Here is a 57,671-nt window from a genome sequence, read left to right as displayed (position 1 = left end):
CAGGGTTATTCTTACTCCGACGAGATAACACTTGAATCACCCGGCGAATCTCATCATCCCTACCAATTACCGGGTCTAATTTCCCAGCTTTTGCTTGTTCCGTTAAATCCCTACCAAATTTTTGCAGCGCTTCATAGCGAGATTCTGGATTTTGGTCTGTAACCTTTTGGCTACCGCGCACACTTTTAATATTCGCTTCTAACTGAGCGCTATCCACATTAAAACCTTTAAGTATCCGCCTGCCAATCCTTTCATCCTCAGCAAAAGCCAAAATAATATGTTCCACTGAAATATAAGCATCTTGCATCCTCACCTTAATTTCTTCAGCCCGGTCTAATAAAACATCTAAATGACGACCGAGATAAAGTTGATCACTTTTACCAACCTTTGGTTGACGCTGGGTAAAAGCTTCTAATTGTTGTTGCAAACGGATGGGATCAACTTCAGCACGGGCAAAGATCCGGATAGCTAAACTCGTCGGTTCTTGTAAAAGAGCAACAATTAAATGTTCAACATCTAGTTGCTGTTGTTGATATGCACGGACTATATCCTGAGATTTAACAATTGCTTCCCAGGCGGTATCAGTAAATTTATTGGGATCTGTAGGCTGCATTTTTAAGGATTTTAGATTTAGGATTTTCAGGAAACTTCAGGGCTACGGTGGAAACAGAAGTCTAAAAACTCTTCCTTGAGGTGGAAAATTAACCGCCGATTCACGCCGATGATAGGGAATTTGATTATATAACTTACTAGAAAGAACAGGCATATTGCCTGTCCTACAACAGGGTTATTTGCTTACTAGTTGTTCTGCTGATTCCTCTTGTGGGGCTGAATTTTGATTCTTTATTTGAATTAGTTCCACTTTATAGCCATCTGGGTCTTCCACAAAAGCAATGACTGTGGAACCGTGTTTCATTGGTCCTGGTTCTCTTGTCACTTTACCGCCGAGTTTCTTTATTTCGTCACAGGTACTGTAAATATCATCCACACCCAGAGCTATATGACCGTAGGCGTTACCCAAGTCGTATTTTTCTACTCCCCAGTTATAAGTTAATTCTATAACGCTGTTCTCACTTTCATCACCGTAACCGATAAAAGCTAGGGTAAATTCTCCGCCGGGATAGTCTTTTTTCCGTAACAATTTCATCCCCAGGACATCGCAGTAAAATTTTAAAGATTCTTCTAAGTTCCCGACCCGTAGCATGGTGTGCAGTAAGCGCATAAATCCTCCTGATGAGTTCTTTACTAATTTTAATATTTCTTGGGGACTGGGGACTGGGTATTGGGTATTGGGGACTGGGGACTAGGAAATTTTCCCACACTCCCCACACTCCCCACACTTCCCACACTTCCCACACCTCCCACACCTCCCACACCTCCCACACTCCCCTTAAAAATGAATAATGGAAAACTTGTTTAATCTCAGCCTACATAGTCCCTTGAAAGCCTATGCTAACGGTTGGGGTAGTTTACAGCTACCAGAAAAGTCAAAAAATTCAGCTATTTCCAGGTGACTGTTCAAACTTGGGTAGTGATTAATAGCGGAAACTTACTCACATAAAGGAGAAAGTACAAATGAGTAACATTCTAGATACTGCCATTGAAGCAATTGTTGCCCGTGAAATTCTGGACTCGCGTGGTAAACCAACAGTAGAAGCAGAAGTACATTTAGCCAATGGTGTTGTGGGAGTCGCACAGGTTCCCAGTGGTGCATCTACCGGCACTTTTGAAGCCCATGAACTCCGGGATGGGGATAAAAGCCGTTATGGGGGTAAAGGGGTACTCAAGGCAGTACAAAACGTGAATCAGGCACTAGCCCCGAAGTTATTAGGCTTGGATGCCCTCAACCAAGAACTATTAGACCGGACAATGATTGCTGTGGATGGTTCTGGGAATAAATCTAATTTGGGTGCAAATGCAATTTTGGCAGTGTCTCTAGCAGCAGCCAAGGCGGGGGCGGAATCTTTGGATATTCCCCTATATCGCTACTTGGGTGGACCTTTGGCGAATTTACTACCAGTGCCGTTGATGAATGTGATTAACGGTGGCGCACACGCTGCTAATAATGTGGATTTTCAAGAGTTTATGATTGTCCCAGTGGGTGCGCCTTCTTTCAAAGAAGCTTTGCGCTGGGGTGCGGAAGTATTTGCAACTCTCAGCAAGGTTTTGGATGACAAGGGTTTACTCACTGGTGTGGGGGATGAAGGCGGTTTTGCCCCCAACTTAGAATCTAATCAAGTGGCTTTGGAATTATTGGTGGCGGCGATTAAACAAGCTGGTTACAAGCCTGGGGAAGAGGTGGCTTTAGCGCTGGATGTGGCGGCTAGTGAATTTTACAAAGATGGACAGTATGTTTATGATGGTAAACCCCACACCCCGGCTGAGTTTATTGATTACCTCGGTCAATTGGTTGACCAATATCCTATTGTTTCCATTGAAGATGGGTTACATGAGGAAGATTGGCAGAGTTGGGAATTGCTGACCACAAAGTTAGGTTCTCGTGTGCAGTTGGTTGGTGATGATTTGTTTGTGACTAATGCTACTCGCTTGCAAAAGGGGATTCAGCAAAAAGCTGGTAACTCTATTTTGATTAAACTCAATCAAATTGGTTCACTAACTGAAACTTTAGAAACCATTGATATGGCTACCCGTAACGGTTTCCGTTCAGTAATTAGCCATCGTTCTGGTGAAACTGAAGATACTACCATTGCTGATTTAGCTGTAGCGACTCGTGCAGGTCAAATTAAAACTGGTTCTCTGTGTCGCAGTGAACGGGTAGCAAAATATAATCGCTTGCTCCGCATTGAGGATGAATTAGGCGATCGCGCCGTTTATGCTGGTACTGTGGGTTTAGGGCCTAAGTAGGGTGTGGGGAGTGTGGGAGGTGTGGGGAGTGTGGGGAGTGTGGGAAAATTTCCTAGTCCCCAATACCCAGTCCCCAGTCCCCAGTCCCCAATACCCTTACGGATAAAATCCTAGTTTGGGCAACCCCAAGGTTTCATCCCAGCCCATCATGAGGTTCAAACACTGTATGGCTTGACCCGCCTGTCCTTTAATTAGATTGTCAATGGCTGACATGACTATTACTCGACCTGTGCGCGGGTCAACTTCTAAACCGATGTAACACAAGTTACTCCCACACGCCCACTTGGTTTGAGGATAAACGCCACTTTCACAGATTCTCACCCAAGGGGCGTTACGATAAAAGGCTGTATAAATGGTAATTAAGTCATCTCTCACTAGTCCGGGGTCGCGGAGTGTGGCATATACTGTCGCTAAAATCCCCCGCACCATTGGGATCAGATGAGGAGTAAATTGAATGGTAACTTCGTGACCTGCTAAATCACTGCAAATCTGCTCAATTTCTGGAGTATGGCGGTGACGACCGACACCATAAGCTCCTAATGAGTTATCAGCCTCAGCTAGTAATAAGTTAATTTTACCTTGCCTTCCGCCGCCGGATGTGCCGGATTTGGCATCGATAATGGCGGTTTCGGGGACAATTAAGCCTTGTTTGAGTAAGGGTGACAGGGCGAGAAGGCTAGCAGTGGGGTAACAACCAGCACAGCCAACTAATTGAGCTTCGGCAATGCGATCGCGGTATAATTCGGGTAAACCATATACTGCTGTAGCAGCTGTGGTGCGATCGCTTCTTTGAGTACCATACCAATTACTGTAAGTTGTTAAATCACTGAATCGATAGTCTGCACTCAAATCCAGGACTTTACAACCTTTTTCACACAAAATTGGCGCAATTTGGCAAGCCAGACCATTGGGTAGAGAGAGAAATACTACTTCACAACGATGGGCGATAACTTCTGCATCTACCGCTTCTATTGGTAAGTTAACTAAATGAGCCAGATGGGGGTAGAGGTCGCCAAAGGATTTACCTGCACTACTCTCACCGCCTAAATAAACTAGTTCAATTTCTGGATGCTCCATCAATAATCTGACTAGTTGCACTCCCCCATACCCTGACGCGCCAACAATTCCCACTGGTACGCGTCTAAAATTACCCATAATAATCAAATCCTTATCTATTTTTGGTTACAAATATCAGCTACAAGATGCCAAGCACAATACACTACTAACCACAAATGGAATTTTTTCACTCCATCTGTGGTTGTGGCAAAATTCTACACTTTTAATTGGATATATCAACACCAATCTTAAAATATCAGCAATTTTTCTTTCCAGACCGAACCAAGCAGGAGTCCAGGCGGTAAGAGGGAAAAGAAAAAACTGGAATTTTCATAAGCACACTGAACTTTTTTTATTCCCACCGCACTTAGTCTAAGTCTCTGCCGCATAAACGAGCTACAATTTAAAATAAGAAATTGTAAAAAAAATTTACCTTTGGTAGCTGGAATTTTTCTGTGTCAAAGCCTAAGCCTACACAACAGCCTGAATCTACTTCCCTGAAGGGAAAAGATACCCGCACGGGTGTAAATCCCACCGTAGGGGAAAAAACTGATAGCGCTACCTCCTCAACCCCAGCCTTTAAATTTGACTCCATTGATGCTGCTTTAGCAGACTTAAAAGCGGGTCGTGTGATTGTGGTGGTAGATGATGAAAATAGAGAAAACGAAGGGGATTTAATCTGCGCTGCCCAATTTGCCACACCGGATATGATTAACTTCATGGCTGTGGAAGCTAGAGGGTTGATTTGTTTAGCCATGACTGGCGATCGCTTGGATGAATTAGACTTACCATTAATGGTGACTAACATCACCGATACTAACCAAACTGCATTCACAGTCAGTATTGATGCTGGCCCTGAATTGGGCGTTAGTACAGGTATATCCGCCGAAGACCGCGCCCGCACCATCCAAGTTACCCTCAACCCCGCCACCAAACCAACTGATTTACGTCGCCCTGGTCATATTTTCCCCCTTCGGTCTAAGACGGGAGGGGTACTCAAACGCGCCGGACATACAGAAGCAGCTGTTGATTTATCTCGATTAGCGGGACTATATCCCGCCGGGGTAATTTGTGAAATCCAAAACCCCAATGGTTCAATGGCGCGCTTACCCCAATTAGTTGAATATGCTAGCCATCACAACCTGAAAATTATTAGTATTGCCGATTTAATTAGTTATCGCCTACGGCACGATCGCCTAGTATATCGGGAAGTAGTCACAAAGTTACCCAGCCAATTTGGGCAGTTTGATATTTACGCCTACCGCCATACGCTGGATAATACAGAACACGTTGCCATTGTCAAGGGTGATCCCGCTAATTTTAAAGATGAGCCAGTCATGGTGCGGATGCACTCGGAATGTTTAACCGGTGACGCTTTGGGTTCTTTGCGTTGCGACTGTCGAATGCAGCTAACATCAGCCTTAAAAATGATTGAAGCTGCTGGTCAAGGTGTTGTGGTTTATTTGCGTCAAGAAGGGCGGGGAATTGGTTTAATCAATAAGCTCAAAGCCTATTCTTTACAAGATATGGGACTGGATACAGTGGAAGCTAACGAGCGCTTAGGATTTCCGGCTGATTTGCGTGATTATGGAATGGGCGCGCAAATGCTCATGGATTTGGGTATCAAGAAAATTCGCCTAATTACGAATAATCCGCGTAAAATTGCGGGACTCAAGGGCTATGGCTTGGAAGTCGTTGACCGCTTACCATTGTTAATTGAAGCTAACGATTACAATTCCTATTACTTGGCAACTAAAGCTCAAAAGTTAGGTCATATGTTGTTACAGACTTACTTAGTGACTGTAGCAATTAACTGGAAAGATGACCCAGAATTAGTCACTCAGCGCTATGAAAGGTTAGAGAAAATACGTGCTTTATCTAGGGAAAATCATTTATTGTTACAAGAAGAAGCCCGGCCATTAGGTTTGGCGTTGTTTACTCAACCATCTTTAACAGTACACTTGGGTTTTGATCAAGCAAATGTGGCTGATAGTAATTGGTATCAGCAAAATGGTCATCCTTACTTACAAGCCATTTTCCAAATTCTCGACCATTTAGTAACTTTACCTTATATAGAGAAGTTAGAATTTCTGATTTCTCCTGGTCATGATCCCTTGACTAACTTGCAAGTTAAACTAGACCGTCAGACTTTTGCTTTTGAGACTCTACCTTCCACAATATGCGATCGCCTAGAGACTCAGCAAATCTATAGCTTTACCAGAGAGTAGGGGAGTAGAGAGTAGGGGAGTAGAGAGTAGGGGAGTAGAGAGTAGGGAATTAATTCTGTGCTTGAAAAGCGGGAGTTAATTCCCGATAGCTATGCAGTAAACCCAAAAATTTATCCCCATCAAAACTGAGAGGATCAACTTTTTGACCAGAACGGTCTACATCTGCGTGGGTAGTAATACGATAATCTGGAACTTGACTTTGAGCAATCAACCAAGCCAGAGAATTGTATTGCAAATCTGTATAACCACTATGAGATTTGAGAAAATTATTTCCCCTTCCGTCAGGTGGTGTTTCTAAAGAAACGTGATAGGCAAAATTATTTACAGAAGATGCTAAATTAGCATTAGTAACCACAGTTTCCGTACCATTGGGACTCTCAAACACCGAATTAGCCGCCCCATAAGCACGTTTATCTGGCGGGACTAAATAAATAATCGTCCCATCTAACTTAACTAAAGCGTGATAACTAGCTTGCACACTATCATCTTCATGGGGTGTTTGAAAAAAATTAACAGCACTAGCAGCAGAACTTGCTGTTTCATGAAGGACAATAATTGCTTGATTATTTGCAGGTAAACCATTCACATCATGAGAATACCTCTGGCCATAGTTGCTGGGGTGGACTCCGGCGATTTCATAATTTGGTGAGTACCTGTTAAAAGCCTCTGTAGTTCTGTATCTCCCAGAATTTGGCGTTGTAGTGACTGAAGCAGGAGGTACATCTTCAGAATCTTCTTCCTCTGGGCTATTCGCTGATTGTAATTCTGCTTGTGGGTATTGACTCCAATCAAGAGTAATATCAGCAACTTCTGCATCAGAGGTTATTTTAGTTTGTATCCTTCCCAGAGACAACACAATCATCAATGTGGTCAACATCAGGGAAATTAGTAATATTCTAGTAGCCCATTCTGTAAACTTCATTTTATAGCTGGGGACTGGGGACTGGGGACTGGGTTAATAGCCCAATGGTGTCTCTGTTTTCTTTCTCTCAGTTACCCATACTCTAAATATTCTTGGCGTTCTGAGGGGTTAAATAAATCCAGATATTATCCTGGTAATTTTTTCTTCAAAGCTTCTAAAGAAGCCCAACGACTATCAACCGGCTCACCCGAAGCATCAGCATCATCGGCCAAAATACCGGGACAATTCAGGTTACAAAGTTGGCGTTGAGGTAATGCTAAACACATTTGCTCATACAACCACTCACTAGGGTAAAAATAACCATCAGGCGATAGAGTTTCTACTAAATCCTCCATCACAACTTCCCTTTCTAATGGCAAATCCTGGATTTGATCCGCAGTTGCATCCAACCAGATAACTTCTTTGGTATTCACCATCAAACGATGATTATATTGTTGCAAACAACGGTTACAAGTACAAGTAACAATTGTTTCTGCTTGACCAGAAACTTCTAAATAATTACCATGATGTTCAAACCGTAAGCGTCCGCGTACAGGTGTCAAAGTTTCCAGACCAGGTAGAAACTCTTTAACTGGAATTTCCTCTGTCCGCTCCAGTGCTTTGGTGAGCTGCGGAATAAAAATTGCGTCCATAGGATTTCGATATAATCATGAAAATTGGGGTTTTAATAGCAGCATAGTTGCTGATAATACAACTTTATTTTACCGCTTCATCACAACATAAATTTTGTATTTACAGCAGTTTGCAAATGAATGTGTAGCGTTTCCTCATCATACAAGGTATATCATCGCCCCCTCATCGCTTAGGGGTAGGGAGTTGGGGGTGTTTTTTTACCTGACTACAGAGAGAAACGCTATAATACATCACCAAGATTAAGAATCATAGATAAATCCATATCTTATCTTATGGAAAACTGCTGTAACTACCGTTATTCAACTGCCATAGCTGGACCAACGACCAAATGACGGTGTGGCTCTTTACCACGGCTAAAGGTTTGCAAATCTGCAAATTCCTTTAAAAAAGAGTGGATTTGTCGGCGTTCTGCTGAACTGAGGGATTTGATTTCCACCTCTTTTCCAGAAGCACGTACCTCATCAGCTGCGGCTTCTGCCATTGCATGAATTTCCGCTTGTCTTTTGACGCGGTAGCCGTTTAACTCAATGGTGAAAGAAGCCTGTGAGTCTGGAGGTAGGCTGAGGTTTAGTACCGAATTAGCTAAATACTGAATTGCATCAAGAACAGAACCATCAGGGCCAAGTAAAACGCGGATTTCTTCCTGGGTCAGGTTTGTTTGATCAATTGTCAACCAGTAGCTATCAATTTCTGGGGAATTTTCCACTTGAAGTGGTTCAATTGCTAAATTCCCCTTGACTTCGGTAGGTATTCCTGTTAATTGCAGCAATGTTGTTAACCACTGCTGACCTCTTTGCATCGGACTGTCAACCATCATCAACCTGTAGTCTTTTTCTTAGAACTTTTTGGCTCAAATGGTAAATTTTTCTGTTCTGCTGCTGCTGTTTCTTTCTCTTGGGTGGCTACAATTTCTTGGAGTCCCTCTGGTAGAGGTTCCCTTGAAAGAACATAGGTCTGAGCGGTTTGGAAAATATTACCAATCACCATATACATCAATACCCCTGCTGGTAGGGGGAAGAACAAAAACATCCCAGAAAAGATAACTGGTGTGATTTTATTCACTGTATCTTGTTGTGGATTACCACCACTGGAGTTCTGCCCAGAAATCATTTGGCTGACATAAAGGCTAACCCCGAAAAACAGGATCATTGAGACGATATCCCAATTAATTTGTCCATCGGGAGTTGTAGCACCAACTCTACCTAAAGCTTGAATAAACAAAAATCCTTTTTCTGCTGCGAGTCCAGGAATGGAGCCTTGAATTGTCACATCTCCTGGTTCTAGGGCTTCGATGTTGCCTTCAGCATCTATTTTGATCCTTTCTTCTCCTTTAGTAATTTTCCATTCTGGCAGCAGGTTATTTTCTGGATGTTCTGCTAAAATCGCCTGAAATGGTTTGCCTTCTAGGGTCTGATATTGGATCTTAGTTTTTTCTCCTACGGCTAATTTGTTACCGCCGGGAAGAATAGCTGTGACACGAGTGTGTTCTCCATCAGCAATGTAGATGTTTTGCGGAGCGGTCGCAAAAGATTGGGGCTGAATGCGTTCAATTTGTTCTGAGGGCAATATTTGCAAGTTAACGTTGTAGTTAACACCTGCAAAGGGCGACCCCCGCAAGGTAGCAAACAGCGCTAATAATACTGGCATTTGCAGCAATAGGGGCAAACAGCCTGCTAATGGGTTGCCAAATTCTTTTTGGACATTTACCATTTCCTCTTGCTGTTTTTGCGGATTATCCTTGTACCGCTCTTTAATTTCTGCCATCCGCTTCTGCATGAGAGGTTGTACAATTCGCATTTTCCGCATATTACGAATTGAACCAGCACTCAGGGGATAGAGCGCGAAGCGGATTATCAATGTCAAGGCAACGATGGCCAATCCATAGCTAGGCACAATTCCATAGAAAAAATCTATGATTGGCAGCATCACGTTGTTTGAAAGAAACCCGATACCAAAATCCATTATTCTGAACTTAACCTGAGCTACTGTAAACTGATCTGAATCTAATTTATCTAAATCATGATTCCTATATAACTATCCTACGCTACGGATAGCCGCACATTTTGGGAATTGGGGATTGGGGACTGGGGATTGGTGACTGGGGATTGGGGATTGGTGACTGGTGACTGGGTATTGTGGACTAAAAATCTTTCTCCCCACACCTCCCACACTCCCCACACCTCCCACACTCCCTCTTCTTCCCCCTGCTCCCTGCTCCTCCGCCTCTTCTCCCCTGCTGATATCATTTTTTAGCAGCGCCGCTATAGAGGGGATTCCGAACTGTAACTCTTTCGTTGATGTAGTCATAAGTCTCGCGGAAGTTGGGAACAGCCCGCATTTCTAAGCGACTACCATTTCTGAGGGTTATCACCATGTCTCCCCAAAAGCCGATGCCACGGGGAACTTTAACGATTTTGACTACTTCTGAATAGATGATATCAGTGCGATCGCGTCCTCTCCAACCTCCCATAACCGAAATCCGGCGGTCGGTGATGCGGAAACGTAACCACAATGCTCTAACGATAGCGCCAACTGTAAGTGGTAGACCGACAACAGTTAGTCCAATGAATGTGTTGAGGATTAAGTCCCCAATGTGAGGACCGCCCTCGTAATAAACTTCTTCACGAATGCCCATTTAATACCTCAGCTTTTACCAACAACTCTTTTAATTCTTGCAGAAATTGTTGGCTTACGCACTCAGATTCTGCTGCTGTTGGTTTAACAACGATGACTACCCGCCAGCCTGGGGACAATTTTGGTAATAATTGATGCACCGCAGCTGTGATTTGCCGTTTAATGCGGTTACGTATTACTGCCCTTTTGCTGACTTTGGTGCTGATGGAAACGCCAAATTTTGTGCTGGTGAGGTTTTGAGCTTGGGTTGCAGTATCCAAGGAAGGCTTTTTTAAACTTGATGGCCGTAAAGCTCTCAATATGAAATGAGAACTGTGACGGCGGATTCCTTCCCGGAAAACTGCCTGAAAATCTTTTCGTGATTTTAATCGATTTGCTTTGGGCAAAGCCACATCTGTTCTTTGTGTGGGAAATTTCCTAAACGCTCAGACGATGACGACCTTTTTTTCTCCTAGCCCGGATGACGTTTCTTCCGGTTGGTGTCTGCATTCTGGCACGAAAACCAGATGTTCTTTTTCTTTTACGGCAAGTGCCGCCCAGGGTTCTCTTCATACCGTTCTCCTCTTAGGCGATTTTTATAAAAAGTTACAATCTGCTATTATACCACGATAAGGGCTAAAAGTTACTAATATAAGTAAGTCGGTGCAAAAATTTAATAGATTATTAGGAAATACGGAAGTTTTGCCGGTGCGTTGCCGGTGGGACAACACACCCTAAATATAATTGGTTAGGAGATAGCCAAAAGCCAGGTTCCCACATAACGGAGCATTGGCACATCTCCAGGAGAAAGAATCTGGCAGTTAAAATGATACATTCCCCCAAAATTTGGGGTTCGGGAATTGGATAAAACTAATTCTACACTTCCTCCTGCTGGTACGGGTTCTTCAGGAAAAATCTCTATGAGGCGGGCTTCTTTATTCCACTTGACTTCAGCCAGGGGAACTTTTTTACCTCTGACTGTAACTTCTATATTGTTGGTGTCGAAAGTTCCTTCGTAATAATCGGGGTAGCTAATGGCAAACTGAGCCGCAGCTAATTTCATTTTTTGGGCTGGTATTCTGAGCCTAAATCTTTCTGTGCTGTTAGCTTGCCCACCAAAGTCTAATCTGAATGGTAGCTGATTTTCGCTTCTAACGCCGCTAAATAATGTTAATCCTGGTAGGCCTTGGGCTTGAGTTAGTATAGGTAAACCAACTAGCAATGAGCTAGTTATGGTTAAAGCTGAAAGAAGTCTGAGAGACAATTGGCGCTGAGTACGGAAAAATCTTAATTTTTGCATAGTATGGGTTTCCTCCACCAGAAAATAGGTTTGTTGTGGAAAGTTTTGGTAACTAAACTTTACTACTGACACTGTGAGAATTGACGTTAAATGGAAATAAAAGGTGCCACTAGTGCTAACAGCTTAAGTGATGGTGTCCTGATTTTGTAGTAAATATAACTTTAAATTAAGTTAAATACTTTTAGCCCAAGTGCTAAAGTTTACAGTAAATATCAAGAGGGTTGGGATGTAATTTTGTTGCTAAATATGTATAAATGTATTTTAATATAAAAATTTTGTGATAAAAATTGATTTGTCTAATGAGCGATCGCCAATGAAGTTGAGATAAATTAATGAAAATGAGCTTGATACAAAGCAGCAATCATTAAAAAATTGCTAGGAAACTATCAAGCCCAAAAAATATGTGAACAAGGAATACTAAAATTTTGCAATCCCTAAAACAAGCTAAAGACAAAGATGCAAATTTGGTAATCAACTTAGGATTTGCAATATGTGAACCTATTTGTAAATATCAGCAAGTGTGACATCTGCAAGGGCTAAAGTGAGGCTGGGACTGGACAATTAAGAGTAGTGAAGGCAATGTTCAAGGTGAAATCTACCAGAAAAAGCCATCGCAGACAGTTACTTCCCTAAAGGTTAGGTCAGGGGAAAATGACATATTCCCCAAATAAAGAGGTATTTATCTCCAGGAGATTTCATGAAAATAGCGGTTGCTAAAGAAATTGAAGTTAGTGAAAGACGTGTAGCATTAAACCCTGACACGGTTACTCGACTGATTAAACAAGGTTTGGAAGTATGGGTAGAAGCAGGTGCGGGGGAAGGTTCCTATTTTAGCGATTCTGCATATCAAGCAGCAGGAGCCACAATTATCAGTGATACCGCTAAATTATGGGGTGAAGCAGATATTCTGTTAAAAGTTAGCCCCCCCAAACAGCGAGAAAATGGCGGCTCTGAAGTGGAGTTACTGCGGGCTGGGTCGGTATTAATCAGCTTCCTGAATCCTCTAGGAAATCCCGCGATCGCGCAGGAATTGGCAAATCGCCAAATTACAGCTTTTGGTATGGAAATGATTCCCCGGACTACTAGAGCGCAAAGTATGGATGCTTTGTCTTCCCAAGCATCACTAGCAGGTTACAAAGCTGTATTAATTGCCGCAGCTGCATTACCTAAATATTTTCCCATGTTGACTACAGCTGCGGGTACTATTGCCCCAGCTAAAGTATTTATTATGGGTGCGGGTGTGGCTGGATTGCAAGCGATCGCCACAGCTAGACGCTTGGGTGCAGTGGTAGAAGCCTTTGATATTCGTCCCGCAGTCAAAGAAGAAGTGCAGAGTTTAGGGGCGAAATTCGTCGAAGTTAAACTAGAAGAAGAAACCACCGCAGCAGGTGGTTATGCTAAAGAAATTTCCGAAGCTAGCAAACAACGGACTCAGGAAGTTGTCGCCGAACACGTAAAAAATGCCGACGTGGTAATTACTACCGCCCAAGTACCAGGGAGAAAAGCACCCAGGCTAGTCACAGAGGAAATGGTGTCACAAATGAAACCCGGTTCCGTAATTGTGGATTTAGCAGCCGATCAGGGTGGTAACTGCGCTTGTACAGAAGCCGGCAAAAATATTGTCTGGAATGGAGTCACAATTATTGGCCCCATCAACTTACCCTCATCAATGCCTATTCACGCTAGTCAGTTGTATTCTAAGAACTTGACATCCTTAATTCAGTTATTAGTTAAGGACAAAGCCTTAGCGGTAGACTTTGCTGACGATATTGTGGATGCAGCTTGTATTACCCACGGCGGGGAAATTCGCAATCAACGGGTGAAAGATGCGCTACAGGCTTTGAGTTCAGAGATTGGTACACGTTAATTAACCGCCGACAAATGCCGATAAACGCCGATCAGAGTTTATTTGTGCGGATTTGTGGTTTTAAACAGGAGTTTTTATTTCATGACGGAAGCGTTACTAGCTGCTTTGTTTGTGTTTGTTTTGGCATCTTTTATTGGCTTTGAAGTCATCAACAAAATACCCCCAACGTTACACACACCTTTAATGTCTGGTTCCAATGCTATTTCTGGAATTGCTGTCTTAGGGGCGATTGTGGCTGCTGGTGCTAAAGATACCAGTATCTCAGTAATTCTGGGCTTAATTGCTGTGGTATTAGCAACAGTTAACGTTGTCGGTGGTTTTCTGGTTACAGATCGGATGTTGCAAATGTTCAAGAAAAAGGAAGTTAAGGCGTGAGCGATTTTCTACCAACTGGGATTCAGCTAACGTACTTAGTGGCTGCATCGTTATTTATTCTGGGTTTGAAAAAACTCGGTTCCCCAGCTACAGCCCGTAATGGTAATGTGATTGCGGCTGTGGGAATGCTGCTGGCTATTGTGGCGACACTGTTAGATCAACAGGTGTTGAACTATCAAATGATTTTGGTGGGCTTGGCCATTGGCGCGGGTATTGGTGCGATCGCCGCCTACAAAGTCCAAATGACAGAAATGCCCCAAATGGTGGGCTTACTCAATGGTTTAGGTGGTGCAGCTTCCGCACTGATCGCCGTTGCCGAATTTTGGCGCTTAATCGCCGCCTCCGAACCCATACCCTTAGATGTCAACATTTCCATTTTGCTGGATGTGTTAATCGGTGGTGTCACCCTCACCGGTAGTTTTATCGCCTTCGCCAAATTGCAAGGTTTAATCAGTGGTTCCCCCATTAAATTACCCTTGCAGCAACCATTAAACCTGCTGTTGCTAATTGGTTATATAGTAGGCAGTGCTTATTTAATCATCACCCCCGATAGCTTACCCATCTTCTTTGGAGTAGTGGGAGTTTCTTTAGTATTGGGTGTCATGTTCGTTCTCCCCATTGGTGGGGGGGATATGCCTGTGGTAATTTCGCTGTTAAACTCCCTCTCTGGGATAGCAGCAGCCGCAGCCGGATTTGTGGTGATGAACAATATGTTAATTATCGCCGGCGCACTAGTGGGGGCTTCTGGCTTAATCCTCACCCAGATTATGTGTAAAGCCATGAATCGTTCCCTATTCAGCGTGCTATTTGGTGCCTTTGGTGGCGCAGTTGCTGGCGGCGCTGGCGGTGCTACAGGTGCTACAGGGGATCAAACTGTTCGCAGCATCGATGCAGAAGAAGGGGCGATGATGTTGGGTTATGCCCGTAGCGTCGTAATTGTACCCGGTTATGGTATGGCAGTTGCCCAAGCCCAGCATAGTGTGCGGGAATTGGCAGACCAGTTAGAACGCATGGGCGTGGATGTGAAGTATGCCATTCACCCAGTTGCAGGAAGAATGCCAGGACACATGAATGTCTTATTGGCTGAAGCGAATGTAGCTTATACCCAGTTGTATGACATGGATGATATCAACCCGCAATTGGAAGCTGCTGACGTAGCTTTAGTAATTGGGGCTAATGATGTAGTGAATCCCGCCGCACGTACTGATGTTAATAGTCCAATTTATGGAATGCCGATTTTGGAAGTAGATCGGGCGAAGCAAACTATTGTCATTAAGCGCGGAATGAGTACAGGGTTTGCTGGTGTAGATAACGAATTATTCTACAAAGAAAAAACCACTATGCTATTTGGTAGCGCTAAGGATATGGTTTCTAAGTTGGTTTCGGAAGTGAAGCAACTGTAACCTTTTGCAAATACCGACAGTCTAAGATCCCCATTTCTTCACGAGATTGGGGATCTTAATATTTTTAGACGGAGGTCATTTCTGCTTCCGCCTGAGATAAACTGCCAAAAAAGTCATAGCGGTCTAGGGCTTCCAAAATTCCCCAAGCATAATGCCCTTCAGCAAAGTAAATTTGTGGATAGCCACGCAACCTTTCCACTTCGGCGCTATAGTTGCCCACAATCACAGCTAAAGTATTACCAGTCAGCATAGATTCATCATTACCAGATGCACCAGCTACTAAGAATCGTTTAATTGGTAATCCCCACTTCAAAGCACAATAACGAATAGCATCACCTTTAGAAGCCCGGATGGGTAACAAATCAAGATACATATTATGGCTATAAATGGGTTTGACTTGGAGCCTACGCCGTCGCAAATGACGCATGATTTCCTTAAAGCTTAAGGATTTGGCTTCATCAATAAAGTAGCTGAGTTTAAACTTACCTTGAGATTCCGGGGGTTGCAGCCCCACTCCGGGTAGTTCCTCCATTGCTTGACGCACCGCGTCAGCGTTCCAATGGTAACTAATGTGTCTTTGCCAGTTGGCATCTGGGACTACCTGCGGCCCATAATAGATTTCACTACCGGCGGAAACAATCAGCAAATCTGGTCGGGGAAAATTCCATTCTTCCAACATCTGCAATGAACTTTCCAAGTTACGCCCAGTAGCAATTCCCACTCCCGTTGATTGGCCTTCATTATGCAATCGCTCAATGAGTTTATGTAAGGCTTCCTGGTCTCCTAGCAAAGTATTATCAATTTCACACACCAAAAAACGATCTGCGGTTGGTAAGCGGTTTTGCTCAGGAATATTCCAATCAGGTAGGTCAGTGGCTAAGGCTTTTGGTAAGGGACTCAGCAGAGATTTGACCCGTCGTTGCGGTAACTGCTGCACCTGTTCCAGATAGCGTTCTACATGACTTTGCCAAGAAAAATTGGCTCGAACTCGATCTAATCCATTTTTAGACCAAGTTTTCCATTGTTCTTTATCTGTGAGTGCGAGTCGCAGAGCATCCTGTATCTGTTTAATATCTAGAGGGTCAATCAACATCCCATTGTCGCAAACTTCCAGGATGTCTCGCGGTCCACCGTCTGATGTCGCAATAATAGGTACACCACAGGCTGTAGCTTCGATGAGAGTCAGGCCAAATGGCTCAGTTAATGCCGGATTGATAAAAACGCCCTGTGTTTTCGCCAACAATCGATATAGGTCTGCGACCTCATCAGAGCGGTGGTGTTTGGGATAGGCGACGTGTCCGTACAGGTCGTAGCGGTCGATTAACTGGAAAATTTCTGTCAGTACCTGGCGTGGTCCTGATTCCATTGTGGTGATGTCATCTCGATTACCTAAAATCAAGACTAAATTCGCTAATTCACGCAACTGGGGATCTTCACCATAAGCTTTCACCAGAGTGGCAACATTTTTCCGCACTGCTGGACGGGAAAGCGCCATAATCGTGGGCTTTTCGGGATTATTCAGGAATCTTTTTAAATCCTGATAAATTGAGGGTTCCTGCCAATTCTCCGGAGGTGCGTAAAACTCTTTGAGCGCTACCCCCGGAGGAATGACAACCATTCTATTTGGTTGATAGTGGTCGTAAATTCCGTATTGCTGCGTCACCTCTTGATTGGTACTGGCGATGACTAATGCTGCACTCGCTAGAGTCGTTTCCTCGGCTTCAATTCTGGTACTAATGTGATATGTGCTTTCAATGGTTTCCTTTTTAGTACCGTGTTCTAAAAGTCTTTGCTGTTTCACACGTCCCAGAGAGTGACCAGTATGCACCAGTGGAACACCTAACCAGCCAGCAACCCGACAACCCACATATCCAGCATCGGCGTAATGGCTATGAACGACGTGGGGTAATTTTCCTACTTGGCGCAGGTGCTTGAGTAATTCATCTGCGAAATTATCTAAATGTGGCCAGAGAACTTCTTTGCGGAGATAGCGACGTGGCCCACAGTTCAGACGAATAATTTGGGCTTTGTCACTCAGAACTTCTACAGGTTGAGCATAATCAGAACTAACTTTTGGATCATTAACTAAACGGGTTACTAAGTCTACACGTTCTACTTTTGGATTGGCTGCTAAAGCTTGAGCTAGTTCTAGAGCATATTTGATTTGTCCACCTGTATCAGCGTCTCGCCCTAATTCTAGATTTTTACCCCGAATTAAGCCATGAACGCTAACTAGTAGAATATACAACCCTGGGCTATTTGACATTTTGCATTCCTCAGTTTTACTGTATTACAGCCCGGGAACAGCGTATCGTGGACATAGCTGTTGACCGCTACAGATTATTGACACTCCTCACTCTCAAGAGATGAGGATTCTTGCTTCATTCGTCCTCCCTAGAAATTGGAATACTTGTATTCCAATTTCCCCGTTTGGATACTTCCACAAGCGTACACGGACTGCCCGACCGCGTTTGAAAAGACTTTTAATTTCTGGTTTTTACTGCCACATTTGGACAAGATTTAGGATTTATACTACCAGGGTTCGGGATTAGGAGTCGTCCGCTTGACCTACCTAGTTTTTTATTTGTGCGCTTTACCGCTAAAGCTATAATACCGCAAAAGCCGTCCTAGAAAGACGGGGCTTTAAACCCAGTTTTTTGGTAAGTATTAAACAGGACTTAATATAACAACCAACTTACTGAGATACAGTTAAATGGGATACATTGAGCCAAATATCAATTATCAAACTGATATTCTGGGTTTTTTGTTGGCACTGATTCTGATATGAATAAACTAAACAACTAGTAATACTCTCCATGGTTCCCCAAGTGGGGGAGCATTGAAGACTGTAGGCAGAATTTTAAATATAAACTTATGGCGCTCATAGTTCAAAAATACGGTGGTACATCTGTTGGTTCGGTAGAACGTATTCAAGCTGTTGCACAGCGTGTTTACAAGACTGTTAAGGCGGGTAATTCTGTGGTGGTGGTGGTTTCGGCTATGGGCAAAACTACTGATGGATTGGTAAAAATAGCTCAGGAAATTTCTCAATATCCTAACCGTCGGGAAATGGATATGTTGCTTTCTACTGGTGAGCAAGTGACGATTGCTTTGGTGAGTATGGCGTTGCAAGAAATTGGACAACCTGCGATTTCTATGACTGGGGGACAGGTAGGAATTGTGACTGAGGCTGAACATACCCGTGCGCGGATTTTGGCTATTGAAACTGAACGCCTGAATCATCATTTGTCTGAAGGTAAGGTGGTTGTGGTGGCTGGCTTTCAGGGGATATCTAGTCTCAGAGATATGGAAATTACTACTTTGGGTCGTGGTGGTTCTGATACTTCTGCTGTGGCGATCGCGGCGGCAATTGGGGCGAATTTTTGTGAAATTTATACAGATGTACCAGGGATTTTAACTACAGATCCCCGTTTGGTTCCAGAAGCGCAGTTGATGGAGGAAATTACCTGTAATGAAATGCTGGAACTAGCAAGCCTGGGAGCAAAAGTGTTACATCCCCGTGCTGTGGAAATTGCCCGGAATTATGGTATGCCTCTGGTGGTAAAATCTAGCTGGAGTGATGCTCCTGGTACTTGGGTAAGATCACCCGAACCCCAAGGGCGATCGCTGGTGAATTTAGAAATTGCTCGTCCGGTAGATAATATATATTTTGATACAGACCAAGCGAAGGTGGCACTGTTGCGCGTACCGGATAAACCAGGGGTGGCTGCTCGATTATTTGGCGAAATATCTCGGCAAAATGTAGATGTTGATTTGATTATTCAGTCTGTACATGAAGGTAATAGTAATGACATTGCTTTTACCGTGACAGCACCAATATTAAAACGGGCGGAAGCTGTAGCCTCGGCGATCGCACCAGCATTGAGAAATCAATCTCAACCTGAGTCTAATGAAGCTGAGGTGATGGTACAACAGAATATTGCCAAAGTCAGTATTGGTGGTGCTGGAATGATTGGCCGTCCAGGGGTGGCGGCGAAAATGTTCGCTACTTTGGCGGAAGCACAAGTGAATATCCAAATGATTTCCACCAGTGAAGTCAAGGTAAGCTGTGTAGTAGATGCTACAGAATGTGATCGGGCTGTAGCGGCACTGCGTCACGCTTTTGAAATTGAAGCAGACCAGGAAGCACAAGCAATTTCTGCTTTATCTTCCCCTTCTCCCCACTCCCCACTCCCCACTCCCCCGCCAGTCCGTGGTGTAGCCTTAGATATCAATCAAGCACGTCTAGCAATTCGTCAAGTTCCCGATAAACCAGGGATGGCGGCGAAGTTGTTTGGATTATTGGCACAGCACAATGTCAGTGTTGACATGATTATTCAATCACAGCGCTGCCGGATTGTTGATGGTATTCCCCGGAGAGATATTGCTTTTACTGTTTCACGCATTGATGGGGAAACTACACAAAAAATGCTGACTCAAGTGGCGGGAGAGTTAGGATGGGGTGATGTGGTGTTAGATAATGCGATCGCTAAGGTAAGTATTGTTGGTGCTGGAATGGTGGGACAACCAGGTATTGCAGCTAAAATGTTTGAGGCTTTAGCGGAACATAAAATTAATATTCAAATGATTACCACTTCAGAAATCAAAATTAGCTGTGTGGTAGCGGAAGAAGAAGGGGTGAAGGCTTTGCAAGTGATTCACGCCGCTTTTGGGTTAGCTGGGAGCGAAAAATTCGTCATTCCAGCTTAATGATTCTATAGCTGGGGATTGGGGACTGGGGACTGGGGACTGGGGACTGGGGACTGGGGACTGGGTTAAGACACCAAAAGTCTCTCGGTTTTATCTTCTTGGCGAATCTTACTACAGAATATAGACTGAGTGCTTTCAGTGTAATTACTGAGAAAACTGTTACTAATCTTGTTAGTAATCTGAAATATAGGCTAGTGGAACAATGACGCGATGATTACTATCTATCCTTAAAGGATGGTTGCGAGCGCTGCTATGCTACTTTCATCAGGTAATAATTACATCCCAAAAGTCCGCTCAGAGGCGAAATTAGCAGACGTAACAAAAGCATAAATGTCCGTCAAAAATCCACCAAAATTCTGGTGGAAATGTTACGCTTTGACTATTGGCAACGCTACCATTCTATAAGTAAAGTTTTACACAAAATAAAGCAGGTGAAAACTCATAAACTTACTCAGGAAAAACCGCATCAACCAAAACCTTGGTTAATTTTAGTCAGTCTAGTTAGTTTTATCGGGATGGTGACAGCTACTTGGCTTTTGTACTCAACAGGAAATCCAGTTAGTGAACTTAACTTTGAACAGAAATATCAGGAGGGAGTCAGACAATATCAATCCGGAAACTATGAAGCGGCCATTGAGGAGTTTACTCAGGCGATCGCCCTGGATGGAAACAATGCTTTGGCTTATAATAAACGAGGTAATGCCTTTTATCAATTAGGAGATTATCAGCAAGCTCAAGCTGATAGTAGTAAAGCCATTGAATTAAATCCTCAAAATGACAAGGCTTTTTATGATCGAGGATTTTCTTTATACGAATTAGGGCAATATAAAGAAGCAATTGCTGACTACACTAAAGCAATTGAATTAAATTCTAGTAATGCTTACGCTTATTACGGGCGTGGTTTAGCCTTGGTGCAGATAGAAGAAAATAAAGCAGCTAATGAAGACTTTAGTACAGCTATTCGTCTGCAACCGAATTATATTGAAGCATATTTACAACGAGGTATTCTCCGCCGTCGCTTGAAAATTTACCACACAGCAGGTGAGGATTTTAATGCGATAATTAATATTAATCCCGATGATGCTAGACCTTATTATCAACAAGCCTTAATTTACGTTAGCAATCATCAAAAATATGCAGCCATTAGGAAATTTACCGAAGCAATTAATAAAAATCCTAATTATGCAATAGCGTATCTCCGACGGGGAGATATGCATAGTGAATTGGGTTACAGATTGGAAGCTGCTGAAGATTACAACAAAGCTTTACAAATTAATCCTAAATGGGGTGCAGCGTATAATCATCGGGGTATTCACCGCTTGTCCTTTGGAGATTATCAGGGTGCAATTGAAGATCATACCAAAGCCATTGAAATTAATTCTCAGGATGCTGCGGCTTACAATAACCGTGGTAATGCTAATATGCAAATGGGAAATTATGAAGCTGCGGATAAAGATTATTCTCAGGCGATCGCCATTAATAATGAATATGGTTTAGCTTATTATAACCGGGGTTTAACTCGCGCCAGACAGAAAAATAGACAAGGTGCGATCGCAGATTTGCAAGCAGCTATTAAACTCTTCCGAGAAAGTGGAGAAAGAAATAGTCTACGAGATGCACAGAGAGAACTTAATTTATTATCAAATAGGTGAATATAAGAACCCCACCCCCAACCCCCTCCCCGCAAGCGAGGAGGGGGCTATGATATACAGATAGATTTGAGAATTTGCAGTAACTCAATTGCAGATTCTAAACGAGTTATATCTAGTTTTGGTAATAATTGATAAATTGGCGGATTTCCTTGCTGTATATAAACAAATTGGTAATCCATACCATTAGTAGTTAAACCCCAAACTGATGTTTGATTTTCTAAACTTGTATAAGCATAAGTGAGTAATTGCGGTAAACCTTCTAAAGCATTAATACTGCTGTTTTTAGATTCAATTACTAATATCCAAAAAGGTGTATTAACTGTCGATGCTGAAGATTTATTAACAGCTAAAATATCCATTCGCCCTTTGATGCTGGTATCTTCATCTTCGACAAAAATCTCAGCAATATTTTCTTCTAAAGTAATTTGAATACTGGATTGATAAAAGCCAGCTAAATTCATCAAGGGTGCGATAAACAGAAATTTTATTTGTCCCTCTGCAATTTTACCTGCTGCGTAATAACTGCGAAATAAATTCCGAATTTTCAACAATTCCTGTTGTTCAAATTCTGTGAGAGATTCTAGCGACAGTAATGATGTAATTGAGTCATTAAACTGTTCTTCAAATTTCAAACAGCGTTGAACATCTTGTAAACTGAGATTTCTTGCATCCAGAGTAGTAGTCATGGGTTCACTCCTGATTATCTCCCCACATTTTAATTGTATTCCTAATCTTGCACTAATCCCAATATGCTGAAGCTAAGAACTTCTTCCTTTTCTTTCTTCACTTGGCGTACTTGGCGTACTTGGCGGTATGCGCTGCGCGCACGCTACGCGAACGTTAAAAAAAACGAAATAATCCCACTTCCGTTAGTAATTGTTCTAACTTTATGGGGAATAATAAAATTAATACTTTTTGTCAAATGAAGGCAAATTTTGACGAATGGACTGGAAAACAATACTTAAAGCACAACAGACAGATTTTATCGCCAGACTAGAATCAGGTAATTTATTACGTTGTGACAAAGAAGGAAAGCATAGTGAGTTAACTGTCATCTCCGGTGAGAGGTTAAACCAATTACGGGATTTTTGTTGGGAGATGGCTGAAAAATATAAACGAACTTCTTCAAATCATATTCGTGATGTCTTCTTCAACAACATGAAGGGAAAACTGGGTGAGGAAGTTGTCAAAACGCGTTTAGGTGACTTTGTAACTGAGGTTGACTATGAAAAACGCATTGGTGGAGATAGAAAAGTTGATTTTACCTTAACTTCTGACTCATCTGTGGGTATTCAGGTTAAAGCTCGTCATGGGAATTTTGAGCAAATTCAATGGTTTATTAAGCCAGAAGAAATTCAAAAAAATGCCGTTCTGGTTTGTATTTTAATTCAAGAGGAAGTAAGTAAAGCGCAGGCTGAATATAATCTTATTTTAGCGGGTTTTTTACCAACTGAAATGATTACTGTGGCTAGCGGTAAAGCTAAAGTTCCTATAAGAATAGATGAATTGCTTTATGCTGGCGGTTTACATGGCTATTTAGATGATTTGATCTCTTCTAAATTTGATGAATATATCAAGTTGGCTGAAGAATGCTTTAATAAAGGAGATTATCAAAGTGCGATCGCTTATTGTAATCAAGCACTACAACTAAAAGCCAACAATGCTGATGCTTACAGTGGACGGGGTTCTTGTCGCTATGAATTAGGAGATAAGCAGGGTGCAATTGACGATTTTAGTCAAGCTATCAACATTGCTCCAAATTTTGCGAAGGCTTACGGGAACCGGGGTGAGACTTATTTTCAGTTAGGAGATAAGCAGAGTGCAATTGCTGATTATACGCAAGTTATTAACATTGACCCCAACAATGGTGATGCTTATAATAAACGCGGTGCTTGTCGCTATGAATTAGGAGATAAGCAGGGTGCGATTGACGATTTTAGTCAAGCTATCAACATTGCTCCAAATTTTTCTCATGCTTATACAAATAGGGGAAATGCTAGATATACATTGGGAGATAAACAGGGGGGAATTAAAGATTTTCAGATTGCCGCAAATTTAGATAAAGAATCAGGGAATGAAACATCTTATCAAGATGCTATCAAACAAATCGATTATAAACCGCCCATTTAATTAGGACTTACGCAAGAACTCTCTGAAACCCTCTTGACTTCGTGTCCTTTGTGTCCTTCGTGGTTCGTTTTTTCATAATTTTGCGTAAGTCCTGTTAATAAATAATCATTACCCTAAATCAGCTTCTACACCCAAAGCCCGCAATTGTTCAATCAACCGTTCTTTTTGTCGCCTTTCCTGTTCTGTGCGTTCCCTTTCCGCTTCCGTCGGAGTCAAAACCCAATTACCTGTACTATCATACCAACGTAACCAAGGCTGCTGAATATTATGATAACTTCCTTCCCAAACACCCAAACCTAACTCTATTTCTGGAATCCAAAAACGGGAATCTGATAAAATAACTTCCGCATAACGACCGCCATCTAATTTAAACATTTTAAATTCATATTTATAACGGTCAAAAATAGCATAATAAGGAATCCTTAAAATCTTTTCATAGACTTCCCATTTTGTCGGCGGTTTTGCCACATCTCGCAAAGTCTCGCCTAACTCTTCCTTCTCAGTTCCAGGTGAGAGTAATTCTACAATAATAAACGGACGCATTCGCTCTTGCCAAACCACATAACTCAGACGTAAATCACCATTTTTATAAAGCGGCGAAACATCCACAGCCACAAACCAATCTGGTCTTTTATACCATGTTGGATGATGGGGGTGATAATAAAGATATCTTGTCGCTAGGTTGACACTCTCCGGGAGCCAAGCCACAGAGATTCTTGGTTCAACGAGTCCACTTAGATAAGACCCCTTGCGGTATCTCACCCAGAGGTGGTTCTCTCCTCAAGCGTTAACTTTCGGTATGCCCTACCGTAGTTGGATAACTCCAAAATTTGTTTGAGTGTAAATACTGGTCGTCTAGTCTCCATGAAAATTTTACCTATTCCTGGAAAAGAGCTAGAACTATGGAATAGAACCCCATATTTTCAATTGTCAAGGTGCAGCGTAGAGCCGTTAGGCAACATCGGGTTTTTAAACAGGTTGATTACCCTTCCTGTTAAACTGATTTTAACATCAAAGCACCCTTAAGGGCGCAGCTAGCTTTCATCACCTGTCTAATAGTACGAAAAACGCAAAGATGTTGCTGTTTCTCAGGTGTTTTCAGCGTCTTTTTTATAACTCCTCCCCCCATTATCAAACCTCTGTGTCCTCTGCGCCTCTGCGGTGCGATAAAATTCTTCTACACTGTTGCGAAACCTTAATTAATTGATACACTTGTTTTTCATTAGCCATCAGCCCAGTTAAACAGCGCCTATGGTACACGTCAAGCGCGTGGAACTTACCAACTTCAAATCCTTCGGTGGTACTACCTCAGTCCCTCTACTACCGGGGTTTACTGTCATTTCTGGGCCAAATGGTTCGGGTAAATCTAATATTCTCGATGCTTTGCTGTTTTGCTTGGGACTTTCTAGTTCTAAGGGAATGCGGGCGGATAGATTACCGGATTTGGTAAATAATAATCAAACTTCTAGGGGACGGGCTTCGATTGAGGCTAGTGTGACGGTGACTTTTGATTTGTCGGGGGAGGATGTCTCACGCAGAGGCGTAGAGGCGCAAAGAGAAGAGGAGGAGGATGTCTCACGCAGAGGCGCAGAGGCGCAAAGTGAGGAAGGAAATGAAGAAATTCCCCACTCCCCACTTCCTACTCCCGACTCCCCAACTGAATGGAGTGTTACTCGGCGTTTGCGGGTGACTCATCACGGGAGTTATACGTCGAATTATTATATGAATGGTGTGGCTTGTACTCTGACGGAATTACATGAGGAGTTGAATAATCTCCGCATTTATCCAGAGGGGTATAATGTTGTGCTGCAAGGGGATGTTACTAGCATTATCTCGATGAACGCTAAGGAACGTCGGGAAATTATTGATGAGTTGGCTGGGGTTTCGGCTTACGATCGCAAGATTATCCAAGCTAAGAAAACTCTGGATGAGGTGAAGGATAAGGAAGATAGTTGTCGGATTATTGAGACGGAATTAACTACTCAGCGCGATCGCTTGTCTCAGGATCGGGCGAAGGCGGAAAAGTATCAAAAACTGCGGACGGAATTTTTAGCTAAACAGTCTTGGGAGGCGGTTCTTTCTTGGCGATCGCTTCAAGCACAACAAGAAAAATTAATTGGCGAAATTCAAGCAGGCGATCGCACTTCTACTGAATTAAATTCTCAACTCACAGCCCTCAATTCCCAAATTTCTCAGAAAAGCGCCGAATTAGAAGAACTCAATGCTCGTGTCAAGGCTTTGGGTGAAGAGGAACTTTTGGCGGTACAATCAACTCTGGCGACTCAAGAGGCGGAACGTAAACAACTCCAACGCCGACAAGCTGAGTTAAACACTGCTATTCAGGAAACTGTGAAGCAGTTGGCGCAAACTCAGCAGGAAGTTCAACAATACCAGCGTTCTTTAAAGGAATTTGCCCAAACTCAGGTTGTCGAACAGCAATCTATTCTCTCCTGTCAGCAACAACGGGATGAAGCCCAACAAGCTTTAGATGCTTCTCGCGCCGCAGCAGCAGAAATCGCCTCAGCTTCGGAAGCATGGGTACAGCAACAAACAGCATTTAACCGTCAAATTGAAGCTTTACTGCAAACTCTGGAACCCCAGCGCACTGAACAAGCCCAACTCAGGGAACGCCATCATCAGTTACAGCAATTAATTACAGAACAAACTCAGTTAATTGAGAGTTTAGAACCAGAGTTAGCCGCTAAGGAAACTGAATGTAATCGGGTGGAAACGGAGTTTAACGCTTCTAGTGAACCCATCCAAAATTTAGCCGAAAATCTCTCAGCTACAGAACAAGAATTACAAATCCAACAGGAAACCCAAAAGCGACTTCTCCAAGAACAACGGGAAAAACAACGTCAGTTGGATAAAATTGAGGCGCAAGCCCAAGCCCAACAGGAAGTACAAGGAACTCAAGCAAGTAAAGTTATATTACAATCTGGATTGCCGGGGCTTTGCGGTTTGGTTGTCCAGTTAGGTAAGGTGGATTCTCGCTATCAGTTAGCTTTGGAAATTGCTGCTGGTGGGCGTTTGGGGCATATTGTCGTGGAAGATGACAGTGTAGCCGCAGCTGGAATTGAGTTACTGAAACAAAAACGTGGTGGTAGGGCAACTTTTTTACCTTTAAATAAAGTAAAAGTTAGTAAATTTACTCAGGATGCCACGTTGCGTTATGCCAATGGTTTTGTTAACTATGCGGTGAATTTAGTCGAGTGCGATCGCCGTTATCAAGATGTCTTTAGTTATGTGTTCGGTAATACCGTAGTTTTTACAAGTATCCAACAAGCCCGGCAAAATATCGGGCTGTATCGCATTGTCACCTTAGACGGGGAATTGTTGGAAACAAGCGGCGCGATGACTGGGGGTAGTAGCAATCAGCGTTCTTCGTTGCGATTTGGGAAAGGGGAATCGGCAGAATCTCAGGAAACTGTGGCTTTAAAGAGTCGCTTGGCAGATATTGAACGAATTATAGAACGTTGTACCGAGGCGATCGCTACTTTATCCGCCAGAACCAAAGAACATACCCAAGCCCTCGCAGAAGCCAGACAGGGGCGACGAGAACAGCAGTTACAGTTGTCACAACTGCAAAAGGATATTCAGGGTTTAACGGCGCAATTAGAGGCGACGCGATCACAACTTACCCAAAACAACGAAAAAATCACCGTCGCCCAATCCCGGTTATCAGTTTTGGATCGGGAATTACCAGGACAAGAAAGTGAGTTGCAACAATTGCGACAAGCTTTAGCCGAGTTAGAAGACTCTCAAACCCCTAGTGAATGGCAAGAAATCCAAGTAACTATTAAAAGTCAAGAGCAACAATTGCAACAAAGGGAGGGAGAATTAAGGGATGCCCAGCAAAGATTAAAAAATCTGGAAATTCAGCAACAGCGATCGCAAGAGAAAATTCAAGAAGCTGAAGCGAAGATTCACCAATATCACGAACAGCAAACCAGCCAACAAAATCAACTCAACACCCTGCAAAATCAGCATTCTGAACTCAACAATCAAATCAGCGAAATCCAGGCGAATTTGAGCCAAATGGAGCAGAATCTGGGGGAGGAAAAACAAAAACGCGACGCAACAGAACAGGAAGTGCGATCGCAACTTCTCAAACAACAACAATTGCAATGGGAAATTCAAAAACTCCAAGAAACCCAAACCAAGCGACGGGAAGACTTAACAGCATTACAAAACCAACTGCGAGAAACTGGCGCAGAATTACCCAATCCTCTGCCAGAAGTCCCCGATAAAGTCGATTTAGAGGAATTGCAAAAAGAACTGAGAAGCCTAGCCAAACGCTTACAGGCGATGGAACCGGTGAATATGTTGGCTTTGGAAGAATACGAACGCACCAACAACCGTCTTCAGGAACTAACAGACAAATTACAGACCCTAGAAGCAGAACGCACCGAATTACTATTACGAATTGAAAACTTTACCACATTGCGACAACGAGCTTTTAAAGAAGCCTTCGATGCAGTTAACGAAAACTTTCAATCGATTTTCGCCATCCTTTCCGACGGTGACGGTTATTTACAACTAGAAGATCCTGAAGATATCTTTAACAGTGGACTAAATTTAGTCGCCCACCCCAAAGGTAAACCAGTACAGCGTTTAGCTTCCATGTCCGGCGGTGAAAAATCCCTCACAGCCCTAAGTTTTATCTTTGCTCTGCAACGTTACCGCCCCTCACCATTTTACGCCTTTGACGAAGTAGATATGTTTTTAGATGGAGCAAACGTCGAGCGATTAGCTAGAATGATTAAACAAGAAGCCCAACAAGCGCAATTTATAGTTGTGAGTTTGCGTCGTCCGATGATAGAATCAGCCGAGCGCACCATTGGCGTTACTCAAGCCAGAGGAGCTTACACTCAAGTTTTGGGAATTAAATTAAAATCATCCCATACATCTGCTTGAGTTTTTGTTAATAATAGTGTATAGATAAACCGGATTCGAGATCAGGACTCGGTATAGAATGACCTCTGAACAGATAATTAGGCGTTCCGACATATTAAACACCCAGGTGATTACGCGCGACAACGGCAAACGGCTCGGTGTCGTCAATCAGCTTTGGGTTGATATCGATCAAAGAGAGGTTGTGGCAATTGGTCTGCGAGACAGCCTGATCTCTATTTCGAGTTTGCCACGATATATGTACCTCAACACCGTCAACCAAATCGGTGATGTAATCCTCGTTGATAACGAAGATGCCATAGAAGACATCGAAATTGAAACCTTAAGTAACCTGATTAACTGGGAAGTAATTACAGAAACAGGCGAAGTCTTAGGTAGGGTGCGGGGCTTCAAGTTCAATGGCGAAACTGGTAAAATTCAGTCCATAGTCATCGCTTCTTTAGGATTACCCCAAATTCCCGACCAATTTCTCAGCACCTACGAATTTTCGGTGGATGAAATCGTCAGCACTGGCCCCAGTCGCTTGATTGTCTTTGAAGGAGCCGAAGAACGAGTTAACCAGTTAACAGTGGGTGTACTAGAGCGCTTAGGCATAGGTAAAGCACCGTGGGAGAGAGAAGCCGAAGAAGAATATGGCTATACTCCGCGCACCGTGTCACCAGCAAATCAACTACCCAGTGGAGTCCCATTACAACCACCCAGAACCAGAGTTCGCGCGCCCGAACCCGTAGTTGAAGAAGAATGGACAGAAGACTATGTGGAAGAAGAAATTCCCCAGCGTCAAGTCATGCGGGCGCGACAATACGAATCCATAGAATATGAAGACGACGAGGAAGACAACTGGAGTGAAGCCAGTGGTAGGGATAGATATCAAGAACCACCACCTAGATATGAACCTCAATCTTACAGCCAGCCCTACGCCGACGAATACGACGACTACGACGATGTAGAAGGCGACGCTTGGGAAGATGCACCAAAACCCGTGAACATTCCCAAAAAAGTCAAAGAAAGACAACCAGAATACGAAGAAGAAGGCGGATATTAGGATAATTCGTAGACACGGATGAGACGGATTAAGGGATTTCACAGATTTTACTTATCTTAGCAAATGAAAAAAATCAGCGTAATCAGCGTAATCCACATAATCCGCGATACGGTTTTTAGCATCTGTTGCTATCACAAATAATCTCATCCGCGCAATCCTTAAATCAGCCTTCGTAATTCGTAAACCCTCTTCCTATGATTCACGCGGAAGGGGGTATTTAATTAATTCCTCCTCCTCTCTGCGCCTCTGCGTGATATAAATTCTTAATTCAGCAGTGCATAAAAAAATTTCGATTATTATCCCCACCTTCAACGAAGCCGCAAATATTGAGAATGCGATCGCATCCACACAACCCAATACAAATGTAGAATTAATCGTAGTCGATGGTGGCTCACAAGACGACACTGTAAACATAGCTCAGTCATTAAGTGTAAAAGTTATCACATCTCTTCCTGGTCGTGCGATGCAAATGAACGCCGGTGCGATGGCTGCAACTGGCGACATCCTGCTGTTCCTTCATGCCGATACCCGCTTACCTGCTGGCTTTGATCACATGGTTCGCAGCGCCCTAAAACAGCCTCAAACAGTAGCTGGTGCTTTCGCCTTGCGAATTGATGCTGACGATTGGACATTGAGATGGGTAGAAAAAGGAGTAAACTGGCGATCGCACTTTTGGCAAATGCCCTACGGTGATCAAGCAATATTTTTAAGTACAGAAGTATTTCAGAAAATTGGCAAGTTTCCCGAATTACCGATCATGGAAGACTTTGAACTCATCCGGCGTTTAAAACGTATTAGTAAAATTACTATTATTCCTGTACCAGTTATTACTTCAGCCCGTAGATGGTTGAAAAAAGGCGTACTTCAAACTACCCTTCTAAATCAAATGGTAATTACTGCGTATTTCCTCGGTATTTCACCTGAACGCATTCGCTGCTGGTATCGTCAGGAAAAGCTGGAGAAATTTTAAACTGGTTGTCAAATCAGCTTCGTATATTAATAGCAGGTAGCGATAAAAAACTCAGGTAAATTGCATGATTCAAAAGCCCAAGTCCCTCCCCCTTTGGATACGTCCACAAGCATACACGGACTGCGCGACCGCGTTTGAAACGATTTCTGGAATTTTTGCTTTACTCCCGCATTTATACAAGATTGGGGATTTATACTACCAGGGTTCCGGATGTCTTCCACAATCTCACTGTAACACCTGTCGAAGTGACGGGGCTTTAAACCCAGTTTTTTGGTAAATTGAAATCCTGAAAATTTATCCAATTGGCTTACTACCTCTAGCTCCTTTTGACGCTATAACTGGGTAGTTAATTTTCTCATTCCCAGATTCCCACATTCCCCTAAACTAAAAGCAGCAAACTTATTGAAACAGGCCGAGGAAAGTATATTTTGACTGAAACCAATAATTTTAACCCTAGCACCCAAAATGTTACCCGTAGCGAATTACGAGATTTAGTCAGAAATCAGGTTCAAATGCTGCTAGAAGACGGGAAATTGCAGGAAGCCAAAACTATTCTCGCACCTGTGCAACCTGCGGATATTGCTGAAGCTATTGAAGGATTACCAGAAGCAATGCACGCTTTGGTTTTTCGCTTGCTTCCTAAGACTCAAGCCATCGAGGTTTATGAGTATCTCGATTACAGTGTCCAAGAACACTTAATTGAAGAGCTGAAAAGTCAAGATGTCCGTGACATTGTAGATAAAATGTCCCCAGATGACCGCGCCAGGTTATTTGACGAATTACCGGCAAAAGTTGTCAATCGTTTGCTAGAACAACTCAGCCCCGCAGAACGGGAAGCTACAGCCCAACTTTTGGGTTATAAAGGGGATACGGCTGGGCGGATCATGACCCCAAAGTTAATTTATCTTAAAGAAAATTTCACCGTATCTCAAGCCATAGAGAGGATTCGCAGCCTCGCTAATGTCAGTGAAATCATTTACTACCTTTATGTTACTGATACCGCTAGGCGTTTAACGGGGATTGTATCTTTACGAGAATTGGTAGTATCTCAGCTTGAACAAACTATTGGGGAAATTATGACCCGTGAAGTGGTCTTTGTCCACACAGATACAGACCAAGAAGAAGTTGCGAGATTAATTCAAAGATATGATTTTTTAGCTGTTCCTGTGGTGGATAGAGAACAGCGCCTAGTAGGTATTATTACTGTTGATGATGTGATTGATATTTTACAAAGAGAGACTACTGAGGATATTTACGCATTGGGGGGTGGTGTACAGTCTGATGGTGACAACTATTTTCAGATGAATTTACTGCAAGTAGCCCGTAAGCGGGTGGTGTGGTTGTTTATCTTATTAGTAACTAATACCGTGACTGGCTCGATTATTAAGTCTCAAGAAAACATCTTACAACAAGCTGTGATCCTGACGGCCTTTATTCCTTTGCTGACGGATACTGGTGGTAATGTCGGCTCTCAGTCTTCTACAGTGGTAATTCGCGGTATGAGTACCGATGAAATGAGAGGAATGGGGGTATGGCAAATAATTGGTAGAGAAGGGATTACTGGGGCGTTTTTGGGACTGATGTTAGGTAGTGTCGCCACAGTGTGGGCTTATTTTCTGCAAGGACGCGCGGAGGTAGCATTTACTGTAGGTATTAGTCTGGTAGCTATTTCGATGATTGCTTCTGTCGCAGGTTCAGCACTACCATTTTTATTCCGCGCTTTACGCTTAGACCCAGCCTTAATGTCAGCACCATTTATTACTACAGCAGTTGATGTTTTGGGTGTTTTAATTTACTTTAACTTAGCAAAAAATATTCTAGGATTATAATTCTGAAGCGGTTTCTGGGGCTACAATTTCTCCAGTACCTAATTCCAGGATCATATCCTGATCAGTAATTAATTCATTGAGTTCCTTGACTTGTAAATTCATTTTCTGACAGGAATCTCTGAGTTGGCTGGCGAAAGTATTGATATCATCGCCATACCCACATTGATAAGCAGCAGTTTCTATTCCCTGCTTCGCATTGGCTCTTGCACAATCTACTAATTCTGTGCCTAGCAATGGTTTGGGGGATGTCATAATTCCTAATTTTTATTTGTTACTTTTCTATCACTACTTAGCCTAGCATTTATTTGACATTTAAACATCCATCCAATGGCAGATAAATAATTTATAATTCGTAATGGGCTACGTCCCACTAGGCTAACGTAATTCGTAATTAAATGGGTACAAGCCGGTACAGATTCTAACTAGGAATTATTTTGAGCAGATATATAAGAAGTATCATCGGGATATAAAAATACACCCGGAATTTCTACCAAATTTTTGGTTTTTTGGATAGTTCTGCTGTAAATTAATCAAGGAAAAACAATTGATAAAATAGTAAAAGTAAACCCTGGATAGATAATTCAATCCAAGGTTTAACTTATGCTTTAACTCCCAACTTACACTTTGTAAGTTCAGGCATTTTTACCCCGGATGTAAGCCAAACGTACTCATTGAAGGCAATTGTACGCGACCAACATTTTTATCCTCACACCCGACACACGCTCTTAATCTGACCACTGAAAACAAGTACACAACTCTCTGGGAATATCAGGATTTCTCCTGTTCATCTGCTTTTAAGTTAACTATGAAATTGTGTAAATTTATCATTCTTGAGATGGAAAGAAAAATTAGCTTTTCTCAACCTTAAGACGTAAAATAAAGTAATATTAATCAATAATTAAAATGTAAGTTTCACTGAGTTATGGCAAATCAAACACTGGGAATAGAACCACAATTATATAACTACTTACTCTCAGTATCTTTACGGGAATCAGAAATTTTGGGACAACTGAGGGAAGAAACAATCCAGCATCCAATGGCTAGAATGCAGATTGCACCGGAACAGGGACAATTTATGGCTTTGCTTGTGCAATTAATGGGAGCTAAAAAAACTTTGGAAATAGGTGTATTTACTGGTTATAGTGCTTTAGTTGTTTCTTTAGCTTTACCTCCAGATGGTCGATTAGTAGCCTGTGATGTAAGTGAAGAGTTTACAGCGATCGCCCGTCGTTATTGGCAAAAAGCCGGGGTAGCAGATAAAATTGATTTACATATTGCCCCAGCAATGGATACATTAGATCAGTTACTGGCAGGAGGTGAAGCGGAATCCTTTGACTTTGCCTTTATCGATGCTGATAAAAGTAATTATGATGGTTATTACGAGCGATCGCTACAGTTAGTTCGTCCCGGTGGATTAATTGTGATTGATAATGTTCTCTGGTCAGGTAGAGTGGCAGATAGCGAAGTCCAAGATAATCGCACTACAAAAATTCGCGCCCTGAATGAAAAATTGCACCAAGACCAGCGAATTAATCTCAGTTTAATTCCCATCGCCGATGGTTTAACATTAGCCCAGAAGAAATCATCTCTGTAATGGCAACTTAATAGAATACCCCTCTCCAGATTTTAATCTAGAAAAGGGCATCTTCCAACAGAAACAAAATTTTTTAGCTAGTGACTTTTTAACACCCCCAATTCTTGCTGTATGGGCAAGACATCTAAAATATCGGTTTGAGCGCAATATTTTAAATCTTGGTGTGATTCCAGACGTAACAATCTTTTGCCGTGACTAGCTTGGTGGAATAATCCCAATAAGTCATTCTGCCATTGTGAGTAAAGCGCGATCGCACTAATTACTTCATCATTACCAGCTAATTCATCTGGCGGTAATTTAGACTTCTCTACAAGACTATGAGCGATCGCCCCAGCACAAACTGTATCCTCTAAAGAAAAACTGCCTTCCCAACCGGAACCGACAATCCAGACAGTCTCTGGTTGTTTTTCCAGGAGAAACTGCACCACCGCCGCCCGATTAATCAAAGCAGCAGCCAGTACAGTTGGGGAATCTTGTATCCGTTGTAAGGCGCGAGTGCCATTAGTGGTACTGATAAATAAACGCCGCCCCTCTACTACTTCCCGTGTACAGTCAAGGGGAGAGTTACCTAAGTCAAACTCAGCAACTTTAGCACCGCCGCGTTCGCCAGCTCGGAGTCGTTTTTCCGGAGGCCACGTTTCGCTGACTGCAATCAATTGTTCTAAATCACTAAAGACTTGTACAGCTTCGCCACCAGATGCCAAAACAGTCGCTATAGTGCTAGTAGCTCGCAAAACATCAACTGCGATCGCGCAGTCTGGGGTTTCGTCGATGGGAGTCAATTCCGGAGTGTGGTATATGAATAGCTTCACGCGGTGGATAAACCTGCTCTAAATACTATTGCCGAGATTACATTCTAATGGGTGTCATTCACCATAATCACAGTTAAATTCAGATGATTTCTTATGCTTAGACAAGAGTATTTCTTATATATGATTGCCCAGGTTAAACCAGGGAAGACAAACAACGGTAATCTGAAATAAAGAATATGTCCCAGTAAAAACGGTTTTAATCATCCCAAAGTTGGCAATATATAAACAGAATATTCATCATCTGCTGACCCCAACTCTACAATTCTTTACAAAATCAACATGGCACCTTTACCCGACTACCGCCCCAAACAAATGTCTGTAGGCCCCTTAGAAGCCGAAATCTTGAATATCATCTGGGAACTGGGTTCAGCTACAGTCAAAGATGTACACGATCGCATTCTCTCAGACCCCAACCGGGAACTAGCTTATACTTCTGTAACTACAGTTTTACGTCGTCTGACTGATAAAGGTTGGCTAATCTGCAACAAACAAGGACGGGCATTTTATTGGCAAGCCAAACTCACAAAGCAACAAGCACAGGTAATTAAAGCACATGACAAATTACAGCAATTTCTCGCTGTGGGTAATCCCGATGTAATCGCCGCCTTTGCTGATAGTCTAGATGCAGCCGCTAGTGACCAATTAGAAGCCATCGCCCAACGCATTCAAGCCGCACGCCAAGCCAGGGAGGAACAATAATCATGCATCTGCTGATGATTTTGACTGCTTTAACAGTTGCTTGGAGTTTGAGATGTTCTCTGCATCATTTCCAAGGTAATTGGGATGTCCGGTGGCGGCGATCGCTATTTTTATTTCTATTTCCCCCATTGTTAATTTTCATGACGGCGATCGCAGTCCTCTTCATGGGGCCTCAAGGAAAAATGGGTGGGATGCACACCGGCTGGTGGAGCTATGAACTAGCATTAATTCTCTTAGGATTTTTTGCCATTTTATGCATTACCCTAGCCTTTCAAGGTTGCCAATCTGTAGAATCTGCCCGTAAATCTCCCCTAGTAAATCTTCAGGGTAGACAAGTTAGATTACTCAACACAGACGCGCCCTTTGCGGGTCAAATTGGCTTTTGGCATCCAGAATTAGTAGTTAGCCAAGGATTGCTGCAAACCCTGTCTCCCGACCATGTAGATAGCGTTTTAGCCCATGAACAGGGACATTACCATTACCGGGATACATTTTGGTTTTTCTGGTTAGGTTGGGTACGCGCCTGTACCAGTTGGCTACCCAATACAGACACTTTGTGGGGGGAACTCTTAGCATTGCGAGAATTACGCGCTGACAGTTACGCTGCTTCCCAGGTAGACCCTTTGCTATTAGCCGAGTCATTGCTGATGGTAGTCAGTAATAGCAGTAGCAGTGTATCATCGCAAATCTGCTGTGCTGCTTTAGGGGCTAGTGGCAGCGACAGATTAGAACAGAGAATAGAAGCTTTATTAGCACCACCAGAACCCGCACCAGAAATTAACTCTCAGTTTTGGCATAGCTTTCTGTTAGCATTTCTACCACTATTGACCGTCATATTTCATACTTAAAATCAGATTTAGCCAGCCATGAAGATGAGAATCACTCATCTTCTAGCAACTGTTCTACAAATCTCTGCACCAAAGGGACTTGAAAGGCATTGCCTTCTTGAGTCAAAACTTCTTTGCGTGCAAGTTTTCGCACAACTCCTTTATCTTGCTGTGTAGGAGTTTCGCCTTGAATTACTCGCCGCAGTAAATTTTGATCCCTAACTTCTAAACTTGTCCATAATTCGCGGAAATAATTAACACCTGTCTCAAGCGCTTTGGGAATAATTGCTTGTACGTCCTGTGCAGTGGCTTTGGCTGTATTTGCTTGTCGCTGATTTCTCCTAATATCCCGGTTGAGTAACTCCACCAATTCTGAACATACCAACTGGACGAGATAAGGTTGACAGCGAGTAAGTTGGATAATTTCATCTACAGCAGTTGCTTCATAGATGTTGGGGAAGTCTTCCACAGGCTGTAGAATCAACTCACGGGCTTCGGATTCTTGCAAGAAACTCATCCGCAAGGCGCGGGTGTTAATTAAATAATCACTCCAATAATCATCAAGTTCAGATAGCTGGTGGGAACCACTGAACAGCAAAATCCATTTTTTGTGGTGTTGCAGCAGGTTACGAATAAAATTGAGAGGCGCACGGCTATTTGTTTCTTTCACCACCTCACTCAGTCGCTCATATTCATCAAAACAGAGAAGAAATCGTTTATCAGAATATTTGCCTTCTATTTCTGTTAGCCAAGTTTGCAGCGCAGGAAATGGATCTTCAGCCAGTTGATTGCTATCTGGATGAGGTAATAATAATTTTCGGGGTAATTGCCTTGCAGCTTCGATGATTTGTCTAGCTAAGTTTTTTGCAAAGCCTGTCAATGTTATCGCTGTTGCTGCTCCCTGTACGTCCACGAGCAAAGGTATAATGTTTGCGCCGATTTTGTGGGGTAGATATTTCAGCGCTGAGGTTTTTCCTGTTCTGCGTCCACCATAGAGTAACAATACTGGTGGTGATTCGGAAACTGCCAAAGTTTCGATTTCTCGAAATATATCAATTCTGCCTTTGAAGCGATGCTTGGCTGTTGAGGGGTCTAGGGAATTACCAGCAATATAAACTTGTCGGATTTCTTGTGATTGTTTTGCTGTTTCCTCTAAAGTGCGCTTTGCCGTCTCCAGAATTGTCAGCCAGCGTTGCACAATGCTACCAAAGTTCGTAGCTGTGAAAGTATTTTTACCAAAAGCAAGACTTTGGGAAATTTCTTGTAATGCACTGATGGGAGTAGTGAGTAACTCATACTGACGATAGGGCGAAGTAGCTTCCTGTGATGCCCTGACATCCTTGCTAATATCTAAAAATCGAAGGAAAACCGTGTCAAGTTCTTTTGGTGGTGGTGAAGGAATCCAAGCCAGTTGTTTGGCAATGTCTACAATATCGCTCAACCTTTGACAACGATTGAGACTATCTATAGCAATCTCAGTAATTGCCTTGGCAGCAACTTTTTGCTGATTGGTAGAACTAATCAAATAATTAATAGTCTCACGGGCTGTTGTTGGGTTCTCTTGATAAGCCTCTACAATTATCTGCTCTATAAAAGGCAGAGGCAAAATAATCAGTTGATCAAAGCGAGGTGGTAGATATCGTAAACAATTTACCCGTTTTTCATTGGCAGAAGTGAAAAAGAGCATGAGTGTCCACAGTAATTCTGGTAGCCAGAAGTAAACTCGCAATGCACCCAAAATCCATGCTACACCTGCCGCTACACCTGCCGCTACGCCTGCTGCTACGCCTCCTTGCAGACTCAACATCACGGCCAAAGTCATGCCGAAGATCACGCCTCTTTTCACGCCCAACGCCGCACCCCACACCACACTCCACGCCACGCCGAACACGATACCCAACACCACACCCGATGGGAAACCTACCGCTACGCTTTGCGCTACGCCTCCTGCCACACCCAACGCCACACCTAACGCCACACCATATAAGCCTCCTGCCATACCTAACATCATGCCTAACGCCACACCTAACACCAAGCCTAAGGCCACTTCTGATAAAAATTGAAGTGCTAACAATATGCTCAAGAATGCAATCAGGGAAATAATAATAATTATATTCTTATAGCCACTACGGTCTAAAACCCTCGCTAAAAGCCAAGCTGCCAAAAAAGCACAACTTGTGAACCAGTGAAAAGGCTCACTACTAACCAGAATGTAAACTGGTGCAACTAATAATACAGCCAATATTGGGACTATGGCGGTGAGCCACCAAACCTGCCCAGCATAGCGACGCAATTGAGGATTTGTGGCAAACTCAGCCTTATCAAAGGGGTTATCTTTCGGTTTAAGTCCTGGATGGATATCTCGCAACCAATTTTCCAAGGTAAAAGGCTTGAAGTAAATCCAATACAGTAAGCGTCCACATTCAGCCACATAAGCCCAAAAGCCTGATTTTAGAGAATTGTTGCTCATGGCTACTTTATCCCCAACTGGTCACGGATAAAATCCCAAACTTCATTCCAGTGCAACACACCCACCAAAACCAAAAAAAGCATCAGCAGGATAACTAACCCCATAATCCAGCTAGTGATATCGTCAACAGTTCCACCAATAAATTTGGTTATCTTACCCAAGCGCACTGGCAAATCCCAAACTAACCAGCGCACCTGATGCCACCATCTACGAGAACCTAGATTAGACTTTGGTAAACGGCGCGATTCATCAGCAAAGCGAGTTTTCACCCAATTTTCATCATATCCATGCTGACGCGCCTCACATACCAAACCCCCTGCTATTTGGAGTAAAAAAGGATGACTTCCAGCCAGTTGCTGACTCAGGCGCTGTTCATCCATACTCAAAGCTGGTGCAGCACCACTAACAGTGCTAGCAGGTAGACGTAACAAATCTTTTACCTCTTCTTCTTTAAGTTCACGCAACTTGATTACATGACCCAAATTGAAAAAATCAGAAGTCAACTGCTGCTTTTTGCTGTAAACATCGAGTTTTTGCTGTGAAGCCATGATCAGCATCAAACTACTGCTATCCATCAAAGAGCGCAGATTATTATAAAAATCATCATTAAATTCGTTCTTGTTATCAAGCACCTTCTTAAAATCATCCAAGCAAAGAACTGGTAATATTCCTTGCTGTTTCCATTCTTTGATCGCATCTGAAAAAGCTGCACGGTCAAGGGGTGTAACTCTCAAAGGGTCACTTAAAGCGGGATTTGTCGCCACAGTGGAAAATTTCAACAATTCCCGCGCCACTGCTAAATAAAAATTTTCCTCTTGCTGACATACAGCAGATTGTAGGGAGAGGTAAATGACGACATAACGGCTGGGGTCTTGTACTCGCTGTTCCCAAGTCAAAAAGTAGTGATACAACAAGGACGATTTACCAATTCGCTTGTCACCGACAATATTAATACTTGTCGGCTGAACACCACTCATTCGAGATGCGATCGCGTGTAACTCATCTTTACGACCGACAAACAACCTGGGATCTTCAATCATCCCCGCAGCTACAAAAGGATTCGCAGGTAATGCCCCAGAGGTCATATAAAAGCTATACCCTAATTTTAAGAATTTAAGTGCGATCGCTTAAAAGCATAGCATTATACGCAATTATGCTTCTGTTATTTGGTGTTTAGTGTTATGCCGAAAGTACAAAATTTCCCATATCATCTGAAAAACATCTAGTTTGCAGATTTACATTAGATAAAACTCTTGTGGGGGACGGCAAAGATCACCGCCCATATTATGCTAGTCAAATCTTAGAATCCCGCAGGCGATCGCCCAAAACAAAAGCCTAAAGCTAGATGTTTAACTTCTCTGCTTCAGGCTATAGTGAAACTTATTTTCAAAGGTATTTAACTAAACTCCCCAGGCCGGATTCGAACCAGCGACCAATCGATTAACAGTCGATCGCTCTACCACTGAGCTACTGAGGAACGCTCACAATTAAACATCTTAAGACTAAATATAAGATTTGGCAAGTCTTTTTTAAAACTTTTTTTTGCCGAGGTTGAGTTTGCATAACTTAATAGCCAAAACCCTTTCTGTCGGCTGGTTTCAAACTTTTTAAGTTTAGGATCTACTATAATCCCATGCGTAACTCACTCAGTCGTTGCCGGGCTTTAGCATCAATAGAGTTGGCTAAGAACCTACTTTTGGACTGTTTGCGCTTTTGATATTTATGTCGCATCCGACAAACAGTAGTTTCCACCTCACCACATAATTGCTGCGCCGATAACCATTCAGCACCATAGCCCTGTACCATCAACTGCTGTGCGCGGTCTGAAGTAGCAACAATCACGCGACTAATTAGAGATTGCCCTATTTGATAGCGCAGAGATGCACAGGATTTTTCAATGTAGGTATCTGCCGTTTGCCCAAAATCAGTGTAATAAACTGATAAGAGTTCCGTAATAATTTCTTTATTGCTAGAGGCTTTATGATATTGGGCATCAAAAATTATTTGCGTATCATAGCCTTGAAATGAGCTGTAACTAGTCATAGCTTCCACCAATTCCCAGCGTGCAGCCTCTAAGCCTGCATGGTCACGGGTTTTTTTCAGGCAAGGCCAAGCGCCAATTATATTGTAGCCGTCTACTAACAAAACGGCTGGAAGTAGCAAACGAGACATGGTTTTGAATCACAGTTATCTAGAGTTAACAAAAATCATTCATAAGTCTTATAGTAATTGAAGTATTGTCTGTAACTCTATGTTACAAATCAGTAAAAAATACAATATATTCAGACAACGTGACTTGTAAAAGCTGCCCCAAATAAAAACGCGCCTGATTCAGACGCGTGGAAATTGTGAGTAATTATTCAGAAAAAGCCATAGAAGAAAATGGGTGTTTAAGAAGCTTCATCATCCATTGTCATCAAACGTTGTTTAAGACGCTGAGGATCACCTTTGTCTATCAAACAACCTTTTTCTAGTAAAAAAGCGCCATCACAGTAATTCAACTCATCTAGACGATGAGTAACCCATAAAGCGGTAATTCCGCGACTTTTAACTAAGCTACGGACACTAGCCACCAAGTCCAATTGACTATCTGGATCGAGTAAAGCTGTGGGTTCATCTAATAGTAAGATTTCACAATGGCGAGCAATTGCACCGGCGATCGCCACCCGTTGTTTTTGTCCCCCACTCAACGCATAGATTGGGCGTAATTGCAAACTAGACAACTTCACCGAACCTAAAGCCTCCTCAACCCTTGTCCTCACCGCAGCAGGTGGTAACTTTTCTTCCACCAGCCCAAAAGCCACGTCAGCACCAACAGTTGGCATTACCAGTTGATGATCAGGATTTTGAAAGACAAAACCAACCGGTTCCATAACCTTAATTTCACCAGACTGAGGAGCTAGTAACCCCGCCAGTAGTCGGAGTAAAGTAGATTTGCCACTGCCATTTGTACCCAAAAGCATCCAGAATTGACCCACAGGTACTTCTAGCGAACAAGATTGAATTGCCTTCGCCCCACTAGGCCAATTAAAATTTAAATCCTTCACCCGAATGCCAACTTCTGACATTATTTCTACCTTACTTATTCAGCAGTGACTGCAAAAAAGCCCGGTGGTCTACCGCTACTGGTAGTCGTACCATCTTTTTGTACAATCTGGACTCCAGAAATTTCGCTAGAACGCACAGCAATTTTCTTTTCTGTCTTACCCTCACACTTAAGTTCCACAATGTCAGGGTTTCCAGAGCGCATTGCTGCCAAAATTAGCTGATAGATAGCTTCAGCATCTTCTGCTGACTTACGTTGTACTGAAACGGGGAAGGCAGTATTTTTGATACTTAAGTCAATGGTAAACATTTAGGATTAGTCAAACAGAACTGTAGGACTCATTTTAACGTTAGCCGATTGGGAATTGGGAATTATAGAGATTAAGGATAAGAGATTAGGAACGAATTTACCCACACTCCCCACACTCCCCACACCTCCCAGGTTACTGAGCGAAGTCGAAGTACACTCCCCACTCCCCACTCCCAAATGAAATTAAATTAAGAATTTAGTGGAAAAATTAACAATTTACCCTTATAATTATGAGAGTCAGTAAAAATTTGTAAACTAGATTGACAATCTGGTAAACTGTCTGTAAAGAGATAAATGTCAAAAGTTTATCTATAAACAGACCTGTACTTATAAACATTTGGAGATTCGTTATTATGACCATCGCAGTTGGACGCGCCCCCAGTAGAGGGTGGTTTGACGTATTAGACGACTGGTTAAAACGCGATCGCTTCGTATTCGTAGGCTGGTCAGGGATATTATTATTCCCCTGCGCCTACCTAGCACTAGGCGGTTGGTTAACCGGTACAACATTCGTCACCTCCTGGTACACCCACGGATTAGCATCATCATATTTAGAAGGAGCTAACTTCTTAACAGTTGCAGTTTCTTCACCAGCAGACAGCATGGGACACTCCCTGTTGTTACTGTGGGGACCAGAAGCTCAAGGCGACCTCACCCGTTGGTTTCAACTAGGTGGATTGTGGCCATTTGTCGCCCTGCATGGAGCCTTTGCATTAATCGGCTTCATGCTGCGTCAATTTGAAATCGCCCGTTTAGTAGGCATTCGTCCTTACAACGCCCTCGCCTTCTCAGCACCCATCGCGGTATTCGTCAGCGTATTTTTGATGTACCCCTTGGGACAATCTAGCTGGTTCTTTGCACCCAGCTTTGGCGTAGCTGCAATCTTCCGTTTTCTGTTATTCCTCCAAGGATTCCACAACTGGACCCTTAACCCCTTCCACATGATGGGTGTAGCAGGTGTACTAGGTGGAGCGCTATTGTGTGCCATTCACGGAGCCACAGTAGAAAATACCTTATTTGAAGACGGTGAAGCATCCAACACCTTCCGCGCCTTCAACCCCACCCAAGCAGAAGAAACCTACTCAATGGTGACAGCAAACCGTTTCTGGTCACAGATTTTCGGGATTGCCTTCTCCAACAAACGTTGGTTACACTTCTTCATGCTATTCGTGCCAGTAACTGGTCTATGGATGGCATCCATTGGGATTGTCGGTTTAGCACTAAACCTGCGGGCTTATGACTTCGTTTCCCAAGAATTACGGGCAGCAGAAGACCCAGAGTTTGAAACTTTCTATACCAAAAACATTTTGCTGAACGAGGGTATCCGCGCTTGGATGGCTCCTAAAGATCAGCCGCATGAACAATTCGTATTCCCAGAGGAAGTTCTACCTCGCGGTAACGCACTTTAAGATTCAAATATCATTCCTGATTTTTGACTCAGCCCTCGCCACAAGGCGGGGGTTTATTCATTTTAATTTTGCCAAGTAAAATTTCTGTGTTATATTGTTCTCAGGTTAATAACCCGGAGCGAGATGCTCTGCCCTTTTGAAACTAAGACCACTTAGGCAACAAGGAGGTGATGCCCATGATAGAAAGTAGTATAAGCATGGGTCATCAGGTTACAGTTAGCCGGCTGTGTGCCGGGGCTGTTCTCTAAAAGTTAGCCTTAATCTCCTAGTGAGATTAAGTTAGCTCAAGTAGCTAGGCTAAAGCTCGGAGTTCCTTCCGGCAGTCTGGTTGTAACCTGAAGACCCGCTACACCGCTCTGATATTAGATCAACCGATCTAAATCAGAGCGGATAGTTTTTTAGGGGCTTGTTATCAGATTGCTTTCTATACAGGGGACAATAGTTTTTGAGTTTTGGCTTTTCCTCCTGCACACCTACTTAGTTCACTCAACAAGAAATTTTGCAGATTCATAGCAGCTAAAGAAAGCAGATGATAGCTAAGTATTTCTCAGCATTTATCGATATTTGGAGAAATTAAACGTTAGCATCATACTATTGCCAGTTTAAAAATATGTAACCAGGAATTTTTGATATGGCGCAACTACTGACTAATACAGAAATTCAAACCCAAGCAAAAAGTTTATCACCAGATTGGACAGTTGAGGGTTCTAACTTACAAATAACCCGGAAATTTAAAGACTTTATCGCCGCCATTGAATTTGTCAATAAACTAGTAGAACCGGCTGAATCTTCCGGACATCATCCAGACATAGAAATTTCCTATAACCAAGTCAAGATTAACCTAACATCACATGATGCAGGTGGATTGACACAAAAAGACTTTGATCTAGCTGCAATAATTTCTCAAATTAGCTAAAGTCTATGAGTGAAAAGCTCTCAAATATGGCTGGATCAGAAACTTAGCGGTAACGGGAACATATAAACTCTCAGTTCGTCTCTATTTTCAGATGATTGTATGTGACGGTCTAATCAGATAGTCGGTGATATGTTGCCATACACTTCAGATGCCCTATAATGGTATGCTAATAAACTTTGTTTTTGCATTAGTTAACTATATAAATTTAATTTTTAACTTTTAAGTTAATTAGTTATTATTTATTAGCTTTGCAAAAACTAAAATTGTAGTAGTTGCCTCAAGAAATCAGTTCAACAGTTTTGAATTATTCCTGAGAGTAAGTACATACAGCAACAACAATTATCTATACAAGGTGTGAGGAAAAAGTGAAGATGTCTAATATCTTGTGGAAATCCCTGGTGGTTAGCCCAGCAATTTTAGGAGCAACATTGTTAGTTTCAGGAACAGCAATTGCAGCTCCTATTACTACCAGTGAAGTTTCGGTAAATGAACAACAAAGCGCTACTGAAGTTGCTCAACAGCCAGAAATTTTTGCTCAAGCCATCAATGACACCAATGTTATTAACCAAGTTAATGGCTACAGCAATGAGGGCAGAGAAAATACCACTCTGCCTCAAGTAACTTCGGTTTCCCAATTTTCTGATGTCCAACCGACAGACTGGGCATTTCAAGCGTTACAGTCTTTGGTTGAACGCTATGGTTGTATTGCTGGTTATCCAGATGCGACTTATCGCGGTAATCGGGCTTTAACCCGTTTTGAATTTGCTGCTGGTTTAAACGCCTGTTTGGATAGAGTTAATGAATTGATCGCCACAGCAACAGCTGATATGGTGAGCAGACAGGATTTAGTTACTTTACAGCGTTTACAAGAAGAATTTTCCGCAGAATTGGCAACTCTTCGCGGTCGCGTAGATTCCTTGGAAGCGCGGACTGCTGAGTTGGAAGCTAATCAGTTCTCCACCACTACCAAGTTGGCTGGTGAAGCGATTTTTGCTGTTACAGATGCTTTTGGTGATACAGCTGGCGATAGAAATAACACTGTTTTCCAAAACAGAGTGCGTTTAGGCTTGCAAAGCAGTTTCACTGGTCGTGACCTTTTAACCACTCGTTTGGTTTCTGGGAATGCAAATCCCCTGGACTTGGGGACTGTTACACCTTTTGGAATAGGTGCGCCTAGTGGTGAAGGTCTACAAACTTTTAATATTGATAACACTGGTGGGAACAATGTTGAAATAGACAGACTGACCTACCAAGCTCCTATCGGACCTGCTCAAGTTTATCTTGCGGCTAACGGTGGTAGACACAGCCATTATGCTGCTGTGAATAACCCTCACTTTGCAGATGGAACTGATGGCGGTAACGGTGCTTTAACTCCCTTTGCTTCCGAAAATCCGATTTATCGGATTGGTGGTGGTGCAGGTGTTGCTTTTACTTTGCCATTAGGTCAAGGTCGCGGTATCTTCAGACCTAGCTCAGTGACTGTTGGTTACTTGGGTTCAGAGGCTAATGATCCTACTCCTGGTCAAGGTATATTCCAGGGTAACTATGCGGCTCTGGGACAGTTGAATTTTAATGTGAGCGATCGCCTGGCTCTAGCGGCCACCTACGTTCACGGTTATCATGGTGCAGGTAGCACTATCTTTGATTCCGGTAACAATAACTCTGCTATTGTCGGTACTTCCATTGCTAACCTGGGAGGTATTGATAGAGGTAATGGTACTCCCAACCCCTTCGCCACTAATTCTTACGGCGTTTCCGCAGCCTTCCGACCTGGTAACAGACTATCAGTCAGTGGCTTTGTCTCTTACACCGATGTGAATGGCTTTGGTGCTAGTGACGCTAGTGAAGTTTGGAGTTACGGTGTTGGTTTAGCTTTACCTGACTTTGGTAGAAGAGGTAATGTTTTGGGTATCTTCGGTGGTGCTGTACCTTATGCACGCGGTATCCAAGATGGTTTCAACAAAGTTCCCTACCAAGTAGAAGGCTTCTACAAGTATCGCGTTTCTGATAACGTCTCCGTTACTCCTGGCGTAATCTGGGTAACAAACCCTGGTCAAAGCAGCGACAACGATGATGCATTTATCGGTACTCTCAGAACAACTTTCACCTTCTAGAGTGTTGTCAATTTAGCAAAAAATTTTCAACTTAAACTTCATTGCACCCCGCTATCATGCGGGGTTTTTTATTGTCAATTACCGCAAACAACAAACCCCAGTGGGGAACCGGAGTATACTAGAAAAGGTTAAGCATGATCACTCTGCTTAATTTTTCCTTGATCCCTTACTAATATTGGTCATTGTGGAACTATCTTGTAAATCTGAATACGCCATTCTCGCCTTAATCGAAATGGCAACTCATTATCAAAATGGTGAACCGATGCAAATTCGCCAAATCGCCGCCCAGCAAAGTATCCCTGACCGCTATTTGGAACAGCTATTAGCAACATTGAGACGGGGAGGCATAGTCAAAAGTCAACGTGGTTCCAAAGGAGGCTATTTTTTGACCAGGGAACCTTGGAAAATTACGGTCTTTGATGTTTTAGAATGTTTGGAAGGCTCAGATATGCGGACTTGTGAAGAAGATGCTAATCACAAAAATATAGATACGTCTGTGATTAACGAAATCTGGCAAGAAGCTCGTGAGGCGGCGAATGTAGTTTTACAGAAATACACAATTCAAGACCTTTGTGATCAAAGAGATTCCCGCAGACAATTGGATATTATGTACTACATTTAATTCCCAGTATCTTTGATTGTTGATTGATAACTAAATAAATCAGGAAAAATTATGAAGATTGCCAGTAACATTACAGAATTAGTTGGTCGTACACCTCTAGTACAGTTGAACCGCATCCCCCAAGCTGAAGGCTGTGTGGCGCAAATACTCGTGAAGTTGGAAAGTATGAACCCTTCGGCATCAGTTAAAGACCGGATTGGGGTGAGTATGATTGATGCCGCAGAGGCAGAAAAATTGATTACTCCAGGGAAAACTGTATTAGTAGAACCGACATCGGGAAACACGGGTATTGCTCTAGCTATGGCGGCAGCAGCTAAGGGTTATCGGTTAATTTTGACTATGCCAGAAACTATGAGCGGAGAACGCCGGGCGATGTTGCGGGCTTATGGGGCAGAATTAGAATTGACACCGGGGATTGAAGGTATGAGTGGGGCAATTCGCCGCGCCCAGGAAATAGTGGACACTACGCCCCATAGTTATATGTTGCAGCAGTTCCGCAATCCTGCTAATGCTAAAGTACATCGGGAAACTACAGCTGAGGAAATCTGGTCAGATACGGATGGCCAGGTAGATATGATTGTGGCAGGTGTGGGTACTGGTGGTACGATTACTGGTGTAGCGGAAATTCTCAAAGCTCGGAAACCGGGCTTTCAAGCGATCGCAGTGGAACCAACTAATAGCCCAGTGTTATCCGGTGGACGACCAGGCCCCCACAAAATTCAAGGGATTGGGGCGGGGTTTGTGCCTCAAGTCCTCAAGGTAGATTTGATTGATGAAGTGATTACTGTCAGTGATGATGAGGCGATCGCTTATGGTCGGCGTTTAGCTAGAGAAGAAGGACTACTATCCGGTATTTCCACTGGTGCAGCCTTATGTGCAGCCATTCGGGTTGCCCAACGTCCAGAAAATGAGGGACGCTTAATAGTGATGATTCAACCCAGCTTTGGCGAACGATATTTAAGTACACCTTTGTTCCAAGACTTGGAAACTAAAGTAGCTGCTAGTATCAGCTAACGTTAAATTAGATCAATGGTCGATTCTCAAAACGTTTCTAACCACTACGAAACTCTCAAAGTTAATGCCAATGCTAGCCAAGCGGAGATTAAACAATCCTATCGCCGCTTGGTAAAGTTGTTTCACCCTGACACCAATCAGGACACAGCAGATAAAGAGCAGATTATTCGCATCAATGCCGCTTATGAGGTCTTAGGAGACAGTCAAAATCGGCTGAGATATGACCAAAAACTGCAAGAAAATTCCCAAAAATTAAATAGTAGTTATCAACAGCGTGCTGCATCGGCTCAAAAACGTTACCAAACCACTAGACAAACCGGACGAGATACTGATCAACAGGTTGAGGAATGGCTACGCTTAGTTTATCAACCAGTCAATGACCTACTTGACTATATTCTCAATTCTTTAGATGACCAAATTGAGGAATTAGCCGCCGATCCTTTTGATGATGAATTATTAGAAGCATTTCAAGAATATTTAAACACCTGTCGAGATGATTTGAAGCAAGCCCAACTGACCTTTCGTTCCCTACCAAATCCCCCTAGTTTAGCGAAAACAGCAGCCTATCTGTACCACAGTCTTAGTCAAGTAGGGGATGGAATTGAAGAGTTAGCTTACTTCCCTTTAAGTTACGATGAGCGTTATTTGCATACAGGACAAGAGTTATTCCGCATTGCTGCGAGATTGCATTATGAGGTACAAGATTCTGTGAGTTGATAGTTAAAACTAAAAGTTAACATTGAGGCTGAGGCAACCACAACTTTCTAAACTAAACCCTATTCGCTGTATTCCATTTACGAATTACAAATTACGAACTACAAATTATAGTTTATGCTGGAAATAGTAAAAGTTTAAGAAATTTTAAGCTCTGTTTACAGAATACTCATGCAATGTATTGTTAATCGTCGCGCTCAGTTTTCGGCTATTCATCGGTATTTTTTACCAGAACTGAGTGAAGCCGAGAATACTGAAAAATTTGGTGCTTGTTCGAGATTTCCCGGACATGGACACAACTATGTTTTATTTATCTCCCTGGCTGGAGAATTAGATAAATATGGCATGGTACTGAATTTGTCTGATGTGAAACACGTGATTAAGCACGAAGTTACCAGCCAACTAGACTTTTCTTACCTCAATGATGTGTGGGCAGAATTTCAAGAAACTTTACCCACGAGTGAGAATATTGCACGGGTGATTTGGCAGCGTTTAGTACCGCATTTACCCTTAGTCCGCGTGCAGTTATTTGAACATCCTGAACTTTGGGCAGATTATATAGGAGACGGAATGGAAGCCTACCTCAGCATTAGTACCCACTTTAGCGCCGCGCATCGGCTAGCTCATCCTCAACTGAGTAATGAAGAAAATTCACAAATTTATGGTAAGTGCGCCCGTCCTCATGGTCACGGTCATAATTATCATTTAGAAGTGACTGTGAAAGGGGAAATTGACCCCCGTACTGGGATGATTGTGGATTTAGGGGCTTTAAATCAGGCGATCGCAGATTATGTGGTGGAACCCTTTGATCACACTTTTTTAAATAAAGATGTTCCTTTCTTTGCGGAAGTTGTCCCCACTGCGGAGAATATCGCACTTTACATTAGTAATTTACTGCGATCGCCTGTTCAGGAATTGGGTGCTACCCTGCACAAAATCAAACTGATCGAAAGTCCCAATAATTCCTGTGAAATCTACTGCACAGAATCAGATACAAAAACTGTGAATGCAGTCAAATCTGAGCCAGTTTTAGTTTAAATCACCTCACCCCTCTCCTAAGCCAGAAGAGGGGAAAAAATCCAGAACTTAGGGACTAACTTGAGCAATTACTGTGCGGTGACGAGGGGTGTTGCTGGTGATAGTGGGCGTTTGAAAACCAGCCTCAACTAAAGTTTGCTCAATATCCAAAGCGAAATATTGATCTAAATAAGGTTCCGTACTTTTGAGCAAAGTCAAAATGTAGGGGGGCATTTTCTGGTAAATTTCCGATTGCGGATTCATGTCCATAATTGCCAAGTGACCGCCAGGACGCAGCACCCGCCGGATTTCTGCAAAAATCTTTCTGGTGGCTGATAGGGGTAATTCGTGGAACATTAAGAAGATAGAGACTAAATCAAAGGATGCATCTGGTAAGCCAGTAGATTCAGCTGGCGCATGAACCCAATTAATTTTAGCTTGACGCTGTTGGGCGCGGTAATTAGCAACAGCTAAAAAGTAAGGGGATAAGTCTAAACCTGTAATCTGAGACTGGGGATAAATTTCTTGCAAGGTAAAGGTACTCAAACCCACACCACAGGCCATGTCTAGGATATGTTGCGGTTGATGGGGAAGAGACTTGGTAAGAATATCGTGGTAACTTTGACGCAGTTTAGCATCGCCTTTTGCTCCTGCATCCGGCCAAATTCCCGCATGGACGGTATTAGCTGCAACTTCCAATTCAAAAGCAGCATCCCAACTGAGGTTGCCATCTTTGTAGGCATGGAATGCTCGGAAGTAGTATTCTGGGTAGGTAAGCTGCGAATTTTGGACTTGAGCTAATTCTTGTGTCCAATCACGCGCCTCTAAGGTTTTGACTTCTTCTGTCCAAGGAACGCCAATTCGTTCAGCGCGTTTAATCATCATTTGTCTAGCTTGATGCTTGGCTAGATTAGCTAAAGGTTTGATGGAGAGGATACCATTGATCAAACTAGAGGCTAAACCAGGAGTTGTTGTTGCAGTCATAGATTTTTGATCTTGTTTGCGTTGAGATCATTATCGCAGGCTAGTCTAGCGCTTCATTTGACTGTGACAAATATTTCAGTTTTTATTCCTGCTTAAGTGGGATGTTCTGTTGATTTCAGATTTGTAATATTCCGATATAGCGTTTCTCTCTTGGGAAAGTCACAGAAACCCCACCCCTAAACCCTCCCCGCAAGGGAGGAACTGGATTTCCGGTTAAATTTTATTTTTAGGGCTGGAAATCCTTTTTGGGTCGGGATATGTGTACACCGTAGGTATGATCAGGAAACGCTACAAGTGAGCCAAATGTGGCGTAAGTGAAAAGTTACCACAATTCTTGAGAGTCAAGTATGGCCAGAGCCAGAAGAAGAGTTAACGGTTTTTTCCGAGATGTTAAAGAATTTGCCCTCCAAGGGAATGTATTGGACTTGGCGATCGCAGTAATTATTGGTGCTGCTTTTGGTAGGATTGTTACTTCCTTTGTTGAGGATGTGATTATGCCATTGATCAATCCTTTAGTTGCTGTCACTGGGGAAGATTGGAGAACTATCACTGTCGGGACAGGAATTAGAATCGGGAGTTTTCTGGGTGCGATCGTTGATTTTCTGATCATTGCCTTGATCGTTTTCTTAGCCGTGCGAGCTTTACAAAAATTCAAAAGACAAGAAGAAGTTGCAGAAGAAACAGCACCGCCAGATCCTAATGTCATCGCTCAGGAAAGACTCACTGGGGCGCTGGATCGGCTGACGGAATCTTTGGAATCTCGTAATACTCAAGTTTTATAGACCTACTGAGCAGTTTTTGGTTTTAATGCTAATAACATCTCTAATTCAGCCGTAAAGTTATCAGGACTGGTGGCGGTGACACCAAAACCATGAATGGCGCTGAGGACTGTGTTGGCTTCAGATGCTAGGGGTTGTCCTGGTGATGCAAAGCTATTGACTAGGGATACAGTTTGTTCTACATCTATATAGAAGTAACCAGCATTGGATTTTGGTAGTGAATCAGTGACAGTTTTGAAGGTGTTGCTACTATCGAGTTTGGGGGTATTATTCGTGGCGATCGCCTCAGCGACGGAACCACCAACTGCTAAAAATAGGGTGTTTTGATTGAGCCAACCATGAGATAATAAAGCCCTTTGTCCGGGTATTTGCCATTCAGTGACATCTTTACCATCGATATTTCTTTGACCAACGTTAATTTGTTGAGTTTTTGCTAGGTTATCAAGTTTGCTTAAAGTGGCTGATGCTGTTTGGCGATCGCTAGTTTCTAATAGTATTGCGCCTCCAACCCCTAAGTTTGCTAATATACCTTGATTTGATGGTATGGTTGCAAAGGCAAATTCTTGATCCATCCAACCAAAAACATCCCGATCTAAGTCAATATTTACAAACTGTAGTTGCCCGCGCAAAAATTGTAATATTTGGTTAAATTGGGGGTCATCTTGGGATTGTGCAACAATAGCCGACCAACTCCGACTGATATTATTACCAGTGATCATCGCCAAAGTATCTACAGGTAATTGACCGATGATAGTTGACGGACTTGGTTCATACTCAAACTTGTTCAACTCTGGGTCTAAATTAGCGATCGCCTTCATCCGCACCCCCTGATCATCAACCCCAACACGCGCCACTATAGATTTTACTTGTTTAAATTGTTGCAGAGTTTGTGGTGGTAATTGACTAGTTTGGGGACTTGCAGTCAGTAATTGTTCAACCATTCCAGCATAGTCTGGTATATACACTTGGGCGAGAATATTTTTCACATCTCCATTAGCAGTGAGCAGCTTATTAGCTCCTTCTTGACTAGCAAAAGATGGCTTTCCTTTAAAAGTTTCAATAGCATTTTTTACAGCATTTTCTTGCGGCGACAATACTAAATGACTATTATTTAAAATAGTGCTATATGTCTGCCTACCATTTTGTGTAACTGCTGTAATTGTTTCACCTTGGTAATTAGATTCTTCAACTTTGATATCTTTTTCAGCTTTTAATTTATTAGCAAAATCCAAAGCTTTCAGCTTATCTCTAATTCCCACCACCATTAAAACACCAGTTTCTGACTGTTGCGTTGTGACAGAATTAGCCTGACTTAATTGTGCAGCTGTAGTAGGATTCGATGGGAGTACAGCCAACATCACACCACCAATCCAAGGCTTTAAATCTTCTTCGTATGAAATATTACCTTCACTTAACAAATCTTGTTTAAAAGTTTGTAATCCTTCTGCTACTATCTTTTGTGCTTCTGGAGTACCAAATTCTTCTAACTTTGCCCAGGCTTGGGAGTCAGTAGTAATGTAAGTAGCCATCATAGCTGTCTCAGGGACTAATTTAGCACTTGCGAGAGCGCCTGAGCTATCTCCAGATGGCCCTTTAAAATATAAATAAGCTGCTACAGTTCCCGCCACAAGTACAGTAGCACCAACCACAGGAATTAATAAATTAGGTTTATTTTCACGCATTATTACTACTCTAATTAGTTGATTTTTTTACTATGTTAACTAATCTTTTTATCTAACAGTTCTTTGAGGATCAGGATAATTTTGACTGCATTTAGTTAGGTGAGGGCTTTTTACCATCCCCAAATCTCACAGTAGGTAATACTTCGGACTTCTATCCCTAATAAATTTGTCCATCATCTTATACCAATTATTTCTGAGGTTGCATATTATTTTGAAACCCTTACACCACAAAAATCCGGTTCCCTCCTCGCCTGCGGGGAGGGTTAGGGAGGGGTTCTTTTTATGCGTCTTTATATGAAATTGGTATTATGCATCTAAAAGATGCTACTTATACGAATAACATGATTTATTCGTAAAGCTGATTTATACTTAAAGTAGTATGGATTGATCATGACTAGGCATAATTGTTTATATTACTTGGATAATATACTTTGTTACATAATACAAGGTTGGATTTACTGAGATTGTAGTCAATGTAAGCCGAAAATGCCAGTTAAAAATTGTAGTTCCCAAAAATGCAATTTGGGCAAGTGAATCAAGGCTATAATGCCTACTATTATTTACTTCTAGCCAATTTAGTTTTAACCCTAAAAGTGAGTTTTTTCTATGCCTAACAGCCCTTTAAGTGAACAACCTCGTAATCAAAGAGCGACTGTAATTCGTACTAGTAATGAATTTGTTTTACTAGAATGGCTGAAGTCAAATGGTCGCCTCATAGAGCGTGAACCCCAAGAATCTCATGGTCTGAGTCAAGTAGAAGAAATCTCTGACATGATTGAGCTTGATGATATTCCTTACGATCATGATGATGATGATTCAGATATCGATTTAGAAGATTAACACAGGTAGCAGCATGGGGTTTTTATCTAAAAACCCTGGGAGTGGGGAGTGGGGAGTAGGGAGTAGGGAGTAAGGAGTAGGAAACAGCTTTTAGAGTTGTTATTCAGAAATCAAATATAAGTCCTATATGTTACCCAGAAACTGGCTATAAACAACAAATGACTAATCAGTAATTAACCCTGACAAAGCTGTTTGTAAGTCTTTTGTTAACTCACTCACACCTTGGCGAATTTGAGAGCGATCGCCTTGACATTTTTGCCAGCGTTCAGTTACAGAAATAGGTTCACCCACAGTAATTTTCGCCCTTCGTAAACCTAAACGTGGTCTTCCAGGGAGAGTCGATTCCTGAATGCGAGATAGCAGATCAAACATTAATAACGCAGTTTCTGCCAACCTTTCCGCCGTGGGTTTCTCCTGGATATAATTAGCACTGACAGCCACAAAACTTTCCACTATTCTCATGTGTTGCATTTTCAAATCTGCTTCTGATGCTACCCAATCGGCTAACCCCCGTTGAAAGGACGGTAAAGTATTAATATCTGCGATATCATCACGGTAAATATAATTCCAGCCAGCTTCTTCTAAACGACGACAACGATCAATAAAATTTCCTTGCGATCGCACAGCAAAATACTCTTCAGCCACCTGCAAAGCACTATCCATTAAATTATGCAATCTAGTAATTAGCAGATCATTGGAGTTAGCAGATTCATCAACTTTGGGAATTTCTTGATGATAAAAACGCCGGTAAAACTCTTCCATTTCACCAATGAAATATTCACCCAGCCGACAAATTCTTTGATGGTAAAATTCTGCTTGGGGATTACTCCGAGAATTAACCGCTTCTAAACCGCTATCAGCTTCTAATTTAGTTAATAACCAATCCAACTTTGACCAAGGCGGATTCACGTAACTATATTGAATACTTACCGGGACAATTAGCACAGACTCAGAACGCTGGGCTTTTTGCAAATCTTCCGCACACCAGAAACCTAATTGCGCTACACCGGGTTCTAAGGGACTGACAACTTCACTATGACCATTATTACCGCCTTCTGGAGCGACGGCGATCGCCATTTCACCATTACTAAATAACTCCCTTGCTGTTTGAATAGCCTTTCTATCTAATCGCCGACCACGCCGAACCGGGACACCGCCAACTCTAGAGAATAACCACCCTAGCCAATTTCCCGCCCATATAGTCATCCCGCGATCGTAAAGAAAATAGCTATGAACAGGTTCTTGGAGTTTAATACCTTCCTGACGCGCAACTTTCGGCAAAATATAAGCAAGTAAATACAGCATACACAGAGGATCTTCTACCTCTGGATGACGAAAAGCAATTAAAAAGCGAATTTTACCAGATTGGAATTGTTGATAAAGATTAGCTAATATCTCCACATTCTCGGCTGAAATATCCACAATACCCGCAGGTAGCCAAGGTCTAGCCCTAAAACGTAGCACAATAGGCAATAACCACCGGAGAATCTGTAGTATAAATGGGTTAAAGTGTGGAGGAATAAAATTCAGTGGTGGTTGGGTAGAATTAATTGATTTAGGCAAGTGACACTCCGAATTATATTTTATGGTAAAAACTAAGAATTAGTATGAATACACCAGAAGATGCGCGGAAATATGCGCCAGCTACGCAACGCAATCGTGAACCTATTTTAGAGGTGCTGTTGCAGGTTTTGCCAGACACTGGTACTGTCTTAGAAGTGGCTAGTGGTAGTGGTGAACACGCTGTATATTTTGCGCCCCGACTTCGCCCCAGACAATGGCTACCTACTGAAGAAAATCCCTTATTATTAGCCAGTATTCAAGCCTGGGCTAAAAAATTTCCCTCAGATAATCTTCATCCCCCCTTAGAACTTGATGCTAGTCTCTCCACTTGGACACTAGAACACAATCAGACACTTGCATCACCCATTACAGCCATAGTTAATATTAATATGATTCATATTTCACCTTGGTCAACTTGTTTGGGACTAATGGCTGGTGCTGGTCGCATATTGTCTCCTGGTGGAATACTATATTTATATGGCCCGTTTAAACAAAACGGAGAACATACAGCACCCAGTAATGCTGATTTTGATCAATATTTAAAAGGTCAAAATCCCGCTTGGGGTGTGCGTAATTTGCAAGATGTCATCGCCGCAGCTAGCAGCCAGCATCTGAACTTAAAAGCCACTTACCAAATGCCAGCTAATAATCTTTCTGTGGTATTTGAACTTGTAAAATAATGGAGATTAGCAGACTCGAACTGCTGACATCCTGCTTGCAAAGCAGGCGCTCTACCAACTGAGCTAAACCCCCATAGGATCAAAACAGCCTTTGCTACTTTATTAAAAAATAATATCATTACTTCAGAAATGACGCAAGAAAATATTCAGGTAGTGGCAACGTTTTATAAGTTTGTCAACCTGCCCGATTTTGCTCAAAAACAAGAACCCCTGTTATCTTACTGCCAATCACAAGGTATCAAAGGGACAATTCTATTGGCGGCAGAAGGGATTAATGGGACTATAGCAGGGTCGCGTCTAGGTATTGACTCTGTTTTGGCATTTTTACGATCTGACGATTGTTTAACAGATTTAGAACACAAAGAATCTTATGCTGAAACACAACCTTTTGAACGAATGAAGGTACGGTTAAAGGCAGAAATTGTCACTATGGGTTTACCGGAAGTTGACCCAAATCAACAGGTGGGGACTTATGTTAGTCCTGAAGAATGGAATGATTTGATTTCTGATCCAGAGGTGATTTTGATTGACACTCGTAATGATTATGAAGTGAATATCGGGACTTTTAAAAAAGCACAAAATCCCCAAACAAAATCATTTCGAGAATTTCCCGAATATGTGAACCACAACCTCAATCCCCATCAACATAAAAAAGTCGCTTTGTTTTGCACTGGGGGTATTCGTTGTGAAAAAGCTTCATCTTTTATGCTTTCCCAAGGCTTTGCCGAAGTCTATCACCTCAAAGGCGGTATTCTCAAATATTTAGAATCAGTACCAACAGAAGAGAGTTTGTGGGAAGGTGAATGTTTTGTATTTGATGACCGAGTAGCTGTCCGTCATGGCTTAGAGTCAGGTAGTCATGACCGGTGCTTTTGTTGTGGACATCCCATTTCTGCTATGGATAAGACTGATCCTAAATATGAGGAAGGTATTTCTTGTCCTCACTGTTTTGATACTCTGACGACAGAAAAAAGAGTCCGTCAGCAGGAGAAGTGGAAGCAATATCAATTATTGCTGGGGAGTAGGGAGTAGGGAGTAGGGAGTAGGGAGTAGGGAGTAGGGAGTAGG

At 42.5% G+C, this 57,671-nt stretch carries 50 protein-coding genes and 2 tRNA genes (1 of these 52 running past the window's edge); 26 read left to right on the top strand and 26 right to left on the bottom strand.

The annotated features are described in order from the left end of the window. Positions 1-613, bottom strand: partial view of an ATP-dependent chaperone ClpB gene (gene clpB, locus ACM0OP_RS06700; protein ID WP_414527620.1) — the 5' end (the start) only. It extends 2,042 nt beyond the left edge of the window; the window shows 613 of its 2,655 coding nt (coding positions 1-613); it begins with the start codon at positions 611-613; its stop codon lies off the left edge, out of view. 174 nt (positions 614-787) lie between these two features. Next, positions 788-1,222 carry a lactoylglutathione lyase gene (gene gloA, locus ACM0OP_RS06695; RefSeq protein ID WP_414527619.1) on the bottom strand — a complete coding sequence of 145 codons (435 nt, stop codon included), beginning with the start codon at positions 1,220-1,222 and terminating at the stop codon, positions 788-790. A 353-nt stretch (positions 1,223-1,575) separates the two neighbouring features. On the opposite strand from gloA, the gene eno reads away from it, so the two are divergent. After that, positions 1,576-2,865: a phosphopyruvate hydratase gene (gene eno, locus ACM0OP_RS06690; RefSeq protein WP_414527618.1), complete on the top strand. Its 1,290-nt coding sequence runs from the start codon at positions 1,576-1,578 to the stop codon at positions 2,863-2,865. A 96-nt stretch (positions 2,866-2,961) separates the two neighbouring features. Here the strand turns inward: eno and argC are convergent, their stop codons facing one another. Further along, complete coding sequence (gene argC / locus ACM0OP_RS06685) at positions 2,962-4,020, bottom strand: N-acetyl-gamma-glutamyl-phosphate reductase (RefSeq protein ID WP_414527617.1); 1,059 nt, start codon at positions 4,018-4,020, stop codon at positions 2,962-2,964. Positions 4,021-4,376: 356 nt separating this feature from the next. Between argC and ribBA the strand changes: the two genes are divergently transcribed. Beyond that, complete coding sequence (gene ribBA / locus ACM0OP_RS06680) at positions 4,377-6,149, top strand: bifunctional 3,4-dihydroxy-2-butanone-4-phosphate synthase/GTP cyclohydrolase II (protein ID WP_414527616.1); 1,773 nt, start codon at positions 4,377-4,379, stop codon at positions 6,147-6,149. A gap of 49 nt (positions 6,150-6,198) precedes the next feature. On the opposite strand, the gene ACM0OP_RS06675 is transcribed toward ribBA, so the two are convergent. From ACM0OP_RS06675 to ACM0OP_RS06640, 8 genes are all read right to left on the bottom strand, one after another. Beyond that, on the bottom strand, positions 6,199-7,071 hold the full coding sequence (locus tag ACM0OP_RS06675) for a peptidoglycan recognition protein family protein (protein ID WP_414527615.1): 873 nt from the start codon (positions 7,069-7,071) through the stop codon (positions 6,199-6,201). 125 nt (positions 7,072-7,196) lie between these two features. Next, positions 7,197-7,703: a YceD family protein gene (locus ACM0OP_RS06670; protein ID WP_414527614.1), complete on the bottom strand. Its 507-nt coding sequence runs from the start codon at positions 7,701-7,703 to the stop codon at positions 7,197-7,199. 296 nt (positions 7,704-7,999) lie between these two features. Beyond that, positions 8,000-8,521: a Jag family protein gene (locus ACM0OP_RS06665; protein WP_414527613.1), complete on the bottom strand. Its 522-nt coding sequence runs from the start codon at positions 8,519-8,521 to the stop codon at positions 8,000-8,002. After that, positions 8,521-9,666, bottom strand: coding sequence for a membrane protein insertase YidC (gene yidC, locus ACM0OP_RS06660; RefSeq protein WP_414527612.1), 1,146 nt, complete (start codon positions 9,664-9,666; stop codon positions 8,521-8,523). The genes ACM0OP_RS06665 and yidC overlap by 1 nt, the downstream gene beginning before the upstream one ends. 280 nt (positions 9,667-9,946) lie before the next feature. Next, positions 9,947-10,339: a PH domain-containing protein gene (locus tag ACM0OP_RS06655; protein ID WP_414527611.1), complete on the bottom strand. Its 393-nt coding sequence runs from the start codon at positions 10,337-10,339 to the stop codon at positions 9,947-9,949. After that, the gene (gene rnpA, locus ACM0OP_RS06650; protein WP_414527610.1) at positions 10,326-10,730 is read right to left on the bottom strand and encodes a ribonuclease P protein component; all 405 of its coding nucleotides are present in this window, start codon (positions 10,728-10,730) and stop codon (positions 10,326-10,328) included. The genes ACM0OP_RS06655 and rnpA overlap by 14 nt, the downstream gene beginning before the upstream one ends. A 25-nt stretch (positions 10,731-10,755) precedes the next feature. Next, entirely contained in the window at positions 10,756-10,890 is a 135-nt protein-coding gene (rpmH, locus tag ACM0OP_RS06645; RefSeq protein WP_414527609.1) for a 50S ribosomal protein L34, read from the bottom strand. Positions 10,891-11,065: 175 nt separating this feature from the next. Then, complete coding sequence (locus ACM0OP_RS06640) at positions 11,066-11,617, bottom strand: DUF2808 domain-containing protein (protein WP_414527608.1); 552 nt, start codon at positions 11,615-11,617, stop codon at positions 11,066-11,068. A gap of 697 nt (positions 11,618-12,314) precedes the next feature. Between ACM0OP_RS06640 and ACM0OP_RS06635 the strand changes: the two genes are divergently transcribed. The 3 genes from ACM0OP_RS06635 to ACM0OP_RS06625 all read left to right on the top strand — a co-directional run bounded on the left by ACM0OP_RS06635 (position 12,315) and on the right by ACM0OP_RS06625 (position 15,262). Next, positions 12,315-13,484 carry a Re/Si-specific NAD(P)(+) transhydrogenase subunit alpha gene (locus tag ACM0OP_RS06635; RefSeq protein ID WP_414527607.1) on the top strand — a complete coding sequence of 390 codons (1,170 nt, stop codon included), beginning with the start codon at positions 12,315-12,317 and terminating at the stop codon, positions 13,482-13,484. 81 nt (positions 13,485-13,565) lie between these two features. Continuing rightward, positions 13,566-13,859: an NAD(P) transhydrogenase subunit alpha part 2 gene (locus ACM0OP_RS06630; protein WP_271733442.1), complete on the top strand. Its 294-nt coding sequence runs from the start codon at positions 13,566-13,568 to the stop codon at positions 13,857-13,859. Continuing rightward, the gene (locus ACM0OP_RS06625) at positions 13,856-15,262 is read left to right on the top strand and encodes an NAD(P)(+) transhydrogenase (Re/Si-specific) subunit beta (protein ID WP_414527606.1); all 1,407 of its coding nucleotides are present in this window, start codon (positions 13,856-13,858) and stop codon (positions 15,260-15,262) included. Before ACM0OP_RS06630 ends, ACM0OP_RS06625 begins: the two co-directional genes overlap by 4 nt. A 64-nt stretch (positions 15,263-15,326) precedes the next feature. On the opposite strand, the gene ACM0OP_RS06620 is transcribed toward ACM0OP_RS06625, so the two are convergent. Further along, on the bottom strand, positions 15,327-17,528 hold the full coding sequence (locus tag ACM0OP_RS06620; protein WP_414527605.1) for an HAD-IIB family hydrolase: 2,202 nt from the start codon (positions 17,526-17,528) through the stop codon (positions 15,327-15,329). A 608-nt stretch (positions 17,529-18,136) separates the two neighbouring features. On the opposite strand from ACM0OP_RS06620, the gene ACM0OP_RS06615 reads away from it, so the two are divergent. Together ACM0OP_RS06615 and ACM0OP_RS06610 are read left to right on the top strand one after the other, a co-directional pair. After that, on the top strand, positions 18,137-19,972 hold the full coding sequence (locus ACM0OP_RS06615) for an aspartate kinase (protein WP_414527604.1): 1,836 nt from the start codon (positions 18,137-18,139) through the stop codon (positions 19,970-19,972). Between the two features lie 431 nt (positions 19,973-20,403). Beyond that, positions 20,404-21,624 (top strand): tetratricopeptide repeat protein, encoded by a 1,221-nt coding sequence (locus tag ACM0OP_RS06610; RefSeq protein ID WP_414527603.1) that lies wholly within the window; start codon positions 20,404-20,406, stop codon positions 21,622-21,624. Between the two features lie 47 nt (positions 21,625-21,671). On the opposite strand, the gene ACM0OP_RS06605 is transcribed toward ACM0OP_RS06610, so the two are convergent. Beyond that, positions 21,672-22,310, bottom strand: a complete 639-nt coding sequence (locus tag ACM0OP_RS06605; protein ID WP_414527602.1) for a restriction endonuclease subunit R — start codon at positions 22,308-22,310, stop codon at positions 21,672-21,674. A 256-nt stretch (positions 22,311-22,566) separates the two neighbouring features. Here ACM0OP_RS06605 and ACM0OP_RS06600 point away from each other — a divergent pair, with 256 nt between their 5' ends. After that, on the top strand, positions 22,567-23,754 hold the full coding sequence (locus tag ACM0OP_RS06600; RefSeq protein ID WP_414527601.1) for a tetratricopeptide repeat protein: 1,188 nt from the start codon (positions 22,567-22,569) through the stop codon (positions 23,752-23,754). Between the two features lie 108 nt (positions 23,755-23,862). On the opposite strand, the gene ACM0OP_RS06595 is transcribed toward ACM0OP_RS06600, so the two are convergent. Continuing rightward, positions 23,863-24,462, bottom strand: a complete 600-nt coding sequence (locus ACM0OP_RS06595; RefSeq protein ID WP_414527600.1) for a Uma2 family endonuclease — start codon at positions 24,460-24,462, stop codon at positions 23,863-23,865. A 543-nt stretch (positions 24,463-25,005) separates the two neighbouring features. On the opposite strand from ACM0OP_RS06595, the gene smc reads away from it, so the two are divergent. The 4 genes from smc (at position 25,006) to mgtE (ending at position 32,512) form a co-directional block, all read left to right on the top strand. Continuing rightward, on the top strand, positions 25,006-28,671 hold the full coding sequence (smc, locus tag ACM0OP_RS06590; RefSeq protein WP_414527599.1) for a chromosome segregation protein SMC: 3,666 nt from the start codon (positions 25,006-25,008) through the stop codon (positions 28,669-28,671). 58 nt (positions 28,672-28,729) lie between these two features. Then, positions 28,730-29,713 (top strand): PRC-barrel domain-containing protein, encoded by a 984-nt coding sequence (locus ACM0OP_RS06585; protein ID WP_414527598.1) that lies wholly within the window; start codon positions 28,730-28,732, stop codon positions 29,711-29,713. A 274-nt stretch (positions 29,714-29,987) separates the two neighbouring features. Continuing rightward, positions 29,988-30,683, top strand: a complete 696-nt coding sequence (locus ACM0OP_RS06580; RefSeq protein WP_414527597.1) for a TIGR04283 family arsenosugar biosynthesis glycosyltransferase — start codon at positions 29,988-29,990, stop codon at positions 30,681-30,683. 428 nt (positions 30,684-31,111) lie between these two features. Next, the gene (gene mgtE, locus ACM0OP_RS06575) at positions 31,112-32,512 is read left to right on the top strand and encodes a magnesium transporter (RefSeq protein WP_414527596.1); all 1,401 of its coding nucleotides are present in this window, start codon (positions 31,112-31,114) and stop codon (positions 32,510-32,512) included. Here the strand turns inward: mgtE and ACM0OP_RS06570 are convergent. Then, entirely contained in the window at positions 32,507-32,764 is a 258-nt protein-coding gene (locus ACM0OP_RS06570; RefSeq protein WP_414527595.1) for a hypothetical protein, read from the bottom strand. The genes mgtE and ACM0OP_RS06570 overlap by 6 nt on opposite strands. Before the next feature lie 670 nt (positions 32,765-33,434). Here ACM0OP_RS06570 and ACM0OP_RS06565 point away from each other — a divergent pair. Next, positions 33,435-34,106, top strand: a complete 672-nt coding sequence (locus tag ACM0OP_RS06565) for a class I SAM-dependent methyltransferase (RefSeq protein ID WP_414527594.1) — start codon at positions 33,435-33,437, stop codon at positions 34,104-34,106. Between the two features lie 77 nt (positions 34,107-34,183). Here ACM0OP_RS06565 and ACM0OP_RS06560 read toward each other — a convergent pair whose 3' ends face one another. Continuing rightward, the gene (locus tag ACM0OP_RS06560) at positions 34,184-34,918 is read right to left on the bottom strand and encodes a 2-phosphosulfolactate phosphatase family protein (protein ID WP_414527593.1); all 735 of its coding nucleotides are present in this window, start codon (positions 34,916-34,918) and stop codon (positions 34,184-34,186) included. 279 nt (positions 34,919-35,197) lie between these two features. On the opposite strand from ACM0OP_RS06560, the gene ACM0OP_RS06555 reads away from it, so the two are divergent. Together ACM0OP_RS06555 and ACM0OP_RS06550 are read left to right on the top strand one after the other, a co-directional pair. Continuing rightward, a complete protein-coding gene (locus ACM0OP_RS06555) occupies positions 35,198-35,617 on the top strand; it encodes a BlaI/MecI/CopY family transcriptional regulator (RefSeq protein WP_414527592.1) in 420 nt (139 codons plus the stop codon). Positions 35,618-35,619: 2 nt separating this feature from the next. Then, a complete protein-coding gene (locus ACM0OP_RS06550; protein WP_414527591.1) occupies positions 35,620-36,465 on the top strand; it encodes a M56 family metallopeptidase in 846 nt (281 codons plus the stop codon). Between the two features lie 31 nt (positions 36,466-36,496). Here ACM0OP_RS06550 and ACM0OP_RS06545 read toward each other — a convergent pair whose 3' ends face one another. From ACM0OP_RS06545 to ACM0OP_RS06520, 6 genes are all read right to left on the bottom strand, one after another. After that, positions 36,497-38,914, bottom strand: coding sequence for an nSTAND1 domain-containing NTPase (locus ACM0OP_RS06545; protein ID WP_414527590.1), 2,418 nt, complete (start codon positions 38,912-38,914; stop codon positions 36,497-36,499). Positions 38,915-38,916: 2 nt separating this feature from the next. Continuing rightward, positions 38,917-39,999 carry an AAA-like domain-containing protein gene (locus ACM0OP_RS06540; protein WP_414527589.1) on the bottom strand — a complete coding sequence of 361 codons (1,083 nt, stop codon included), beginning with the start codon at positions 39,997-39,999 and terminating at the stop codon, positions 38,917-38,919. A 320-nt stretch (positions 40,000-40,319) separates the two neighbouring features. Further along, positions 40,320-40,391 (bottom strand) — tRNA-Asn (locus tag ACM0OP_RS06535). Between the two features lie 146 nt (positions 40,392-40,537). Continuing rightward, positions 40,538-41,086, bottom strand: coding sequence for an NYN domain-containing protein (locus tag ACM0OP_RS06530; RefSeq protein ID WP_414527588.1), 549 nt, complete (start codon positions 41,084-41,086; stop codon positions 40,538-40,540). A 218-nt stretch (positions 41,087-41,304) separates the two neighbouring features. Then, positions 41,305-41,982, bottom strand: coding sequence for an ABC transporter ATP-binding protein (locus ACM0OP_RS06525; RefSeq protein WP_414527587.1), 678 nt, complete (start codon positions 41,980-41,982; stop codon positions 41,305-41,307). Positions 41,983-41,996: 14 nt separating this feature from the next. Then, the gene (locus tag ACM0OP_RS06520; protein WP_414527586.1) at positions 41,997-42,269 is read right to left on the bottom strand and encodes a hypothetical protein; all 273 of its coding nucleotides are present in this window, start codon (positions 42,267-42,269) and stop codon (positions 41,997-41,999) included. Between the two features lie 353 nt (positions 42,270-42,622). Between ACM0OP_RS06520 and psbD the strand changes: the two genes are divergently transcribed. The 7 genes from psbD to ACM0OP_RS06485 all read left to right on the top strand — a co-directional run bounded on the left by psbD (position 42,623) and on the right by ACM0OP_RS06485 (position 50,096). Then, a complete protein-coding gene (gene psbD, locus ACM0OP_RS06515) occupies positions 42,623-43,678 on the top strand; it encodes a photosystem II D2 protein (photosystem q(a) protein) (RefSeq protein ID WP_414527585.1) in 1,056 nt (351 codons plus the stop codon). A 631-nt stretch (positions 43,679-44,309) separates the two neighbouring features. Next, positions 44,310-44,594 carry a 4a-hydroxytetrahydrobiopterin dehydratase gene (locus ACM0OP_RS06510; RefSeq protein ID WP_414527584.1) on the top strand — a complete coding sequence of 95 codons (285 nt, stop codon included), beginning with the start codon at positions 44,310-44,312 and terminating at the stop codon, positions 44,592-44,594. Positions 44,595-44,965: 371 nt separating this feature from the next. Next, the gene (locus ACM0OP_RS06505; RefSeq protein ID WP_414527583.1) at positions 44,966-46,708 is read left to right on the top strand and encodes an iron uptake porin; all 1,743 of its coding nucleotides are present in this window, start codon (positions 44,966-44,968) and stop codon (positions 46,706-46,708) included. A 184-nt stretch (positions 46,709-46,892) separates the two neighbouring features. Further along, on the top strand, positions 46,893-47,330 hold the full coding sequence (locus ACM0OP_RS06500; protein WP_414527582.1) for an RrF2 family transcriptional regulator: 438 nt from the start codon (positions 46,893-46,895) through the stop codon (positions 47,328-47,330). Between the two features lie 51 nt (positions 47,331-47,381). Next, the gene (cysK, locus tag ACM0OP_RS06495; RefSeq protein WP_414527581.1) at positions 47,382-48,344 is read left to right on the top strand and encodes a cysteine synthase A; all 963 of its coding nucleotides are present in this window, start codon (positions 47,382-47,384) and stop codon (positions 48,342-48,344) included. A 15-nt stretch (positions 48,345-48,359) separates the two neighbouring features. Then, a complete protein-coding gene (locus tag ACM0OP_RS06490; protein ID WP_414527580.1) occupies positions 48,360-49,061 on the top strand; it encodes a J domain-containing protein in 702 nt (233 codons plus the stop codon). 168 nt (positions 49,062-49,229) lie between these two features. Continuing rightward, a complete protein-coding gene (locus ACM0OP_RS06485) occupies positions 49,230-50,096 on the top strand; it encodes a 6-carboxytetrahydropterin synthase (RefSeq protein WP_414527579.1) in 867 nt (288 codons plus the stop codon). Positions 50,097-50,144: 48 nt separating this feature from the next. On the opposite strand, the gene ACM0OP_RS06480 is transcribed toward ACM0OP_RS06485, so the two are convergent. Further along, positions 50,145-51,059, bottom strand: coding sequence for a class I SAM-dependent methyltransferase (locus ACM0OP_RS06480; protein WP_414527578.1), 915 nt, complete (start codon positions 51,057-51,059; stop codon positions 50,145-50,147). 347 nt (positions 51,060-51,406) lie between these two features. On the opposite strand from ACM0OP_RS06480, the gene mscL reads away from it, so the two are divergent. Beyond that, the gene (mscL, locus tag ACM0OP_RS06475) at positions 51,407-51,841 is read left to right on the top strand and encodes a large conductance mechanosensitive channel protein MscL (RefSeq protein ID WP_414527577.1); all 435 of its coding nucleotides are present in this window, start codon (positions 51,407-51,409) and stop codon (positions 51,839-51,841) included. Between the two features lie 2 nt (positions 51,842-51,843). Here mscL and ACM0OP_RS06470 read toward each other — a convergent pair whose 3' ends face one another. Continuing rightward, positions 51,844-53,520 (bottom strand): DUF3352 domain-containing protein, encoded by a 1,677-nt coding sequence (locus ACM0OP_RS06470; RefSeq protein ID WP_414527576.1) that lies wholly within the window; start codon positions 53,518-53,520, stop codon positions 51,844-51,846. 606 nt (positions 53,521-54,126) lie between these two features. Here ACM0OP_RS06470 and ACM0OP_RS06465 point away from each other — a divergent pair. Then, positions 54,127-54,360, top strand: coding sequence for a DUF3134 domain-containing protein (locus ACM0OP_RS06465; RefSeq protein ID WP_414527575.1), 234 nt, complete (start codon positions 54,127-54,129; stop codon positions 54,358-54,360). Between the two features lie 162 nt (positions 54,361-54,522). Here ACM0OP_RS06465 and ACM0OP_RS06460 read toward each other — a convergent pair whose 3' ends face one another. Then, on the bottom strand, positions 54,523-55,923 hold the full coding sequence (locus ACM0OP_RS06460; protein WP_414527574.1) for a 1-acyl-sn-glycerol-3-phosphate acyltransferase: 1,401 nt from the start codon (positions 55,921-55,923) through the stop codon (positions 54,523-54,525). Positions 55,924-55,967: 44 nt separating this feature from the next. Here ACM0OP_RS06460 and ACM0OP_RS06455 point away from each other — a divergent pair, with 44 nt between their 5' ends. Continuing rightward, complete coding sequence (locus ACM0OP_RS06455) at positions 55,968-56,603, top strand: DUF938 domain-containing protein (protein WP_414527573.1); 636 nt, start codon at positions 55,968-55,970, stop codon at positions 56,601-56,603. Here the strand turns inward: ACM0OP_RS06455 and ACM0OP_RS06450 are convergent. Further along, a tRNA-Ala gene (locus tag ACM0OP_RS06450) sits at positions 56,604-56,676 on the bottom strand. Between the two features lie 56 nt (positions 56,677-56,732). On the opposite strand from ACM0OP_RS06450, the gene trhO reads away from it, so the two are divergent. After that, positions 56,733-57,635, top strand: coding sequence for an oxygen-dependent tRNA uridine(34) hydroxylase TrhO (gene trhO / locus ACM0OP_RS06445; RefSeq protein ID WP_414527572.1), 903 nt, complete (start codon positions 56,733-56,735; stop codon positions 57,633-57,635). Positions 57,636-57,671: the final 36 nt, after the last annotated feature.

Source organism: Nodularia chucula CCY0103, from assembly GCF_963923915.1.
In the GTDB taxonomy this organism is placed as follows: Bacteria; Cyanobacteriota; Cyanobacteriia; order Cyanobacteriales; family Nostocaceae; genus Nodularia; species Nodularia chucula.
This window is presented reverse-complemented; position numbering and strand designations above follow the sequence as displayed.

Bases quoted from the DNA above. Each gene is read 5' to 3' on its own strand.
- ACM0OP_RS06620 (WP_414527605.1), bottom strand. From the start codon at position 17,528: ATGTCAAATAGCCCAGGGTTGTATATTCTACTAGTTAGCGTTCATGGC.
- yidC (WP_414527612.1), bottom strand. From the start codon at position 9,666: ATGGATTTTGGTATCGGGTTTCTTTCAAACAACGTGATGCTGCCAATC.
- ACM0OP_RS06490 (WP_414527580.1), top strand. From the start codon at position 48,360: ATGGTCGATTCTCAAAACGTTTCTAACCACTACGAAACTCTCAAAGTT.
- ACM0OP_RS06510 (WP_414527584.1), top strand. From the start codon at position 44,310: ATGGCGCAACTACTGACTAATACAGAAATTCAAACCCAAGCAAAAAGT.
- ACM0OP_RS06530 (WP_414527588.1), bottom strand. From the start codon at position 41,086: ATGTCTCGTTTGCTACTTCCAGCCGTTTTGTTAGTAGACGGCTACAAT.
- ACM0OP_RS06630 (WP_271733442.1), top strand. From the start codon at position 13,566: ATGACGGAAGCGTTACTAGCTGCTTTGTTTGTGTTTGTTTTGGCATCT.
- ACM0OP_RS06470 (WP_414527576.1), bottom strand. From the start codon at position 53,520: ATGCGTGAAAATAAACCTAATTTATTAATTCCTGTGGTTGGTGCTACT.
- rpmH (WP_414527609.1), bottom strand. From the start codon at position 10,890: ATGAAGAGAACCCTGGGCGGCACTTGCCGTAAAAGAAAAAGAACATCT.
- ACM0OP_RS06550 (WP_414527591.1), top strand. From the start codon at position 35,620: ATGCATCTGCTGATGATTTTGACTGCTTTAACAGTTGCTTGGAGTTTG.
- ACM0OP_RS06525 (WP_414527587.1), bottom strand. From the start codon at position 41,982: ATGTCAGAAGTTGGCATTCGGGTGAAGGATTTAAATTTTAATTGGCCT.
- gloA (WP_414527619.1), bottom strand. From the start codon at position 1,222: ATGCGCTTACTGCACACCATGCTACGGGTCGGGAACTTAGAAGAATCT.
- ACM0OP_RS06565 (WP_414527594.1), top strand. From the start codon at position 33,435: ATGGCAAATCAAACACTGGGAATAGAACCACAATTATATAACTACTTA.
- smc (WP_414527599.1), top strand. From the start codon at position 25,006: ATGGTACACGTCAAGCGCGTGGAACTTACCAACTTCAAATCCTTCGGT.
- mscL (WP_414527577.1), top strand. From the start codon at position 51,407: ATGGCCAGAGCCAGAAGAAGAGTTAACGGTTTTTTCCGAGATGTTAAA.
- ACM0OP_RS06455 (WP_414527573.1), top strand. From the start codon at position 55,968: ATGAATACACCAGAAGATGCGCGGAAATATGCGCCAGCTACGCAACGC.
- eno (WP_414527618.1), top strand. From the start codon at position 1,576: ATGAGTAACATTCTAGATACTGCCATTGAAGCAATTGTTGCCCGTGAA.
- ACM0OP_RS06615 (WP_414527604.1), top strand. From the start codon at position 18,137: ATGGCGCTCATAGTTCAAAAATACGGTGGTACATCTGTTGGTTCGGTA.
- ACM0OP_RS06520 (WP_414527586.1), bottom strand. From the start codon at position 42,269: ATGTTTACCATTGACTTAAGTATCAAAAATACTGCCTTCCCCGTTTCA.
- cysK (WP_414527581.1), top strand. From the start codon at position 47,382: ATGAAGATTGCCAGTAACATTACAGAATTAGTTGGTCGTACACCTCTA.
- psbD (WP_414527585.1), top strand. From the start codon at position 42,623: ATGACCATCGCAGTTGGACGCGCCCCCAGTAGAGGGTGGTTTGACGTA.
- ACM0OP_RS06585 (WP_414527598.1), top strand. From the start codon at position 28,730: ATGACCTCTGAACAGATAATTAGGCGTTCCGACATATTAAACACCCAG.
- ACM0OP_RS06480 (WP_414527578.1), bottom strand. From the start codon at position 51,059: ATGACTGCAACAACAACTCCTGGTTTAGCCTCTAGTTTGATCAATGGT.
- ACM0OP_RS06670 (WP_414527614.1), bottom strand. From the start codon at position 7,703: ATGGACGCAATTTTTATTCCGCAGCTCACCAAAGCACTGGAGCGGACA.
- argC (WP_414527617.1), bottom strand. From the start codon at position 4,020: ATGGGTAATTTTAGACGCGTACCAGTGGGAATTGTTGGCGCGTCAGGG.
- ACM0OP_RS06570 (WP_414527595.1), bottom strand. From the start codon at position 32,764: ATGACATCCCCCAAACCATTGCTAGGCACAGAATTAGTAGATTGTGCA.
- ACM0OP_RS06655 (WP_414527611.1), bottom strand. From the start codon at position 10,339: ATGGGCATTCGTGAAGAAGTTTATTACGAGGGCGGTCCTCACATTGGG.
- trhO (WP_414527572.1), top strand. From the start codon at position 56,733: ATGACGCAAGAAAATATTCAGGTAGTGGCAACGTTTTATAAGTTTGTC.
- ACM0OP_RS06635 (WP_414527607.1), top strand. From the start codon at position 12,315: ATGAAAATAGCGGTTGCTAAAGAAATTGAAGTTAGTGAAAGACGTGTA.
- ACM0OP_RS06540 (WP_414527589.1), bottom strand. From the start codon at position 39,999: ATGACCTCTGGGGCATTACCTGCGAATCCTTTTGTAGCTGCGGGGATG.
- ACM0OP_RS06675 (WP_414527615.1), bottom strand. From the start codon at position 7,071: ATGAAGTTTACAGAATGGGCTACTAGAATATTACTAATTTCCCTGATG.
- ACM0OP_RS06465 (WP_414527575.1), top strand. From the start codon at position 54,127: ATGCCTAACAGCCCTTTAAGTGAACAACCTCGTAATCAAAGAGCGACT.
- ACM0OP_RS06640 (WP_414527608.1), bottom strand. From the start codon at position 11,617: ATGCAAAAATTAAGATTTTTCCGTACTCAGCGCCAATTGTCTCTCAGA.
- ACM0OP_RS06600 (WP_414527601.1), top strand. From the start codon at position 22,567: ATGGACTGGAAAACAATACTTAAAGCACAACAGACAGATTTTATCGCC.
- ACM0OP_RS06555 (WP_414527592.1), top strand. From the start codon at position 35,198: ATGGCACCTTTACCCGACTACCGCCCCAAACAAATGTCTGTAGGCCCC.
- ACM0OP_RS06505 (WP_414527583.1), top strand. From the start codon at position 44,966: ATGTCTAATATCTTGTGGAAATCCCTGGTGGTTAGCCCAGCAATTTTA.
- ACM0OP_RS06545 (WP_414527590.1), bottom strand. From the start codon at position 38,914: ATGAGCAACAATTCTCTAAAATCAGGCTTTTGGGCTTATGTGGCTGAA.
- ACM0OP_RS06605 (WP_414527602.1), bottom strand. From the start codon at position 22,310: ATGACTACTACTCTGGATGCAAGAAATCTCAGTTTACAAGATGTTCAA.
- ACM0OP_RS06485 (WP_414527579.1), top strand. From the start codon at position 49,230: ATGCAATGTATTGTTAATCGTCGCGCTCAGTTTTCGGCTATTCATCGG.
- ACM0OP_RS06665 (WP_414527613.1), bottom strand. From the start codon at position 8,521: ATGATGGTTGACAGTCCGATGCAAAGAGGTCAGCAGTGGTTAACAACA.